The sequence below is a fragment of the Qipengyuania gaetbuli genome (assembly GCF_009827315.1).
GTDB lineage: Bacteria > Pseudomonadota > Alphaproteobacteria > Sphingomonadales > Sphingomonadaceae > Qipengyuania > Qipengyuania gaetbuli.
Window position 1 is genome coordinate 95,172 of record NZ_WTYF01000003.1, and the last position, 56,844, is coordinate 152,015.

Sequence of the window (56,844 nt, forward strand, 5' to 3'; positions counted from 1 at the left end):
TGCGACCCTTCGTGTCGGAGCAGGGGCATGGGGCGGAATCCAGAAAGGCGCCGGGCGAATCGATGTCGGGCCTTCGGCCGGCCTCGAGATGGAAATCGGCGATGTTCCGGCGCGTATCGGCCTCGACTATCGGATCCGGATTGCAGGGGACGCGGAGCCAGGAGACGGCCCTGCGCTGACCCTTTCGACGGGCTTTTGACACGGTTCAGCTTTTATCGACGGTGCGCCTGCGATAGGGCACCGCAATGGACGTCTACCTGCCAATCGCGAACCTGTCGGTCGATGGCCTCGTCATCGTCGCGCTGGGTGCGCTGACGGGCGTGCTGTCGGGCCTGTTCGGCGTCGGCGGCGGCTTCCTTACGACTCCGCTGCTCATCTTCTACGGCATCCCGCCCACGGTCGCGGCAGCCTCTGCCTCGACGCAGGTCACCGGTGCCAGCGTTTCGGGCGTACTCGCCCATTCGAAGCGCCGCGGCGTGGATTACCGCATGGGCGCGGTCCTGATCGGGGGCGGCGTGATCGGTTCGGGTTTCGGAGCCCTGCTGTTCAATTTCTTCCGCGCGATCGGCCAGATCGACGTGGTCATCAATGCGCTATATGTCGTGCTGCTCGGCTCGATCGGGATCCTGATGGCCAAGGAAGCCCTGCAGACGCTTCGCGGCTCCGCCGGCAAGCAGGCCCCGCGCCGGCGCCACCATCCGCTGGTGGCCAGCCTGCCGTTCCGCTGGCGGTTCTATGCCTCGGGCCTCTACATCTCGCCGCTGGCACCGCTGTTGGTCGGGGTGGTCGTCGGCATGCTGACCATGCTGATGGGCGTGGGCGGCGGCTTCATCCTCGTGCCCGCCATGCTCTACATCCTTGGCATGAGCGCGAACGTCGTGGTGGGCACGAGCCTGTTCAACATCCTCTTCGTCACCATCGCGACGACCATCATGCATTCGGTGACCACGCGCGCCGTCGATATCGTGCTGGTCGCGCTGCTGCTGCTCGGTTCGGTATCGGGCGCGCAGTTCGGATCGCAATTCGCGGTCAAGGCGAAGCCGGAAGTCCTGCGCCTCGTGCTTGCCGGCATCGTGCTGCTCGTGGCCTTCAACATGTTCCTGCGCCTGTTCTACCGGCCTGACGAAATCTTCACGGTGTCGCCGCTGTGATCCGTGCGGCTCTCCTCACGCTCGCCGCCTTCGTGCTGATGGGACAGCGCGATCCGGTGCTGGTGCCCGAAGTGTCGCAGCACGAGGTGCAGGTGCGCCAGGGCTTCGTCGGACAGGAGCTGCTGCTGTTCGGTGCGATCCTCGATCCGGCCGGCGGGCCAGGCGAGGAATACGACATCGTCGTCGTCCTGAAAGGCCCTAGCGAGCCGATCCGCCTGCGCGAGAAAGAACGTTTCGCAGGAGTTTGGATCAATGCGGAAAGCAGCGATTTCCGGTCCGTGCCCAGCTATTTCGCCGTCGCGTCCTCGCGTCCCATCAACGAGATCGTCGACGACAAGACGGCTGCCATCTACGAATTCGGCACCGACTATATCCAGCTGTCGCCGAGCGGCTCGATCGAACCCGCGGTCGAACGGCGGTTCGCGGCGGGCCTCGTCGATCTCAAGCGCCGGCAGGGGCTCTACCGGGAAGATTTCGGCGGCGTGCAGATAAACGAAGGCGTGCTTTACCAGGCGCGCATCGAGCTTCCCTCAAACGTGACCACGGGCATCTATTCGGCCGAAACCTTTGCCGTGACCCGCGGCCGCGTCATTGCTTCAGCAATTTCGGAAGTCGAGGTACGCAAGGTGGGCTTCGAACGCGTGGTCGAGAACGGCGCGAACAACTGGGGCCTTGCCTATGGCCTGCTTGCCGTGATGCTCTCGGTCGGCATGGGCTGGGGTGCAGGACGCCTCTTCGCCAAGCTCTGACAAACGCCAGAAAGCGTCATCGTTGACGCGATTTTAACCCTTCTGCGCCATCCCCGTCATGCAATTCTGCGTGATGTGCATTGGGGGCTTGCGCCAGTTATGAACGACATGGGTAGCGGAAACTTTCGGACCTTCGATCCGGCCAAGGAAGAAGGCGCGGAGCCGCCGCAGCCGCGCGGCAATTCGCTGCGCGACCGTATCCGGCGCTCCGAACAGGCCCAGGCTCCGGCCGTCGCCGTGTCGCGTTCGGGCTACGTCCACCAGCCGCAGCAGACCTCCGAGCCTGCGCCCGCGCCGCAATTTGAAGCGCCCGAGGCTGAACAGCCTGCGCCGGTAGTTCCGCCGCAGGGCTATGCCCCGCAGCAGCCGCAGGCCGAAGCGTCCGCCGCGCCGGTCGAGGCGGAAGTACAAGCGCCCGTGAAGTCCGAGCCGCCGACCCCGGTTGCCGAACCGGAGGCGGGGCCCGAACTAGAGGGCGTTTCCGATAACGGCCTCCAGCCGATCGGCGTCGTGCTCGAAATCTCCGGGTCCGGTTCGATGATCGCCATCGACGTCCAGCGCCTGACCGAATGTGCCGACGATGCCGACCCTTCCATCGCGATGGCAGGCCAGGTCGGTTCGCAGATCAAGATCCGCGTCGGCAACAGCTGGCTGCTTGCGAGCGTTCGCAACCAGAAGCAGGACCGCCGCGCAGGCAGCATTCTCGCCAATATCGACTTCCTCGGCGAAGGCGTGGAGGAAAAGCTCACCGGCAGGCTGCACGGCTTCCGCCGCGGTGTGACGCGCTATCCGGTTCCGGGTGCGATGGTCTATCCGGCCAGTACTGCCGACCTGAAGCAGGTCTATGCCAGTGACGGCCGCAGCGCCGTGACCATCGGCCGCGTCTATCCGACCAAGGACATCCGCGCAGGCCTCTATGTCGACGCCATGCTCGGCAAGCACTTCGCGCTGCTCGGTTCGACCGGTACCGGTAAATCGACCAGCGCCGCGCTGATCCTGCACCGGATCTGCGAGGCGGCGCCCGAAGGTCACATCGTCATGATCGACCCGCACGGCGAATATTCGGCGGCCTTCCGCACGACGGGGGTGATCCTCGACGTGTCGAACCTGCAGATGCCGTACTGGATCATGAACTTCGAGGAGCACTGCGAAGTCCTCCTCACCAGCAATGGGAACGACCGCCAGATCGATGCGGACATTCTGGCAAAGTGCCTGCTGCTGGCCCGCCAGAAGAGCCGCCTTGCCGAACAGATGGGCAAGATCACGGTGGATTCGCCGATCCCCTACCTGCTGTCCGACCTGTCGAACGCCATCCAGGACGCGATGGGCAAGCTCGATAAGGCGACCAATTCCGCGCCTTACATGCGCATCAAGAACAAGCTGGACGAGCTCAAGGCCGACCCGCGCTACCAGTTCATGTTCTCCGGCATGCTGGTGGCCGACACCATGGCCGAATTCGTCTCGAAGATTTTCCGCATGCCCGCCAATGGCAAGCCGATCTCGATCATCGATGTCTCGGGTGTGCCTTCGGACATCACCTCGACCGTGGTCGCGGTGCTCAGCCGCCTCGTGTTCGACTTCGCCATCTGGGGCCGCGAGGAAAAGACCACGCCGATCCTGCTGGTCTGCGAAGAAGCCCACCGTTACGTGCCGAGCGAGAAGAACGCCGACGGCAACTCGGTCGGCACGATCCTTTCGCGTATCGCCAAGGAAGGCCGTAAGTACGGTATCTCGCTGGGCCTGATCACGCAGCGTCCTTCCGACCTTGCCGAAGGCGTGCTGTCGCAGTGCGGTACCATCATCTCGATGCGCCTCAACAACGACCGCGACCAGGACTTCGTCCGCGCGGCCATGCCCGAAGGCGCGCGGGGTTTCCTCGATGCCATCCCGGCCCTGCGCAACCGCGAGTGCATCATCTGCGGCGAAGGTGTCGCCATCCCGATCCGCGTGAGCTTCGACAATCTCGAGGAAATCAAGCGCCCGGCATCGGAAGACCCGAGCTTCGTGGAGCTATGGAGCCAGAGTGGCGGCGAAGAGGACATCGTCCAGCGCACCGTCCAGCGCTGGCGTAGCCAGGGCTAGGTTTCTTGCTTTTCGCACCCGCCTCCGCGGGTGCGTCCTCGCTAGACGTGCAGCAAGCTGCACCCGCTGGGGGCGGGCGGAATTGCGCCGTTGCTACGTTCCGCGGGTATCGCCGAACAAATGGATATGCAGGCGGTCGCTCATGCGGAAGCCGTGTTCCAGGCACAGGTCCGCGAGCCATTTTTCACGCGTTCGCAGCGTATCGCTGTCGGTGCCTTCCGGCATCAGGAAGACGTGGCCGGGACGGAAGCGATAGCGTTCGTGGAGGGCGAGGACCTCGTCCACGTCAGAGGGCTCTGCGATCACGAACTTGAAGAAGGCGCGGGGATCGGTGGCGTAGGTGTCGAGCCGTTCGGGGATCAGCGCCAGGTCTACCGGATTGCCGCTATGCGCCAGCTTCGGGCTGACGTTGAATTGGTCGATCCGGATATCGAGCGCAGTCGTGGCCTTGGTGGTGCCGTTGGTCTCCACCTCCACGCTTATGTCAGGGAGCAGGTCGAGCAGCTTCGCAAGCGCAGCAGCCTGCAACAGTGGCTCACCGCCGGTAATCACGAGACGGTTCTGGCCGAGCGCGAGGATGCGTTCCGCTACCTCCGCCTCTTCCAGCGTCACCTGGTTGGCCTTGCGGTCGAAAAACTCGCCGGAGCGGTGGGGGCGGTTGTCGCCCTCGAAATGCCAGGTGTAGGCCGTGTCGCACCACACGCAGGCGAGGTTGCAGCGCGACAGCCGCATGAAGGCGACCGGCACTCCCATGCTCGGCCCTTCGCCCTGGATTGAAGCGAAAATCTCCGGCCCGCCCGTGTCGTCGGTGGCAAGGACGAGGCTCACCTTTTGCTCCAAGCGAGGCGCTGGCGGCGATTAGGCGTAATGGCTGACCTCCAGCCGCATCCCGTCGGGATCCTTGAAAAAGGTCGCGGTAATATTGCCCAGCTGCTGCAGTTCGGGAACCTCGAGCCCGGCAGCAGCCATACCGTCGCGCACGTGGTGGAGTTCTGCCATCGTCGGTGCCGTGAAGCCGAGGTGGTTCAGACCCGGAGCATAGCGGCCATAATCGGACGTATCGGCTTCCGCCTGCTTGAGGTCGATATAAGTCCCGTCCTCATTCCCCCAGACATGATCGCGGGTCTTGGCGAACCCGAGCAGGCCGAGCAGCACTTCGTACCACGGCAGGCTCGCATTGAGGTCGCGCACAAGAATGACGAGATGATCCAGTTTCATCGAGTGCGCCTCAGCCCAGCCGCGCTAGTGCCGCTTCGAGCCGATCGATCTCGGCCGTGTGGTGCGCATGATCGGCGCGCGCCTTCTCGACCGCTTCGGGCTTGGCACGCTCGACGAAGTTCGGATTGCCGAGACGCCCTTCGAGCGACTTGGCTTCCTTGGTCGAGGCCTCGAGCGCCTTCGACAGTCGAGACTTTTCGGCCTCGATGTCGATCACGCCTTCCAGCGGCACGATGAAAGCGTCCTCGCCCGCCGCAACCTGCATCGCCGCTCCGGCAGGGGCATCGGCGAAATGGACGGGGATAAGGCGCGCGAGGCGTTCGATCGCGGCGGCGTTCTCTTCCACCACCTTGCGACCGAGCGCCGACGGGGCGGGGCAATAGGCTGCCAGCTTCGCGCCCGGCGCAATGCCGAGTTCGTTCTTCGCCGTGCGCACCGCGCTGGTGAGCGCGATCAGCCAGTCGATTTCGGCCTTGGCCGCGGCATCCACCTCCGCCTGGGGTTCGGGCCACTTGGCAGTGATCAGCGGGTAGTTCGGACGGTCACCCTGCTTGGACCACAGCTCTTCGGTGATGAAGGGCATGAAAGGGTGCAGCATGACGAAGATCTGGTCGAGCGCCCAGCCGGCGACCGCCCTGGTCTCTTCGTCGATATTGCCCTTGATGAGTTCGAGGTACCAGTCGCAGAACCGGTCCCACACGAAGTGGTAGATCGTGTTCGCGGCGGCATCGAAGCGCAGGTCCGCCAGCGCCTTGTCGAGCGCATCCTTGGTCTCGACGACCTCGCCGATGATCCACTTGTTTACCGCCAGCGTCGCAGCGGGCGCGGCGATGCTCGTGCTCGCCCCGATGCCGTTCGACTGGCAGAAGCGGGTTGCGTTCCACAGCTTGGTCGCGAAGTTGCGATACCCCTCGACGCGCTTCTCATCCATCTTGATGTCGCGGCCCTGGCTTTCCATCGCCGCCATGAAAAAGCGCAGCGCGTCGGCGCCGTACTGGTCGATGAGGCCCAGCGGATCGACGACATTGCCCTTGGACTTGGACATCTTCGCCCCGTCGGCCGCGCGCACGAGGCCGTGGAGGTAGAGCCGCTTCCACGGCACCTCGCCCATGAACTTCATGCCCTGCATCGCCATGCGCGCATCCCAGAAGAACAGGATGTCGAAGCCGGAAATGAGCAGGTCGTTCGGATAATGCTTCGTGAGCAGGTCGGTGTTCTCCGGCCAGCCGAGCGTGGCGAAGGGCCACAGCGCGGAAGAGAACCACGTGTCGAGCACGTCCTCGTCGCGGGTCAGTTCGACGCCGGCCCCTGCCTGTGCCTGCGCCTCATCCTCGGTCATCGCGACATAGGCGTTGCCCTCGGCGTCGTACCAGGCTGGGATCCGGTGGCCCCACCATAGCTGGCGGCTGACGCACCAGGGCTGGATGTTTTCCATCCAGTTGAAAAAGGTCTTTTCCCAGCTCTTGGGGACGATCTCGATCGCGCCCGAACGCACCGCCTCGATGGGGGCCTGCGCGAGCTTTTCGGCATCGACGTACCACTGGTCGGTCAGCCAGGGTTCGATGACCACGCCGCCGCGGTCGCCGAAGGGCGTCGCGATGGTACGCGGTTCGGCATCGTGTTCGGTCTCGTTGCCTTCCTTGTCCCTGGTGATGTGCGGGATTAGGAAGCCCAGTTCCTTCATCCGCGCGACGACCAGTTCACGCGCGCCATCGACACCGTCGCGGCGGAAGCGGTGCAGGCCGATGAACTCGTCGGGGACCAGCCCGTCGGCCGTCTGGCAGACGTTCGCCTCGGCATCGAGCATGTTGAGCATTGCGCCCGGAGCGAAGCCGGCGCGCTTGCCCACTTCGAAGTCATTGAAGTCGTGCCCCGGCGTGATCTTCACGCAGCCCGAGCCGAGTTCGGGATCGGCATGTTCGTCCGCCACGACCTTGAAGCGCCGCCCGGTGATCGGCTGGAGAATGTCCTTGCCGACAACCGACTTGTAGCGCTCGTCGTCGGGATGCACGGCGACGGCCATGTCGGCCAGCATCGTTTCGGGCCGGGTTGTCGCCACGACGAGGTAATCCTTGCCTTCCGACGTCGTGACGCCGTCAGCCAACGGATAGCGAAAATGCCAGAAACTGCCCTTCACGTCCGTGGTCTCGACTTCGAGGTCGGAAATGGCGGTCTTGAGCTTGGGGTCCCAGTTCACCAGCCGCTTGTCGCGGTAGATCAGCCCGTCCCGATAAAGGTCGACGAAGACCTTGAGCACGGCCTCGGTGAAATGCGGGTCCATGGTGAACTGTTCGCGGCTCCAGTCCATCGAACAGCCGAGGCGGCGCAGCTGGCGCGTGATCGTGCCGCCGCTTTCCTCTTTCCATTCCCACACCTTATCGACGAATTCCTCGCGCGAATAATTGGTGCGCTTGTCCTGTTTCGCCTCCATCTGGCGCTCGACCACCATCTGCGTGGCGATGCCGGCATGGTCGGTACCGACCACCCACAGCGCATCCTTGCCGCGCAGGCGTTCGTAGCGGATCACCACGTCCTGCAGCGTGTTGTCGAGCGCGTGCCCGATGTGGAGCGAGCCGGTGACGTTCGGCGGCGGGTTGACGATGGTGAAGGGCTGCGCGTCCTCGCGCTCGGGCCGGAACAGGCCGTTGTCTTCCCAGTGCGCGTACCAGCGCTGCTCGATTTCGGCCGGGTCGAAAGTCTTGGATAGCTCGGTGCTCATGGGACCGGCCTTTGCCAGCCGTCATGCTGCGATGCAACGCCGGAGACGGTCCTGCGCCTTCTTGCAACGCTAACATGCTTGTTTGACGCGCCAATTCCGCCCATACGCGAAGGGGAATGACAGGGCTTGCCGAATATGAGGTCGTCGAAGGGGAAGGCGGCAGCACGCTGGTGCTGACCGGTCCCTATCTCGTGTCGACGATCGGCGCGGTCGACGACGACCTGCGCGGCCTCGACGGATCGCTGGCCCGGGTCGACATTTCCGGCGTCACCGAAATCGACACCACGGGCGCCTGGCTGGCCTGCACGATCTCGACCTCCCACGAAGCGGAAATCCACGGCGCGAGCGAGCGGGCGCAGCGATTGCTCGACGCGATTTCCGGCCTCGGCGGGGAAGAGAAACTGTCCGCCCCCCGCCTTCCGTTCTGGAGCCGCGTGCCCGAAGCGATGGGCGAAAAGGTCTTCAACGCTCGCACGGGGATCGTGGGGGTCGTCAGCTTCCTCGGCGCGCTGCTGATTTCCTGCGGTTCGCTGCTGCGCAATCCCTCGCGCTTCCGGACGGTCGCGCTGGTCCGCCAGGTCGAATACGTCGGCATTTCGGCGCTCCCCATCATTGGGCTGATGAGCTTTCTCATCGGCGTCGTGATTGCCCAGCAGGGCGCCGTGCAGCTGGCCCAGTTCGGGGCCGAGACGCTGACCGTAAACCTCGTCGGCCGTATCACCCTGCGAGAACTGGGCGTGCTGATGACCGCGATCATGGTCGCGGGCCGGTCGGGCAGCGCCTTCGCTGCCGAAATCGGCACCATGAAACTGACGGAGGAAATCGACGCGATGCGCACGATCGGCATTTCGCCGATGGAAGCGCTGGTCATTCCCCGCATCCTTGCCGCGGTCGTGATGATGCCGCTGCTCGGCTTCTATGCCTCGTGCATGGCAATCATCGGCGGTGCCGTGATCGGGGACACCATGCTGGGCATACCGTTCTGGACATTCCTGTCGCGCATCCAGGAGGTCGTGCCGACCTACGACCTGTGGGTCGGCCTCATCAAGGCGCCCGTCTTCGGCCTGATCGTCGCACTGGCAGGCTGCTACAACGGGATGCAGGTGAAGGGTAATTCCGAAGAGGTCGGCAAGCGCACGACCCTTTCGGTCGTCTCCGCCATCTTCGCGGTCATCGTGCTCGATGCCTTCTTCGCGGTCTTCTTCACCGAACTGGGGTGGGGCTGATGAGCGAGCACGAGACACACCAGGCCCAGCGCCATGCCCGCTACAAGGGCGAATACCCCATCGTGGTAGAAGGCCTCGAAAACCGTTTCGGCGAACATGTCGTCCACCAGGATCTCGACTTGAAGGTCCGGCGCGGCGAGATCATCGGCGTGGTCGGGGGATCGGGCACCGGCAAGTCGGTACTGATGCGCTCGATCATCGGACTGCAGCCGCCGACTGCCGGCGAAATCCACGTGTTCGGCAGGTCGATCGTCGATGCGGAACCCGACGAACAGATCGGGGTGCGCGACCGCTGGGGCGTGCTGTTCCAGGGTGGCGCGCTATTCTCCACGCTCACCGTGGGCGAAAACGTCGAGGTCCCGCTCAAGCAGTTCTATCCCGATATCTCGGACGATCTGCGGCACGAGATCGCCCGCTACAAGGTCATGCTTTCGGGGCTGCCCGAAGACGCTGTCAGCAAGTATCCGAGCGAGCTGTCGGGCGGCATGAAAAAGCGTGCGGGCCTTGCAAGGGCCTTGGCGCTGGACCCGGAACTGCTGTTCCTCGACGAGCCGACGGCGGGCCTCGACCCGATCGGCGCTGCCGCGTTCGACAATCTCACGCGGGAGCTGAAGGAAACGCTGGGCCTGACCGTCTTCCTCATCACCCATGACCTCGATACGCTGCACGAAATCTGCGACCGGGTGGCGGTGCTCGCGGATAAGAAGGTCATCGCGGTCGATACCGTTCCGAACCTCATGGAACTCGATCATCCCTGGATCCAGGAATATTTCAACGGCCCGCGCGGACGGGCGGCGCTGACCGCGCAGGCGCTCGACGAATTGCGCCGCCACATGGACATGCCGGTCGCCGCTCACGCGGTCAAAGCGTTGGACAAAACGCCTCCGGGCAAGGATAAGGCCTAACGAATGGAAACGCGGGCAAATTATGTTTGGGTGGGGGCCGTTACGCTGGCTGTGCTGGCGGCGCTCGCGCTGTTCATCGTCTGGCTGGCGCGCTGGGGCGAAGGTGCCCAGAAGGAATACGACATCTTCTTCAAACAGTCGGTGGCGGGTCTCGCCAACGGCAGCCAGGTCAGCTTTGCCGGTGTTCCCGTGGGCCAGGTCAGCCAGATCGTGCTGTGGGACAAGGACCCCGAATTCGTGCGCGTGCGCATTTCCGTGAAGGAAGAAGTGCCGATCCTCGTCGGGACCACTGCCACCATACAGGGCAGCTTCACCGGCGTTTCGACCATCCTGCTCGACGGCGCGCGTAGCGGCGCTCCGCCGATTTCCTGCGAGACGACTGCCTGCACCGAAGGCGTGCCGATCATCCCGCCGCAGGATGGCGGGCTAAACGCGCTGCTGTCGAACGCGCCGCTGCTGCTGGAGCGGTTGGCGACGCTGACCGAGCGCCTGACCCAGCTGCTCGATGACGAGAACCAGGGCGAGATCGCCGGCATTCTCGCCAATACGAACGACATGACCCGCAGCCTTGCCGCCACGGCTCCGCAGATCGAGCGCACGATGGCCGAACTGCAGGTGACCTTGCGCGAGGCGAGCGAGGCGCTCGACGAATTCGAGAAGGTAACGGCCTCGACCGACCGCCTGATCAATACCGAGGGCGAACAGCTGGCTGCCGAACTGCGCAAGACACTGGCATCTGCCGGCGGGGCTGCAAGGGCGCTCGAACAGACGCTCGAGGAAGCGCGTCCTGCGACCAAGCAGCTCACCGAAAGCACGCTGCCCGCTGCCGAGGCGACGCTGCGCGACCTGCGTGCGACCAGCAAGGCTTTGCGCAGCGTGACCGAGAAAATCGACGAGAAGGGCGCAGGCTCGCTGCTTTCCAGCCAGCCGCTGCCCGAATACGAACCCTAAGAGGCGATACCGCGATGAACCCGACCAAGACCCTCGCGATCCTCGCCCCCGCGCTCCTGCTGGGCGGCTGCATCAGCTTCGGCGGCGAACCGCCCGAAAGCCTGCTCACTCTGACGCCGAGCGCCAGTGCGCCTGCCGGAACCGGCGGCTCCAGCGCATCGGGCACGGCCATCGCGCTCGTGGATTTCGATGCGCCCGCCGCGCTCGACGTGACCCGTGTGCCGGTGCAGGTGACCGCGACCGAGCTGGCCTATCTCAAGGATGCCGTCTGGGTCGAAAAGCCTGCCCGCCTGTTCCGCCGCCTTGTCGCCGAAACCATCCGCACCCAGTCGGGCCGCGTGGTGATCGACGGTGACGATCCGGGTGCGCTTGCAACCAACCGCCTGACCGGCACGCTGCGCCAGTTCGGCTATGACGCCACGACGTCGAGTGTGGTGGTGGTCTTCGACGCCGTGCGTCCCGGCGAGGGTCAGGCGGTCGAGACCCGCCGTTTCCAAGCAGTCGTGCCCGGTGTGACGCCCGATGTGCAGGGCGTCGGCCCCGCGCTTAACCGCGCCGCGAACGATGTCGCAGCACAGGTCGCGGAGTGGGTCGGCTAGTATTGCAGCAGACGCTGCGGTCGTCCGCCAACAATCCGAAAGCGGACATTCCCATGCGAGCGTCAAAGCGCGTTTGGAACGGACATCTCAGCCCGCCCTGAGATGTCGATACAAGATCCGTGTCTCGAGCAGGTTGGCAATGCGAAGGCCGACCTCGATCACGTCGAAAGGCTTGGCGACGAAATCCTTCGCGCCCAGCGACAGGGCGCGCCGCCGCGCCTGCAAGGTGGTGTCGGCCGTCAGGACAAGGATCGGCCGGAACTCTTCCGCGCGGTCATGGCGCGAGAATGCCTCGAGGAGTTCGAAGCCATCGATTTCGGGCATCATCAAATCCAGCAGGACAATATCCGGCTGTAGCTCGATATAGGCCCGCATCGCCTTCTTCGGGTCGGTCAGGCAATGGATATCCGTATACCCTTCCCGTTCGAGCACGCTTCGCAGCAAGAGGACGTTGGCCTCTTCATCATCGATCGCGAGAATGCGGCAGGACGTGATTTCGGCGGGCGCCACGAGTTGCATGGTCATGATCCTTGGGGATTTTTAGAAGCGTCGTCGGGTTCGTGTTCCGGCAATGGAGCCTCAAGAGGCAGGAAAAACCAGAAGCGCGCGCCAGACTGCGGTCCGGATACTGTCAGTGGCTGATACCCGATCTCGCCCTTCATGGATTCAACCAGGCTTTTCGAAAGCGCCAGGCCCAGGCCCGTGCCCTCGGCCGCGGACCGGCCCTGCTCGCCCAATCGGTCGAATGCCGTGAAGAGCCGCGGGATGTTGGCAGGTTCGATACCGGGGCCGTCATCCTCCACTTCGATCATCGCAGTCGAACCCTCGACGCGGCCGGACAGGCGTACGGTCTTTCCGGTGCGATTGTACTTTGCCGAATTGCCGATCAGATTGAGAGCGACCTGCATGGCGCGGCGTTTGTCGGCAAGCACGGTCACTTCGTGCTCCGGGAGGTCCAGAGTGAAGGCAAGCCCGGCCTGCTCGACCAGCGGCAGTCCGATCGCGTGCGCTTCGGTCAGCAGTTCGCGCAAGCCGATCGGCTCAATTGCCAACTCGTTGGCACCGGCTTCGATGCTCGAGATGTCGAGCAGGTCGTTGATCAGCGATAGCAGGTGGCGCCCCGCCTTCATGATCTGCGTTACGGCCGAGCGATGTTGCGTTTCGAGATGCTCCTCGTCGATTTCGAGCAATTGCCCGAAGCCGAGAATGGCGTTCATCGGGGTCCGCAATTCGTGGCTCGTTCGCGACAGGAATGCGGTCTTGGCGCGGCTGGCCGCAATGGCCTCCTCGCGCGCGCTGCGCAGTTCCTCCTCCGTGCGGCGGCGTTCGGACATGTCCCGCGTGACCTTGGCGAAGCCGCGCAAGGTGCCCTCGCCATCGCGCAGGGCAGTGATGACCACATTGGCCCAGAAGCGGGTCCCATCGCGGCGGACACGCCAGCCTTCGTCCTCGGCAGACCCGTCCCGTATCGCGCGCTCGATCATGCGCTGCGGCAGGAATTCGCGGGTTTCAGGCGGATAGAACGAGCTGAAATGGCGACCCAGAATTTCGCTTGCCTGCCACCCCTTGATACGCTCCGCCCCCAGGTTCCAGGTGGCTACATTACCCTCGGTATCGAGCGCGAAGATGCCGTAGTCGCTGACGCGGTCGACAACGAGGCGGAAGCGTTCCTCACTCTCGCTCAGGTCCTTCTCACGCGCGCGCAGCAGAGCGCTGGCACGCCCGAGCCGCTGCGCAAGGCGTCCGATCTCGTCGGCCTCTTCCGGCAGATCGTCCAGCTCCGCACCCTGCGCCAAGCGCTCGGCATTGCCTTCGAGGACCCGCACGCGCCGAACGATCCCGGTGGAGAAGAGATACACCGCCGCGACGCTGCCGAGCAATCCGAGCAGCGCACTGATCCCGGTCAATGCCAGAAATCGTGAGCGGACGTCGTCCACCCGTTCCCTGCGCTGGTCGAGCAGGACGGCCTCCTTGCGCTGGATGACGTCGACCTGACTTCCGAGGCGTTCGAGTACGTCGCGGTTCGCGTTCAGTTCTTGCTCCAGCGCTTCCCGAGACGAGGCGAGATCCGAGCCGCCCCGAGACACGCGCACAATATCGCCCAGCCCCTGGCGTTTTGCATCGACCAGCTGTTCGAGGACGACGAATTCCTGTCGCACGCCGGGATCCTCGATCGCCTCGTCCAGCCGTTCCATGGTCGGGGGCAGTTCCCGCTCCGCCACGGAGAACGGTTCGAGAAATCGGTCCTGCCCTGTCAGTGCATAGCCACGAACCCCGGCTGCAGCCTGCGAAAGCAGCGCATGGACCTGGTAGGTGTCGCGCTGGATCGCGAATGCCCGGCGGACGTCGGCCTCGGCCCTTTCTTCCGCAGTGCTCGCAAAATAGAGCGACGCGAGCGCACCAAACAGGATAGCGAGGGGAATGGCGATAAATACGAGGCCCTTGATTGCCAGAGGACGATCGGCCCAGAACCGCATGGGGGCTGTCTGTGGTCGCACCGCCTGCCCAGCCTACCCGTCTTCGCGCCGCATCTGCGTGATCAGCACTGCGGCCTGCGTACGGTCGGCGACGCCGAGTTTGCCGATAATCCTCTCCACATGGACCTTCACGGTCGCCGGGCTGATTTCGAGCCGGCGACCGATTTCCTTGTTGGTCAGCCCTTCCGCGACCAGCGCCACCACATCACGCTCCCGGCCGGTCAGCATGCGTGAAAGGTCGGCTTCACGGCCCGGAAGTGGCGCCGCGCGCATCGCGGCGTTCACGAGGTCCAGCGATACGGCCGACTGGCCCGTCCGAACCTGCGCGATAGCGGCCTTGAGTTCCGCGATCGCGGCGTCCTTGAGAATATAGCCGGCTGCCCCTGCGGCCAGCGCCTCGCGAACATAGGCAGGCATTTCGTGCAAGGTCAGCATCAATACGCGCGTTCCAAGGCCCAGCGCCACAATCTGCCGCGTCGCCTCCAGACCATCGATTCCCACACCCAGCCGGATGTCCATCAGGACAATTTCCGGCTGGTGCCGGCGCACCTGCTCCACCGCCTCTTCGCCGGTCGACGCCATATCGACGATCTCGATGTCGGGACCGGCGAGAACTGCCTTGAGACCTTCGCGGGCCAGCTGGTGGTCATCGACGATCAGGATGCGTGTCGCTGCAGTCATGGAGCCGGCACCTCGGGGAGATAAGCCGTAACGATCACGCCTCCGCGTTCGCCTGCCCGCCAGTCGAGGCTGCCGCCGACGGCCGTCATGCGCTCCGACATGACACCAATGCCGATGTGCTTGCCCGAATCTTCCTGGGGCAGGCAATCACCGGGTGGGCCGCGACCGGTGTCGGCGATGCGCAAGAACCCGCTGCGGCCCTCTTTCGGAAGGGCAAGCTCCAGCCCGACGGCGCAGGGCCCTCCGGCGTGCTTGCGGATGTTCGCGATTGCTTCCTGCGCGACACGAAACAGGGCGGTTTCCAGGATCCTCGGGAGGCGATCGGCCGATCCCGTAAGACTTACCGAAACCTTGTAACCTTCGTCTTCCAGACCGTCGGCGAGCGCGCGTATGGCCGCTTCAAGTCCGAGATCGTCGAGCAGCGTCGGGCGCAAGCCGCCGATCACCGCCCTGAGTTCCCGCACCAGGCCGCGGGCGATTTCGGCCAGCCGCGCCCGCTCCGCCGCTGGCAAATCCGGAGCCTCGGAGCCCGAGCCTTCGATCAGCCTCGCGAGCGCTGTCGCGGTTTGTGCGACGCCGTCGTGCAGTTCCTGCGAAACGCGTAGGCGTTCGCTTTCCTGCGCCGAGAACATGCGTTCGACCAGCATTTCGAGCCGCTTCTCGCGATCCAGCAAGGTTTCGACCAGCCGCTGGCGCTCTCCATCGCGCCGGTTGCGGTCGATAGCGGCGCCCATGAGCTCGAGATAGAGGCGAAACGTCTCCCGGTCTTCCTCGTCGCGGATGTCCCGTTCGCCAGCCAGGCCTTCGATCGCGATGAAGCCGAGCGGCTCCTCGTTGCCAACTGCGCGGATCGCGATCCCCGATCCCTCGCCGCCAGGTGTGAAGCGGGCGCTGCGATATCCAAGGAAGAAGGCCAGCTTCTCCGCGCATTGGTCGAGGACTTCGCTCAAGGCTTCAGGGCTGGCTTCGGACAAAGTCTTCGCGACGCTCGACAGTAAACGCATGCGCGCGGCACGCGCCTCTGCTGCGCGATATAGTTCACGCAGTTCCGCAACCGTTTCGAGCGGTGGGGGAGAGGAGGGCACCTGCTGTCGCATTCGTCGATCTTTAGAGGAATCGACGCAAAGCGCATAGGCCATCCGGCCTACGCCGCGCGGTTAGCCGCCCGGCAGATTTGGACCGTGCCTCGTCAGCCTAGATGAGCTCCGTCGGGTTGCTCCCCGCAAACGGTTCAGCGCCATCGCAAGAAGATCGCGCAGGCTAACAGGAGACGAAACATGAAGCTTACCCGTATCAAGGCCCTCGGCCTCGCCGCTGCCCTTCCGCTCGCTGCCATCGCTGCACCTGTCGCAGCACATGACCATGGCGCCAAGAAGACCGTATCGACCGCGACCTACGCGCCGATCACGGAAGCCGAAGTCATTGCCGCGCAGCAGGCTTGGGGCAATGCTCTGGTCGCCATCGCAACCGAATACGACAACAAGGGTCACGCAGCCGCCAAGAAGCTGGCAGGCGAGATCATCGACAGCGCCTACGGCTACAACCTCGGCCCGGTGCTGTTCAAGCCGACCCTTGCCAACGGCGAAGGCGAGCAGACTTTCCGCACGTCGCGTGACGGCGCCGTGTCCTACTTCGTCGGCGGCGATCCGAAGTTCGCCCAGGACAGCGGCTTCGCGCTCAAGGGCTGGCGTTCGTTCGAAATCGACAATGCTGGCATCCTCATCACCGGCAACTCGGCCACTTCGATGGGCCACGTGACGGTGATCGACGCCAAGGGCAATCGCACCACGGTCGACAAGACCTGGGGCTATGTCCGCGGTCCGGACGGCAAGCTGCGCATCGTGGTCCACCACTCCTCGCTGCCGTATTCGGCTGGCTAAGCGAGCCAACCCTGCCCCGGTGCGCGCTTACTCCCCTCCCCAAGGGCGCACCGGGGCCAACCCCCTCCAAGCAAGAGAGCCGAGGTCCCATCTGCGTAGCTCGCGGATCGGGCGAAGGCTGCAACAGGATCTCCCCCATGTTGATGACCCGTTACCTTCTCGCATGCGCCGCAGTTGCGCTGCCTTTCGCAACGCCTGCCGCCGCCCAGGAAGCCGGCGATATCCAGATCAAGGGTTTCGTCACCGGCGTTCTGCCCGATGGTGCCATCACCGCGGTCGAGACCGACCTCATCGGCTTGCCCGCGGACTCGCAGACCGAAGCTTCGGATTCGGTCGTGCCGACCGTCGCGATCGAGTACTTCGTGTCGCCCAACTTCTCGCTTGAGACGATCTGCTGCGTCACGCCGCACGATGTCACCGGGGCGGGCGCACTGGAAGGCGCGGAACTGATCGACGATGCGATCATCCTGCCTGCAAGCCTGACGGCGAAGTATCACTTCAACCTCGGCGGCGGGATCAAGCCCTACCTCGGGGCGGGCGCGACCTACTTCATGATCTTTTCCGAGGATGTCGGCGCTGACGCTGCTGCGCTCGGGGCGACCGATGTCGACCTGTCGGACGAATTCGGCTTCCTGCTGCAGGGCGGTGTCGACATCGCGCTGAACGATCGCAGGCTCGGCCTCTCGCTCGACGCCAAGCGCTACTTCGTCGGCACGACGGCCACTTTCAGTGCGGGTCAGACCGTTGCGCTCCAGAGCGAACACGATCTCGATCCGTGGGTTCTCAGTGCCGGCCTCGCATACCGCTTCTGAACCCTGCATCCTCCCGACAAGGACACCGCGCATCTCCGCGCGGTGTCCTTTCGTTACTTGGCCTTAGCGCCTTCTAGTCATCGAGCCGGGGCCATCTCCGATCATGTTCGAAACAATTACCCTCCTTGTCGTCGGCCTGATCGGATTGCTGATCGGGGGCGAACTGCTCGTGCGCGGCGCTGTCCGCCTCGCCGAAAAAGCAGGGGTAACGCCGCTCATTGTCGGGCTGGTGATTGTCGGGTTCGGCACCTCGACGCCCGAGCTGATGACCAGCGTGGAAGCGGCCATGGCAGGGTCGCCTGCGATTGCCTGGGGCAACATCGTGGGCTCGAATATCGTCAATGTGCTGGTGATATTGGGCTTTGCGGCCCTGATTACCCCTATCGCCCTGCGCGGCGGGAACCTGCTGCGCGATACCGGCGTGTGCGTCGCGGCATCGCTGGGGCTCCTGGGGCTGGCTGCGACCGGTTGGCACGGGGCATGGATCGGCCTTGCAATGGTAGCCGGCCTCTTCGTCTATATCGTGCGCTGCTATCGTGACGAGCGTGTGGGGGCAGCCGATGCCGTCCACACGGCGGCTTTCGACCGCCAGCAGGCACTCGAAATCACCGATACCGGCCTGCACCAACAGCAGGAAAGCTGGTGGAAGGCCGCACTGTTGCTGCTAGCCGGACTGGCCCTGCTGATGCTGGGCGCGCGCTTTCTCGTGAGCGGAGCGATCGACCTGGCCCGGATCGCCGGCCTCAGCGAGGCGGTGATCGGCCTCACGATCGTGGCGATCGGAACTTCGCTGCCAGAACTCGTTACCTCAGTCGTCGCTGCGCGCAGGGGCGAGGCCGAGATCGCTTTCGGAAACGTCGTCGGTTCCTGCATCTACAATATTCTCGGGATCGGGGGCGTGACGATGATGGTCAGCCCGGCTGCAATCCCGGCGACGCTCTTTCCTTTCGATCTCGGCGTAATGGCAGCGACTGCGATCGCGGTCCTGGTCGTGAGCGTTACCTGGAAGCGTTTCGGTCGGCCGGCCGGTATCGTCCTGATCCTGGGATATGCGGCCTATGTCGCAGCACTGCTTGCCGCTCCCGCGATCCACGGCCCGGGCACTGCGCAGGCGCCGCTGCCGGCATCGCAAGCCTCTCAGCACCTCCTGATTCCGACCCATGCATAATCGAAGGATATCCAAGGTGAAAGAACAAGACATTCTGCTTGCAACGGTAGCATTGGCGACAATCCCGTCGACCGCCTACGCCAGCGACGACGCCGCGGAACTGTGGCTCAACCCCTCGGTCGAAGTCGGACTGGATGACAACACGGCGTTCGAACTCGAAACCGCGCAACGCTTCCGTTCGGAAGACGACGGCCGGGTGGACACCTACTTCTTTCGCGGCTGGGTCAAGCAGGGCATTGCCGACAACGCCACCTTGGCCGGTGCGGTCGAATATCGCATCAATGACGGCGGATCGAACGAAGTTCGCACGATGCAGCAGCTTTCCACCAGTCACGGTATCCTGAAGACACGGCTACGGCTGGAACAGCGCTTCGTCGACGGAGCCGATCGCATGGGCTTGCGACTCCGGCCCCGGCTTGGCGTGGGATTCGACCTGACCGGGGACGGCCGCTGGTCCGCAGGAGCCGATGCCGAACTCTTCTGGGTACTGCGGGGCAACAATGTCGGTAGCGATACGGGCATCACGGGCCTGCGTACGACAGTCGGCGTGGAGTACGAGGTCAACGAGAACCTCTCGCTCGGCCTGTCGTACTTGCGCCAACAGGATTTCGAAGATGATGGCCCGGATGAAATCGGCCATGCACCCCTAATCGGCATTAAATACACATTCTAGCGAGCAGATCGGCGCGCTGATACTGGCGGCTGGGCTCGAGTTTCCGTCTAAGTTGCAGAGCCGGGGAGACCCTCAAGCGGATGCAAGGTAGATCTGTGGGAGTAGCCGCGCGTCGGTACGGCCAACCTCAGCCGCTCACCCGCGCGAACTCGACTGCCGCCAGGAAATCGCGCTTCCGCTTGGCGCGGCGTTCTTCCGCTTCTTCCTCGCGGCCCCAGAGATCGGCCTGCCATTCTTCCTCGAGATTGGCAACGGCCCACAGCCCCTCGGTATCTGCATCCTTTTCCAGCGCGCCGAGCCCGATGCAGAGCGAGGCCGCCAGCGAGGTAAGCTGCTCGAGAGCGGCTAGCTCGAACGCGCCGAGGCTTGCCAGTCGCTCGCGCAGCCTTGCCAGCGACGCTTCGGCCTGCGGCCTGTGCAGCACGCCGCTGACGCGGTGCAGGGTCACGCCCTCGCGTGCCTCGAAGTCCATCAGCAGCGGCTCCCAGACTTCCTGCTGGCGACGGTAGAGCGGCTCTTCTGGATCGGCGCGGTAGCAAAGCGTGTCGGTTTCCGCATAGCCGAGCAGCTTCTCGACCACCGGTTGGGGATCGCTTGCCACCACGTCGAGTGCGTAGTCCGCCATGTCGCGGAACCGGAAGGTCGAGGGATCGATCGTCTCGCCCTGCGAACGCCATTCGGCTGCCAGCATTTCCGCCAAGGTCTCGGTCGGCAGGACCTGCGGCTTGCCGCCCTGCGTCTTGATCGGTCGGCCGTCCAGTTGGACTGTCCAGCCAAGGTCGGTCCGGGCGACAGTCACGTCCTTGTAGAAGCGTTTCATCCGTGCTGCTTCCAGTGCTTGGCAAGGAGGACGGGAATGAAGAAGAAGTCCACGGCGCCGCCCACCAAAAGCACGACGCCAACCATCTGCGGCCAGGGCAGTGCGTCTGCGATGGCCATCACGCCAAGCAGGACCATCACAGCGCCTGAAAGGCGGATGATTTGAAGCAGCCAGAACCGCTGCGCGGCCTTGTCTTCGTCACTCACGGATCAGTTTCTCCAGTTCGTCCATGGTCTGCGCGACCCCCACGGCGCCTGCCGCCAGCAATTCCTCGGCCTCGTGATAGCCCCAGCCGACCCCGATCGCACGCACGCCGATATCGCAGGCCATGTGGATGTCGAAGACCGTGTCGCCGATCATCACCGCATCCGCCACATCGACACCCGTTTCAGAGAGCGCGGCCTCCAGCATGGCGGGATGGGGTTTGGACGGATAGCGGTCTGCGCCGTGAAGCGTGGCGAAGCGGTGCTTGATCCCGTGGGTATCAAGGCAGGAATGCAGGCCGCGGTCGCTCTTTCCCGTGGCGACGCCGAGCAGCCAGCCATCTGCGTGCAGCCGTTCGAGCAGGTCGGTCATGCCATCGAATAACGGTTCGTGAAGGGCGCCCGACAGGCGCGTTTCGCGGAACAGGCGCTTGTAAGCCTCGACCACCTGCAGCCGGTCGACCTCGCGGCCGTCCATCATCAGCTGGCGCACGGCAAGCGGCAGGCTGAGACCGACCGTGCGCCGGATGGCGTTGCGTTCGGGCGGCGGCGCGCCGATCGCCCCGAAGGCACGCTCCATCGTCTCGCACACGGCGGCCTGGCCATCGACCAGCGTGCCGTCGCAATCGAAGATGGCGAGGCGGGTCATGCCGCAAGGCTCCGCATCAGCCTGGCGAGGGCAGGGCTGCCGCTCGTTTCAAGGCCCGTGGCGATCCGTTCGCGCTCGGCCGGAGTGCGTTTTTGCGACAGCTTCAAGGTCGGGCGCCAGGCGAGGACTTCCATTTCGAAGCCGACGATGCCCTTGAACAGGCGCGACCATGTCGCATCACTCGATTCGTCCGCCGACCAGCCTTCGCCTTCGAGCCGTCCTTCGAATTTCTCGATCACGGCGTGGAGCAGGGCTTCGAGGCCCTCGTCGTCCATGCGCCTGACACGGCCTTCCATTTCCAGCGCGACGTAATCCCAGGTGGGGACCGTGTCGCGCTCGTCATACCAGCGCGGGCTGACGTAGGCATCGGGGCCGTTGACGGTGACCAGCGCGGTCGCCCCGTCGAGGTGGCGGGTGAGCGCATTGCCGCGCGCCAGGTGGAACTGCAGCGCGCCGTCGCCGGTGGACAGCAGCGGGACATGCGCCACGCGCGGCCCGTCCGGAGTGGTGTGGAAGACCATGCCGAACCCGATTCCGTCGATCAGTGCCTCGAACAGGGCCCTGTCCTCGCTCCGGAACAGCGGGTTTGGATGCATCAGCGCTTGCCCTTGGGCGGCTTTGCCGGCTTCGCCCGCGGCTTGGGCTTGCTGGCCGTAGCTGCGCCGCGCCCGCGTCGCTCGCCCTTGCGTGCCTTGCGATAGCTCTTGGCGTGCTGGCGGGCCTGCTGCTTCTTTTCCTCGCGCGACTTGGGCGGCGGATCGTCGCGCATCGGCGTCGCGTCGCTGGCCTTCTCGTCGAAGCCGATCTGCTCCATGCTGGCTGCGAAGTGCTCGGGCAACTCGGCCGTCACGTCCAGCTTCCCGCCATCGGGACTGTCGATGATCAGGCGGCGGGCGTGGAGGTGCATCTTGCGGCTGATCGAGCCGGTCAGGAAGGCATCCTTGCCGCCGTACTTGCCGTCGCCAACGATCGGGTGGCCCATCGCGGCACAGTGGACGCGCAGCTGGTGCGTGCGGCCGGTCATCGGCTGCAGTTCGAGCCAGGCGGCCTTCTTCCCCGCGCTTTCGACCACGCGGTACTTGGTCTTGGCCGGCGCACCGCCTTCGTGATCGACATGCATCTTCTCGCCGCCCGATCCGGGCTGTTTGGCGAGCGGGGCCTCGATCACACCTTCGCGGATGTCGGGCACGCCAACGACCAGCGCCCAGTAGATCTTCTTGGCGCTGCGGCCGGAAAACCGCTTGGAAAAGAATGCCGCGCTGCCGGGCGTGCGCGCCACCAGCAGGACTCCGGAGGTATCCTTGTCGAGCCGGTGGACGAGGCGCGGCCGCTGGTCGCCGCCTTCTTCCATATAGGCGTCTAGCAGGCCGTCGACATGGTTGAAAGTGTTGGTGCCGCCCTGCGTGGCAAGGCCCGGCGGCTTGTTCAGGACGAGCGCCGACTTGGTCTTCTGGATGACCATTTCCGCGGCCTGCTCGATCTCGGCCGGCTTGAGTTCGCGGCGCGCCTTTGCCTTCTTGTGCGGCGCATCGCCGCCCGGGGGCACGCGGATCTGCTGGCCCTGTTCCAGCCGGTCGTCGGGCTTCACACGCTTGCCGTCGACGCGGATCTGGCCGGTGCGCGCCCACTTGCTGACCGTGCCGAAGCCGATCTGGGGCAGGTGGCGCTTGAACCAGCGGTCCACGCGGATGCCGTCATCGTCCGGTGCGACGGTGAACTGGCGAACTTCGTCGGCGGTATTCATGCCGTCATCCTCATTAGCGCAAGGCCTACCATCAGGCCGGAAATGCCGAGCGCAAAGGACAGGACGGCATAGAGCGTTGCGAACAGGTATTGGCCGCGCTCGATCAAAAGGACCATCTCGAGGCTGAAGGCGCTGAAGGTGGTGAAACCGCCAAGCACGCCTACGCCGAGCAGCAGGCGGGCCTGTTCGCTCATCGCGCCGCCGCTCCTGACCAGCCAGCCGGCCAGCAGGCCCATCAGGAGGCTGCCGACTGCGTTCACGGCGAGGGTGGCGAAGGGGAAAGCGCCCACGATCGGCGCGCCGAGCCACTGCGTCATGGCGCGGCCGGTCTGGTAACGCAGCGCGGCACCGACTCCGCCGCCTAGGGCGACGTAGAGCGTGGCGATGGATGGGGAGAGGGTCGACATTGCGCGCAGCCCTAGCGCCTCGCGCGGGTTTGCGAAAGGCGGCACTGCAGGCTTGCCATTTGAAGGAAGAATCCGTATGTGCGCGCCGTTCGAGCCGGTCCGAAAGGGATTCGGCGCGCTTTTCGTTGAAAGAGCGAAACCCTATTCAAGGAGGCAAACCCCGCAAATGCGGGCTCTGGCCCGATAGTCGAGGTATTGAAGTTTATGCAGATCATGGTTCGCGATAACAATGTCGACCAGGCCCTCCGCGCGCTCAAGAAGAAGCTGCAGCGTGAAGGCGTGTATCGCGAAATGAAGCTGCGTCGCCACTACGAAAAGCCGAGCGAAAAGCGCGCCCGCGAAAAGGCTGCTGCCGTTCGCCGCGCTCGCAAGCTCGAGCGCAAGCGCATGGAGCGTGACGGCATCAAGTAAGCCGTTGCCTTAGCTTCCAAGCCAAGCCATGAGGGCGCGGAGAAATCCGCGCCCTTTGCGTATCAGGACGAATTTTCCATGACCGAGATCACCCGCGTTCCCCTCCAGCCCATCGCCAAGGGCTCGCTCACCAAGCTGTGGCTGGGCGTCATCGTGGCCATACTGATCGGCGGCGGCCTTGCGTGGGCGGCCATGCCGAAGGGTCTCGACGTGGAAGTGATCACGGAAGGCACCGGTCCTTCGCCGCAGATCGGCGACGTGGTCTTCGCGAAATACGTCGGCACGCTGTCCGACGGCACCGAATTCGACCGTTCGCAGCCCAGCCCGTTCCCGCCGGGCGTGTTCCCGGACGGCACGCCGTTCCCGCTCGAGGAAGAGGCTGGCTTCATCAAGGGCTTCGTCGACGGCCTGATGCAGACGCAGAAGGGCGGCAAGTACCGCATCGAGATCCCGGCCGACCAGGCGTACGGCGCGAATCCCCCTGCCGGATCGCCGATTCCGCCGAATGCCGACCTCGTGTTCGAAGTCGAAATCATCGACATCATGCCGCTGCCCGAAGCGCAGCAGCGCCTGATGCAGCTGCAGCAGCAGATGCAGGCGCAGCAGGGCCAGGCCGCTCCCGAGGGTGCGCCCGTCGAATAAGGGTGCATTGGCCGCTTGAAGCGCGCCGCTCTCGCGGCTAACGCGCGGCCATGTCCGTTACCCGAGAAGAAGTGGCGAAAATCGCCTCGCTGGCACGCATTCGCATGGCGGATGCGGAGCTCGATCGCATGGTCCCCGAACTCAACGGCATTCTCGACTGGGTCGAGCAGCTGGGCGAGGTCGATACCGCAGGCGTGGAGCCGATGACTGCGGTCATCCCCAACACGTTGCGCCTGCGCGACGACGTGGTCGATGCCGACCCGCACACCGCCGGCGGTCGCCGCGACGACGTGCTCGCCAATGCCCCTGCCGCCGAACACGGTTTCTTCGGCGTGCCCAAGGTGATCGAATAATGACCGATTTTACGCAGCTTGGCGTCAAGCAGATCCGCGACGGCGTGGCCGGCGGCGACTTCACCGCGCGCGAAGTGGCCGAAGCCTTCAACGCGGCCGTGGCCGAGGCAGCCGAACTCAACGCCTTCATCGTTACTACGCCCGACCATGCGCTGGCCGCCGCCGATGCGACCGACGCAAAGCGTGCCAAGGGCGAAGATCTCGGCAAGATGGGCGGCGTGCCGATCGGCATGAAGGACCTGTTCGCCACCAAGGGCGTCCAGACCACCGCGGCCAGCCACATCCTCGAAGGCTTCGAGCCCGAGTATGAAAGCACCGTGTCGCAGAACCTGTGGGACGCAGGCGCGGGCATGCTGGGCAAGCTCAACCTCGACCAGTTCGCTATGGGTTCGTCCAACGAGACGAGCTATTTCGGCAACGTCAATTCGCCGTGGAAGAAAGATGGCACCAATGCCGCGATGAGCCCTGGCGGTTCGTCGGGCGGTTCGTCCTCCGCAGTCGCCGCGCGCATCGCGCCGGCTGCCACCGGCACCGACACCGGCGGCTCGATCCGCCAGCCCGCCGCTTTCACCGGCATCTGCGGCATCAAGCCGACCTATGGCCGCTGCAGCCGCTGGGGCGTGGTCGCCTTCGCGAGCTCGCTCGACCAGGCCGGCCCGATGGCCCGCAGCGTCGAGGATTGCGCGATCATGCTCGAAGCCATGGCCGGTTTCGACCCGAAGGACGCGACCAGCCTCGACATGCCCGTGCCCGATTGGGAAGCCGCGCTGTCGGCGGACCTCAAGGGCAAGAAGGTCGGCATCCCGCGCGAATACCGCATGGACGGGACCGACGAAGAAATCCTCAAGAGCTGGGAGCAGGGCAAGGAATGGCTGCGCGATGCTGGCGCCGAGATCGTCGATGTCTCGCTGCCGCACACCAAATATGCGCTGCCCGCCTATTACATCGTCGCCCCGGCAGAGGCCTCGTCGAACCTCGCGCGTTATGACGGCGTGCGATACGGCCTGCGCGAACAGCCCGACGGCGCAGGCCTGCAGGATATGTACGCCGCCACCCGCGCTGCCGGTTTCGGCGACGAGGTGAAGCGCCGCATCCTCATCGGCACCTACGTGCTCAGCGCCGGTTTCTACGATGCCTATTACACGCAGGCGCAGAAGATCCGCACGCTGGTCGCCCGCGATTTCGAGCAGGCCTTCACCCAGTGCGACGTGATCCTTGCACCGACCACGCCCACGGCCAGCTTCCCGCTGGGCTCGCTCAATGAAGACCCGCTGACGATGTACCTGAACGACGTCTTCGCGGTCCCCGCCTCGCTTGCCGGCCTCCCCGCCATGAGCGTGCCCGCCATGCTGAATTCCGACGGCCTACCACTCGGCCTGCAGCTGGTCGGCAAGCCTTTCGACGAACAGGGCGTGCTCGATGCAGGTCTCGCAATCCAGCAGCGCGCGGCGTTCGAGGCCCAGCCGGAAAAGTGGTGGTAACATCCTGCGCCCGGCCGGCTGACATAGCCGGCCGGAGCAAACAGGATCAGATCACTTCACTGATCTGAGCGCGGCCCTTGCCATTCTCGACCAGCTTGACGAGCTTGCGGCCCAGATCGATGCTGGGTTTCTCGACCAGATAGTAGATCGCGGTGCTGACCACGATGGTCATGACGCTGGCGAGCGCGATGAGCGCATGGCCGGGGATCGCGCCTGTCAGGACCGAAGGGAAAGCAGTCTCGATGATCTGGGTGCATACCCAGCCGAACAGGTAGACCGAATAGCTGATCGTTCCGAGGAAGCTCAGGAATGGATTGGAAATCTTCCACCGCGACGTCATGAGGATGAACAATCCCATCGCCGTGAAATAGCTCAGCGTGTAGCGATACCAGGTCTCGTTATTGGCAGCATCCGCATTATACGCCAGCAGAGAAATCAACGGGATGCTGATCATGAACAGCGTGATGAGAAGGCGGAAGTGGCGCATGCTCGTCTCATCCTCGTCCAGCGTTGCCGTGCGCCAGGTCATGCCGATGAACATGGCGAACAGGGCAAGGGGCAGGGCTACCGGGAAGCCCATTTCGGTAGCCCAGCGAGCTACCGCCAGTGCGAACGCGCCCGCCAGAGTGCCGATGGCTGTGGCGGTTACCCACTTTTGCGATCCGAGCAGGCCGAAGAAGAAGAGAACGACGCACAGGCCATAGAAGACTAGTTCGATCTGGAGTGTCCAATATAGTCCTTGGATATTCTGGATGCCGACGAAGCCCTGCAGCATCGTAGCGTTTGCAGCGATGGTGAAGCTGTCGAAGGGGTTGCCTTGCCATGCCACGATCAGGACCATGGCGAGGATCGAAAGCCAGTACGCAGGGTAGAGCCGCATGAAGCGCCCGATGGCAAACGACAGGAGCGGCCGTTCGCGCTTCTTGAGAAGCGAGAAGGGAATGACATAGCCCGATACGGCGAAGAACATGATCACGCCGATTTTCCCGGCATCGAAATAGGCCGTGAAAAGCGTGAACAGGGATATTTCCAGATCCGAATAGTATTCGCGCGATTGCAGCAATTGTTCGGCGATATGGAGATAGATGACCATAAGCGCGGCTATTCCGCGGATCGAATCCACGAAGGCGTAGCGTGCGCCAACGGCATGAGCGTTTTTGGGTGCGACCATTTGAACCTGAAAAGAAGAATCTTGTCATTATTCCCGGCGACAAGAATTCGCCTCCAAAGACGGCCGTTCGCGCAGGAAGAGCCGTTTTATGTAGCCCACCGCCTGGAAGGTCAACCGGGCAAGTGACGCAAACAGGGCCGCAAAAACGCGCAAGTGACCCCTGTTCATCGGCCGCGCAAGGCGATAATGCCGCGGCCCATGAGCACTTACCGTATCCAGGGCGCGACCGGCGAATGGGAGGTCGTGATCGGCCTCGAAGTCCATGCGCAGGTCACTTCGAACGCCAAGCTTTTCTCGGGCGCCAGCACCGCTTTCGGGGCCGAGCCGAATACGCAGGTCAGCCTCGTCGATGCGGCGATGCCTGGCATGCTGCCCGTGCCGAACCGTGAATGCATCCGCCAGGCGGTGCGCACGGGCATGGCGATCGAGGCGCAGATCAACAAGTGGTCGCGCTTCGACCGCAAGAACTACTTCTACGCCGACCTGCCGCAGGGCTACCAGATCAGCCAGCTCTACCACCCGCTGGTGGGAGAAGGCTCGCTGCTGATCGAGGCGGACGAGAAGGCCGGCATTCCCGAAGACAAGGTCATCGGTATCGAACGCATCCACGTCGAACAGGACGCGGGCAAGCTGATGCACGACCAGCATCCGACCATGTCCTATGTCGACCTCAACCGTGTCGGCATCGCGCTGATGGAAATCGTGTCCAAGCCCGACATGCGCAGCCCCGCCGAAGCGGGCGCTTATGTCCGCAAGCTACGCTCGATTCTGCGTTATGTCGGCTCGTGCGACGGCAACATGGAAGAAGGCTCCATGCGAGCCGACGTGAACGTGTCGGTCCGCCGCCCGGGCGAGGAATTCGGCACGCGCACCGAGACCAAGAACGTGAACTCCGTTCGCTTCGTGATGCAGGTCATCGAATACGAGGCGAACCGCCAGGTCGACGTGATCGAGAACGGCGGCACGGTGGACCAGGAAACGCGCCTGTTCGATCCGAACACCGGCACCACGCGGACCATGCGCTCCAAGGAAGATGCGCATGATTACCGCTACTTCCCCGATCCGGACCTGCTTCCGCTCGAACTGGAAGACAGCTTCCTCGAGGAATGCCGCGCTTCGCTGCCCGAGCTGCCGGATGCCAAGCGCACCCGCTACGAAACCGATCTGGGCCTGACGCCCTACAATGCCCGCGAACTGACCGCAGAGGTCGAAACCTTCGCGCGCTTCGAAACGCTGCTGGCCGAAACCGCCAGGCAGATCGGCAAGTCCGAGGCCAAGGTTGCTACGCAGGTTGCTAACTGGGCCCTATCGGTCGCACCCGGCGTCCTGAAATCGCTGGGTGACGAAGCCGATCCGGCCAACGCCACCGCCGAAGCGCAGGCCAAGATCCTCGCCATGCAGGACAAGGGCGACATTTCCGGCGGCCAGGCCAAGGAGATCTACGAGATCGTCCTCAAGACCGGCGGCGATCCGGAAACGATTGCCGACGAGAAGGGCCTCAAGCAGGTCAGCGACACCGGCGCCATCGAAGCGGAGATCGACGCGATCATCGCGGCCAATGGCGACAAGGTGGACGAATACCGCGGCGGCAAGGACAAGCTGTTCGGCTTCTTCGTCGGCCAGACGATGAAGGCGATGCAGGGCAAGGCCAATCCGGCGGTGGTGAACCAGATCCTGAAGGACAAGCTCGACGGTTGAGCGCAAGGCGATGACCTCCATCGTCCTCGTCCAGCCCGAGATACCCGGCAACACCGGGGCGGTGGGGCGCACCTGCGTGGCGCTCGACATGGAATTGATCCTGATCCACCCGCTCGGCTTCGAGATTTCGGACAAGCGGGTAAAACGCTCCGGCCTCGACTACTGGCCGCACATCCGGCTGGTCGAGTTCGGCAGCTGGGCTGAATTCATCGCCGAACGGGCTCCGCGCAGCGACCAGATGTTCCTGTTCGAGGAATACGCTCCGCGCAATTTCTACGAGCCGGAATACCCGGACGACGCCTATCTCGTCTTCGGGCGCGAGACGAAGGGCATCCCGGACGAAATCGTCGAGGCGCACCGCGACCGGATGGTCAGCCTGCCGATGCGTTCGGACAAGGTGCGCTCGCTCAACCTGGCCAATACCGTTGCGGCTGCGGCCTACCAGGCGGTGCGCAAGCATATCATTTGATGCCCCGCCGCCCGTTCGTCGGGCGCATATGTCATTCGGCGAGCCCGCGCTTGCTCCAAGCCTCTGGAAAGCATAGCCCTTTTGCCGTTCTTGCGCCGTTCGCGCGCACAATTGAGGGGACTGTAACTACATGCGTAAGACCGCCACGATTGCGGCGCTGCTTGCCTGCACCGCAACCGCACCGCTTGCCGCCAAGGAAGGGATGTTCACGCCCGGCCAGCTGCCCGAAATCGCCAAGGACCTGAAGGAAACGGGTCTGGAAATCGATCCCGAAGCCCTGTCGGACCTGACCGGCTTCCCGATGGGCGCCATCGTGTCGCTGGGCGGCTGCTCGGCCAGCTTCGTCTCGCCGCAAGGCCTCGTCGTCACCAACCACCACTGCGCGCGCGGATCGGTGCAGTATAATTCGACCGCCGAGAACAATTATCTCGAGAACGGCTTCCTCGCGAGGGCGTTTAACGAGGAACTGCCTGCCGCTCCGGGCTCGCGCATCTACGTGACGACCGAGATCACCGATGTGACCGGCCGCATGCGCGACGGCGTCGATGCCATGTCCGCGACCGAGCGTTACGAGACGCTCGAACAGCGGATGAAGGACATCACCGCCGAATGCGAGGCCGAGGCCGGCTATCGCTGCCAGGTCGCCAGCTTCTACGGCGGCGCGGAATACACGCTGATCAAGCGGCTCGAAGTGCGCGACGTGCGCCTCGTCTACGCCCCGGCGGATTCAATCGGCAAGTACGGCGGCGACGTCGACAACTGGATGTGGCCGCGCCACACGGGCGACTTCGCCTTCTACCGCGCCTATGTCGCGCCCGACGGTTCGGCGGCCGACTATTCCGAAACCAACGTGCCCTACACGCCCGAGCATCACCTGAAGGTGAGCGCAGCCGGGCTCGAGGACGGCGATTTCGTCATGGCTGCGGGCTATCCCGGCTCGACGCAGCGCTATGCGACGCTGGCCGAGGTGGAGAACACCTTCGACTGGTCGTACCCGACCTTCGTCACGCTGCTGAACGACTGGATCGACACGATCGAGGAAGCCGCCCCCGAAGGGTCGGACGCGCGCGTGAAGTACGAATCGCGCCTCGCCGGTCTCAACAACAGCGAGAAGAACCTGCGCGGCCAGATCGAGGGTGCGCGCCGTGTCGGCCTCGTCGATCGCCGCCGCGAGCGTGAGGAAGCGCTGGCTGCATGGATTGCCGCCGACAAGTCGCGCGCCGGTTATGGCGAAGCGATCTCGGGCCTTCAGGCCCTCACGGTCGAAAGCGCTGCCGAAGCCCGCAAGAGCTTCTGGTACAACAACGCTACGCGTCCTGCGCTGCTGTCGGCAGCCCAGCGCCTCTATCGCCTGTCGAAGGAGCGCGAGAAGGAAAACGCCCTCCGCGATCCGGGCTACCAGGACCGCGACATGACTTTCTTCCGTCAGGGCCTGCAGGCGCTCGACCGCCGCTACGAGGCCTCGGTCGACAAGGCGGAATGGCTGATGTTCCTGAGCACCTACATCAAGCAGCCCGAGGAAAACCGCGTCGCGGTCTTCGACAAGGCGCTCGGCCTGACGCCGGGCATGACCACGCAGCAGCTGTCGGACAAGCTGGACGCCTATTACGCGGGCACCACGCTGGACGAGACGGCAACCCGCCTGTCGCTGATGGAAGCCGATGCGGCCACCTTCGAGGCCAGCAACGATCCCTTCGTCAAGCTGGCCGTGGCGCTCTACCCCTACGAGCGCGCCAAGGAAGCCGAGGGCGAGGAGCGTGCAGGCCGCGCACAGGCGCTGCGTCCGGCATACATGGACGCGATCATGCAGTGGCAGCGTTCGCAAGGCATCACGACTTATCCCGATGCAAACTCGACGCTGCGAGTGACCTACGGCACCGTGCTTGGCGGTTCGCCGCGTGACGGCATGGCCTACCTGCCGTTCACCACGCTGGAAGGCATCCTCGAAAAGGACACGGGTATCGATCCCTTCAACGCGCCGGAAAAGCAGCTGAAGGAAATCCGCGAGAAGGATTACGGCAAGTACAAGCTCGACAGCATCGGTTCGGTGCCGGTGAACTTCCTGTCCGATCTCGACAGCACCGGCGGCAACAGCGGCTCGGCCACGCTCAACGCGCGCGCGGAGCTGGTCGGCCTGCTGTTCGACGGCACGTTCGAGAGCGTCAATTCCGATTGGGACTTCGATCCGCGCACCACGCGCACGATCCATGTCGACACCCGCTACATGCTGTGGGTGATGGACAAGGTCGACGGCGCGCAGGGTCTGATCGAGGAAATGGACATCGTCGAATAACGATTGCCCACCCGTAAATGGCAAAGGCCCGCCGGAGCGATCCGGCGGGCCTTTTCATTGATGCGCGAATGACATAGCTTCATTCCACTTCGGGGAGGGCGGTTTCATGAAGTGGGTCTTCATCGTTTTCGTGGTGCTTTACGTGGTGGCGCTGTTCCTGCTGGCAGTCGGTACCTTCGGTTGGTTCGGGCAGGAGCAGGATCCGCTTTCGGGTGTCTTCCTGATGCCGCTGGGGCTGCCGTGGAATATCCTCGGCGACAAGATCGGGCTGACGGGCGCGTGGTTTGCGATCCTCGCCCCGGCGATCAACGCCGCGATCCTGTACTGGCTCTGGAAACGCTGAGGGTGGTCAGCCGCCTTCGGGCGGCTCCACCCGACTGACAGGGGCAGCCTTGCCGAGCACGCGCATATGCTCGTCCGCTTCCCGCAAGATGCCCATGAAATCCTGGTAATTGTTGTCGAGGCAGCCTTCGTTCCACGCGATCTCGGTGGTTGTGGCTCCGCGCGTCAGGCGCAGCGTGCCATAGGCCATGTCGCTCATGAAATTGTTGCAGGCGTTGAAATCGGGTGCCGGGCTCGGGAGCTTGCGCAGGATCGCCTCGAGCGTGGCATAATTGGCTGCATCGGGCTCGATCTCGTGCCAGGCCTGCGAGGCAGGAGCTGTCGGCGGCTGGCCTTCCGGGCGAACGGCCTCGGTCCAGCTGCCCCCACCATTGGGCAGGATACGCCAGGATGTGACCGGACCGCCCCAGCTCTTCACCTCGAAGGCGACGAAATCCCAGTCGGGCGCCGGCGGCGGCGAAGGGCTTTCCGCCCGGGACTGGGTGCAGGATGCAAGGAAGAGGGCGGATACCGCCAGCACGGTGGCATGTCTGGTTCGCATCCGCCCTCTGTTATTCATAGCCGTCAATTTCGCTCGAAAGCGTAAACGATCCGCGCAGTGCGGATCACGAGGCCTCGCCCGTCGGGCGTCAGCGTATAGGCGCTGGAACTGGGCAGATCCGCAGCCAGCGCTTCACCGAAGGTCGGGTCGGGACAGAAAGCGCGGGTCGAGGCGACCTGCGAAATGCTGATCGAACCGTTATAGGTCTGGGGCAGCGAAGCTTCCCAGCTAGCAGATCCGCGGTTACAATCGAGCTGCATGTTCAGCCTTCCGCCGCGCTCGAACGTCAGCGTGTGGCGTGCCTGCAGCTCCGGATTGAGCCGCGTCGACGTGCCCGAAGTCTCTACATCGACGAGGCGCCATGTCGTGCCATTGAGCGGGTGGTAGACGTTCCCGGGCAGGCTTTCGCATCCGGCAAGCGTCAGGGCGGCAAGGCCTGCCAGCCCGAAGTTGCGCAAGTTCTTCGTGGTCATCATTACCTCTCCTCTGCCTGCCCCCCGGGCGATCAACCGCCCGTCACCATCGCATCGACGAGTACATAGGTTTCCGGTCCGAACTTGACCGTCACCATGTCCCCGTCACGCGTGGTTGCGAAGTCCCAGCCGGCCGAACCGTCCGCCTGAGCGCTGTCGGCGCCGTAAGGTTCCGTGCCGCGCAGGAAGATCGCGCGCTTGAAGCCGTCGGGCTTCGACACCTCGATCAGGTGCTGGCCTTCCTCGCCCCAGTTGCGCTTGATGCCCGCCTCGCAGGTCTGCTCGGGCGCCGCATTGTCGAAGCCGCACTTGAGCTGGGTGGTGGCATTGTAGTCGGTTCCGGCGACGAGCGCATCGCCTTCGCCATAGGCCGGCTGTGCAGCTTCGCTGCCGGCGTCGGCAGCAGCTTCGGTCTCCGCAGGCGCTGTGTCTTCCGTTTCGGCTGCGCCTCCGCATGCCGCAAGCACAAGGGCAAGCCCGCCGGTTACGATGAATCTACGCATGGTTTCCTCCGCCGGGCCGGGGCGGGGTGACCAAACCGCCCGCCGCCCCGTATACCCGTTTACATGGCGCCTTCGCTGCCCGTGTACATGATGTCGCCGATCGTCCCGTCGCGATAGGCGAGGCACTGCCACGGCGCTTCGCCGCCCTGCACGTTGATGAAGATGGCGATGGCCGCTTCCGATTCCTCGATCCGGTTGGTCCCGATCACGGTCGCACCCGTTTCGCGGCCTACCTTGGCAGCGCACTTGCTTTCGAGGCTGTTCGCGCCGCGGATCTTGACCTCGGCAGCCTTGGCCGGAGCAGGTGCTTCCGCGGGGCCGTTTTCACCCACCGGTGACACCATGCCGGCATTGGCATCGCCCATCGGTACGCTGACCAGCCTCACCCCTTCGACATTGCCGACGATCTGTCCGCCCACCGCTTCTGCCGCCGCTTCGCTGGGGCAGCCGACGAGGACCGCGCTGTCGTCGAGATAGTTCGAGGTCGCTTCGCTTTCGCCCAGCCGGACACAAGGATCGCCCGGATTGGGATACCCGTCACCGAAAGGGGCGAGGGTTTCGGGGATGACCGAGAGCTCTTCTGCCGGAGCTGCGGCTTCCGACGTGTCTTCGGCCGCGCCGCCACAAGCGGAGAGGGCGAGCGCCGAAGCCCCCGCCACGATGAATGCAAACCGCATTGTCTTCTCCCCTCTCAGCTCAGCTGCACTTGGGATGGCGGCCGATGTCGCGCAGGTCGTAGAAATGACCGTCGGCGATCGTCACCTGCACGCACTGGTTGGTCGATGGGTTGTGCTGGATCGAATAGCGGGTGTTGCCGCTGGTGAAATTGTCCACTTGGCGGAAGCCGCGCCGATAGAGTTCGTCCATGCCGCCGGCCGCACGTGCGCCCTGCAGGTCGGAGAAGCGCGCGGCCGCCTGATAGCCACCACGTCCGGTATGATGGCTGAGGTTGGCATTGCGCTGGTTCACGCCCGACTGGTACCCGTTCGAATAGGCGTTCGACCTGTCGGAATTATGGTATGGCGCATTGTGCAGCCCGTCGGTGTATCCGCGCTCGTAATGCGCTTCGTCCTCGACATTGCTCAGGTGCTTGTTGTCGTCGTGGTGGTTCGACTTATGGCTCAGCAGCGCGCCAAGCAGGGCCGCCCCTGCAACCGCGGCAACAGCAGCACCGGCATCAGCGCCCTTATGATGACCGCAATCCTGGTCGCTCGCATCCTGAATCGTTTCGACGCGGCCGTTATAGACTTCGACCTGCACGCAGTCGTCGTCGCCTTCGTCCCACCAGTAGCTGTAGACGTAGCCCATGCTGTTCTTGTTGGTCGAAACGTGGGCGAAGCCGCGTTCGCGCAGCTGGCCTTCCGCGTCGCGGCCGAGCGATCCGTTGATGTAGGTAAGCTCGTTCGCTTTTTCGGCGAGAACCGGCGTGGCAACGAGTGCTGTGCCTGCTGCCAGTGTAATAGCTGTCGCGATACGGGTTTTCATGACGATCTCCTGAGTTTCTTTTTTTGCGATCCGAAGGGCTCGTGAGACGTAAAATTTCCCTGTCTTTTTCTAACCCTTTCCGAGTCTTGCGCAGCGTATCAGAGGATTTTCCGACTTCCTATTGACCCTTGCTGCCAATCGATTGACATTTTCTGCCATTGCGGCACTCTCCTATTCCTGAAGAGGGAAGGGGGACGATGAACCGGTTGCAGGAGTCGATCGAAAGGCTGGAGGCGCTGCGGCCCGATCTTGCGGCCGCTCCCGTGCCGGTCGGCCTTACCCGCTATTGGGCAGCAAGCTTCGGCTGGCCCGAAGACTTGTGGCGCGGGACGAACCTGACCGCGGAGACCTATTCGACGGAAGATGTCTCGGTCGCCGACGACCTGCGAATGGTCGGCACTCTGATGGAATTGTACGGCGAGGAAGCGCTCATCCGCAAATTCCTCGATTGGCCTTACGTCCCGCACGAAACGGTGGTGTTCAGCGCTCCGGACCTCGGCGCTGCGCTCGAAGCCGTTGTGGGGATCATAAACCGGACCAATCCGCAGCTCGACCTGCAACTCGTCGACGACGGGACGTGGTGCGATTTCGTCATTTCGGCCGATCCTGCGCTTGGGCAGTTCCGCGGCTTCGTGGAGGTCATGACGACCCTGTTCGTGCTGCGCATTGCCGATTCCTTCGCGCGCTTCGGACCGCCCGGTGTGGGCCTGGCCAGCACGCCCTATGTGGAAGCGGTGCATGCGGACCCGCTCTTGCTGCAAGCCGTCAACGGGCTGCTTCCCGTCACCATCAGCAGAGGAGCGGACCGAACATTCGTCCGGCTGGAAGCGAAGACCCTCAGGCTGGCCAACCCTGGGTACCGCGCGTCGACTTGGCAGAACCTGATGCGCGACCTCGGCGGTAACGCAGCGGGGGTGAACCGGCAGGGCGGCAATCTCGAAGGCGAGATTACTGCACTTGTCCTGGCATCGCTGCGCGAACGCGGCCGCGCACCGCAGATGACGGACCTTGCGAAGGCGCGAGGGACCTCGGTCCGATCGCTTGCCCGGCAATTGGCTGCCGCCGGAATATCCATGCGCGACCTGTCGGGCCACGCGCTGGTGCAGGTGGCGGCGGAAAAGCTGCGCTCGACCGACCTTCCGGTATCCGAGATCGCCCTGGGCCTTGGCTATTCAGAGCCGTCCAGCTTCGTTCGGGCGTTCCGCAAGGTGGCAGGCATGACGCCGGGCAAATGGCGCGCCATGTTGGGTGCGGCCGGAGTCCAGGATGCCTCGCCCTTGCGGCGGACGGGATAGGCCGCAAAGGAAAAGGGCCGCCGGATCGCTCCGACGGCCCCTTTCAAGAGCAATTGCCCGAGGGGATCAGCCCTGGCGCTCGCCGGTCAGCGGCATGTCGCCGAATGCGCCGGCGTTGACCTTGCCGGTCAGCTGGCTGCCGTCCACCGTGGCCGTGCAGGTCAGCGTCATCGGCATGGGCACGGTCATGTCCATCTTCCAGTTCAGCGTGTTGCCGTCGATGGTGCCGTCCTTGACGTCCATCGAGCCCATGCCGCCGGCCATCGAGCCGGTGAAGCTGGAGCCATCGTCACCCGGAACAACGGTGAAGGTGCCCTTCTGGTCGCCCATCGGGCTCTTGACGATGGTGTCATAGGTACCGGCTACGGACATGCGTATTCTCCTCAATTGGCTGGCCCGCACCTGCGGGCCGAAACGGTGGTGGTGACATCGGCGCTACTTACACCGATGTCAACAAGGGCTTACTCCTGCGGCTCGATGACTTCGACCTTCAGGCCGAGGCTTTCGAGCTGCGGTTCGACGACCTTGGCGTCACCGACCACGATATAGACCATGTCGCCTTCGTCCAGGTTCCGGCGCGCTTCTGCATCGAGTTCGGCAGCGGTCAGCTTGCTGAAGAATTGCGCCCGGGTCTCGTAGTAATTGTCCGGACGGTTGTAGCGCACGATGTTCACGAGGCCGCCGAGCACGTCGCCCGCCGTCTCGAACTGGCCGGGCAGCTCGCGCATGTTCGAGTTCACGATCCGCTCGAGCTCGTTCGGCTGTACACCGCGGGCATCGACGAAATCGTTGATCTCCTTGCGGATCTCGCTGATCGAATCGCCCGTCCTGTCCGACTGCACCGGTGCACGCACGCCGTAGTAGACGCGGTCGAAGGCATTGCCGACGCCGCTGCCGGCGCCATAGGACCAGCCCTTGTCTTCGCGCAGGTTCATGTTGATGCGGGCCAGGAAGCCGCCGCCCAGCGCCTCGTTCGCAGCCGACAGGAGCGTGATGTCCTGGTCACGGCCGCGCAGGTCGAGGACCTGTGCGCCGTAGATCACCGACTGCGGCGAATTGGGGCGGTTGACCAGCACGATGCGCTGTTCCGGTGCCGGGATGGCGACGTTGTAGAGCCGTTCCGGCCTTGCCGTTGCCGGCGCTTTCCAATCCCCGAAGCTCGCTTCGAGCAGACGGGTCACTTCGGCCAGCGAAGTGTCGCCCACCACGTAGATGCGGGCATTGTCGGGACGCAGCCAGGTCGCGTGGAACTGACGCAGGTCGGCTTCGGTCAGCGACTTCAGGCGATCGGCAGAGCCGAGACCCGAGGCCGGCAGGCCGTAGGGGTGCGAACCGAAGACCACCTGCCGCGCGGTGCGGTCGGCAATCGAGTTCGGATCCTTCAGTTCCGACGACAGGCCGTTGAGCAGGCGGGCCCGCTCACGCTCGATCACATTGGCGCGCAGGCCCGGCGAACGGATGGTTTCCGCCAGCAGTTCGAGCGAGGGAGCCAGGTTCGGAGCCAGCGCGGCGACACCGAAATTGGTGAAGTCGGCATCGAAGCCTTCGTAGATCGAAGCGCCGAGGCGTTCTTGCGCGATGGCATACTCGGTCGCGTCGAGACGCTCCGTGCCTTCGCCCATCACCGCCAGCAGCAGGCGCTGCGTGCCGAGCGTGGCAGCGGTTTCGGCTGCACGACCGGCGTTGAATTCGACCTGGACCTGCACGGTCGGGACTGCATCGCGGTGGGCGAAATAGACTTCCATCCCGTTCGACAGCGTGGCGCGTTCGATATCGGGGAAGTCGAGACCGGCCAGCGGGGCCAGTTCGGGGAGTGCTTCGCGATCGGCCTGCATCGTGGTGGCGATGCCCGACAGGTCGCAGCTTTCCTCCGCGCAGTAATTGGCCTGCGCGATGTCGGCCAGCGAGTCCGGACCGGTGATCGCGCCGCCGCGGTTTTCGCCGCCTTCGGTGCGTTCGCCCGGGTTGTAGACGAGGTTGAAGACCGGGCGCGTCAGCCACTTCTGCATCAGGCCCTGGACCACTTCGGGAGTGGTGGCAGCCATCTGCTCCAGCTGCTTTTCGACATAGCCCGCGTCGTTCATGAATAGCTCGCCCGAGGCCAGCTGCGGGGCCTTGCCGCCGAAGCCGCCGACCGATTCAAGACCGCGGATGACGCCCGCCATGGTCGAAACCTTGGCACGCTCCAGTTCGTCGGCCGTCGGGCCGGTGGCGATGTAATTGGCGATCTGCGCATCGAGCTTTGCGGCAACTTCCGCCGGGTCGACACCCGGCTTCACGTCCGCCTGGACGATGAAGACGCCGGCATCTTCCAGCGTGAAGTTGAAGCTGCTGACCGACACGGCGACCGGGTCTTCGCGGACCAGCGCATTGTCGAGACGCGAGCTCGACAGGCCGCCGAGGACGGAAGAGGCGAGGTTCATCGGAACCGATTCAGCCGAGTTCGAACCCGGCACGGTCCACATGCGATAAAGGCGCGTGGTCGAAATCTGGTCGGTGACCGTCTTGGTCTTCGATTCCGCCAGCGTCGGAACGGTGACGGTGGGGTGGCTCACTTCGGGGCCGCGCTCGATATCGCCGAACCACTTTTCGACCTTGGCGCGGGCGGTCGCCGCGTCGATGTCGCCGGCCAGCACGAGGACGGCGTTGTTCGGGCCGTAGTGATCGGTGAACCAGCTGCGCACGTCTTCCATGGACGCGGCATCGAGGTCACCCATCGAACCGATGGTCGAGTGGTGGTAGCGGTGTCCCTTGGGGAAGAGGTTTTCGAAGATTTCGTAACGCAGCAGACCGAAGGGGTTGTTATCGCCCTGGCGCTTCTCGTTCTGGACGACGCCGCGCTGGTTATCGAGCTTCTCCTGCGTGACCGCGCCGAGCAGGTGGCCCATGCGGTCGCTTTCGAGCATCAGCACGCGGTCGAGCGCGCCGGTCGGCACGGTCTGGAAATAGTTGGTGCGGTCGGGGTTGGTGGTCCCGTTCACATCGGTGCCGCCCATCTGCTGGATGTATTCGAACCAGTCAGCCGGGGCGTTTTCGGTGCCGTTGAACATGAGGTGTTCGAACAGGTGGGCAAATCCGGTCTTGCCGGCCGGTTCGTGCTTCGAACCGACGTCGTACCACACCGAAACGCCGACCAGCGGCGCCTTGCGGTCTTCATGGACGATGACGGTGAGGCCATTGTCGAGGACGAACTTTTCATACGGAAGGTCGACTTCCGCGACCAGCGCCGACAGCGGGGCCGGCTCGAAGGCAGCGGCCTCTGCTGCGGGAGCGGCCGCCGATTCCACGGCAGTGTCCGAGTAGGTCGAGCAGGCCGATACGGCGAGCGCGATTATGCTGGTCGAAATAACGCGTTTCATGTTGCAGTCCCCTGGAAATTCATAAGTGTTCGTAATCTATTAGCGGCGATTGGTCACCGTCTTGCGACTCTTGGCATTTCGCAGCACGTCCTCGCGCCAGAAGTGCACCGGCTTCAAGCGGTGCTGGACGAACAGCGTAGATTGGTCTGCGTAATGCGGTGAAGCGGGGCGCGTGGTGGCCGCGCCATAAGGCTGGATCGAGCGCGAGAAGACCCGCTTGCCCGGTTCCCACTCGACCCACTGGATGAAACTGTCGCCGTGCTTGACCGACAGGCGCCCGTCCTCCTCCACGTTCCACAGTGTCGAGGCGCGCAGCGTGTCCGACCCCCCGTCGAGCGGCAGGTCGACTTCACCCTGACGCAGGCGCAACACTTCGCCCATCGGCGGGTCGATCCGTCCGAAATGGGTGGTGAGGTGGGCGACCGCCTTTTCCAGTTCGGCGCGGACATCGGGCCACGGCTTGTTTTGGTAGGACGAGGACATGAATTCGCGGATCATCAGCAGCGCCAGCGCATCGGCGCGGCCCACGTTGTCGGCGGTGAAGTCCCATTGCATCAGCAGGGCACGCGCAGGCGCCAGCACAGGATCGTCCGACAGGTCGAGCTCTTCCAGGTCGTCCCACAGCCGCGCAACGTAATCCTCCCGGGCATAGCCGGTGTCGTACTTGATCCGCTCCAGATTGGCGCGGTCGAGCACGTCCGCTTCGCTCAGCAGCTTCCATGCACGGCGTGAACGGTTGGTCTGTTTCAGCTCCACGCCCAACTCGGGCGCGAAGTCGCCGGGCGACAAATCGCTGCCCGGCCCCGCAGCGGTGAAAGGGGCATTGTTGGCATTGTAGAGCCAGCCCGACGCCGGGTTGACGAGCCGCGGCAGCTTCTCGTAATCGACAGGGCCGTCCCACAGGAGTTCGGGATCGTCGCCCGGCAGGATGCCGCGCCAGTTGGGTCCCGGCCGGCGGTCGGGCAGGGCGGCATTGTAGACATAGGCGATATTGCCCTCGCGGTCGGCATAGATGAAATTGGTCGAGGGGATGTCCATCCGCGCCAGGATGCTCTCCCATTCGGCGAGGGTCTTCGCCTTGTTGAGCCGGTAATAGGCGTCGAGCTGGCCGAGATTGTCGATTCCGCCATAGCGGAAGGCGAAAGCGCCGTTTTCGTTGATGATCACCGGTCCGTGGACCGAGCGGAACACCTCGCGCTGGATCGGCAGGACGATCGGGCCGAGCCGGACGGGCAGGGTGATCGTGCGGCTTTCAAGGTCGCGCCATTCGTCGGCGAAGCGGTAGCGCGTGCCGGTCTCGTCGAGTTCCAACTGGTAGACGTCGACCATGTCGGGCGTGTTGACCGTGTTGGTCCAGCCGAGGTCCTCGTTATGGCCGAGGAAGGGGAAGGGCGAACCGGGGAAATTGGCCCCGGCGTAATGCCAGCCTTCCTCGCTCTCCACGACCAGTTCGTACCAGGCGACGCCGCCGCGCCAGGGCTGGTGGCTGTTGGAGATTAGCGTGGTCGGCCCGCCCGACTTTTCGGGCGTGACGGCAAAGGCATTGGAGCCGTTGTGCGCGCCGTCGGGACCGAAGGGAGAATAGGCGACCTTGCCGGCGCTTTCCTCGGTCGGCTGCTCCGTCGACCCGCGCGGGAAGCCGGGAATGTCGGGGCCGAATTCGGGGCGCAGGTCGTCGCCTGCCACCAACGGCTCGATTACCCCGTTGAGGCCGAAGAAGAACGGCTGGCGGAGCGCAAAGCCTGCAGCAACGTCCATGCCCGCCACAGGAAAGAGATTGCCGAGCTTGATCTCGTCCGGGTTCTGCTCGGCATAGTCGTTGAGGCCGGCGGCATAGGCTTCGAACAGCGCTCGCGTGTCGGCGGGCAGTTCGGGATAGCGGCGCTCTGCCGTGCCGCGCGCATCGAGCAGGTGGTAGACGTAATCGACCGCCGCGCCTTCCTCTCCCGCGATCGCGCCATAGCGGCCGCGCGCCATTGCGATGACGTCCTGCAGGGTCGAGAAATCGTCTTCCGAATGGGCGATGGCGACACCGTAGGCCACGTCGCGGTCGCGCTTGCCGTAGATATGCGGCACACCGAACTCGCTGCGGATGATTTCCGCCGTGTAGACCTCGTCCGGCGGGTCGACTTCGGCCCCGCGTGCCCAGAACGGTTCCCAGGTCGCCAGCGTGATGAATGCAGCGACGACGATGAACAGAAGGGCAAATCCGATCCGCCCGACCCATTTGGCCATGAATGACAATCCTCTCTCGGCCCATCGCCTAGCGGCCTGCGACGAACGGTGCAATCTCGCTGGGCAAAACCGCCGCGCGGCTATTTCGTTAACGGGATTCGGCTGGCTAGCCAGAGCCTTGTGACCACCAGCATCACCATCGGCCATGAAGCCACCGGCAAGCCGGTCCTCTTCGATATCGAGGAGCTGCTTGCCACGCGCCTGCTCGTCCAGGGCAATTCCGGCAGCGGCAAGTCGCACCTGCTGCGCCGCCTGATCGAGGAAAGCGCCGGCATGGTCCAGCAGGTCGTGATCGATCCGGAAGGCGACTTTCCCTCGCTGGCGGAAGAATTCGGCCACGTAGTCATAGACGGCTCGGCCTATTCGCCGGCAGAGATCGAGGCGCTGGCCCGCCGCATCCGCGAACACCGTGCCAGCGTGGTGCTCGATCTCGACGGACTGGAGGTGGAGCAGCAGATCCGCTGCGCCGCCCAGTTCCTGACCGCGCTGTTCGATGCCCCGCGCGAGCACTGGTATCCGGTGCTGGTGGTGGTGGACGAGGCGCAGATGTTCGCGCCTGCCGTGGCGGGCGAGATCGCCGAGGACACGCGGCGCATGACGCTGTCGGCCATGACCAACCTCATGTGCCGCGGCCGCAAACGCGGTCTGGCTGGCGTGGTGGCGACGCAGCGGCTGGCGAAGCTGGCGAAGAACGTCGCGGCCGAAGCGTCGAACTTCCTCATGGGGCGCACCTTCCTCGATATCGACATGGTCCGAGCCGCCGACCTGCTCGGCATGGAGCGGCGGCAGGCGGAACGCATCCGCGAGCTCGAGCGCGGGCATTTCCTCGCCCTCGGCCCGGCGATCACGCGCTTGCCGGTGGCGGTGAAGATCGGTCCGGTAAAAACGGGGCTCAAGGCCCGCGCCGAAGGGCTGATGGCGCTGCCCGACACGGCCCCTGCCGACATGGCCGACCTGCTCACCCGCGATCTTGCCAGCGATGTCTCCAAGGCGCCGCCGCCTCCCGCACCGCCGCCCGCGCCGCGCGTAGAGGAGATGGAGGACAGCATCGCGCGCGCAGAGGAGCGCCAGCTGGATGATCCGAGGCCCAGCGTAGACACCTCCGCCATCGTCTCGCGAATAGCGGAGATCATCGCCGAGCTGGCCGCAGAAGAAGGCATCGCCTTCCAGTCCGCCAGCGCGCAATACCAGACTTTCCTCACCCGCTGCCGCCGCGAGCGGCTGATCGGCCCGATGCCCGACATGCAGGGATTCCGGCGAAAGTTCGCAATTGCAGGGGCAGGGCTGGCCGAGCTGGACGAGGCCACGCAGGCGCAGATCATGCACCTGTCCGGCATGGTCGACGACGATTTGCTGGGCCCCTTCCTCGTCATCGCCAAGGCCGCCCATGCGGGCGAGACCGAGGTGGACGAGGACGCGCTCGCCCGCTCCTATGGCACCAGCTCGCCGGGCCGCATCCGCCGCCTGCTCGACCACCTCGAGCGGCAGGGCCTGATCGTGGTGCGCGAGGATTTCGGCGGCAGCCGCACCGTCATGGTGCCGGGGCTGGAAGGCCAACCGGCGGAATAATTTTCGCCTTGCCTCTCGCCAAGCGACACGGCACCCCTATATTCGAGTAACACACCTCGTGATTTTTGCGGGGGAGGGCTTGTGTTGCATAATCGCAACACCATATTCGAGCGGTAATTCTTACTGAGGGACAAGCATGAATCTCGAGAAGTTCACCGATCGCGCCAAGGGCTTCCTGCAGAGCGCGCAGACCGTGGCCATCCGCATGAGCCACCAGCGCATCTCGCCGCTGCACCTGCTGAAGGCTTTGCTGGAAGACAGCGAGGGCATGGCCGCGCAACTGATTCAGCGCGCCGGCGGCAATCCCGGCGTTGCCATCACCGAGGTCGACACCGCGCTCGGCAAGGTGCCGTCCGTGTCGGGCGGCGGGGCGCAGCAGACGCCCGGCCTCGACAATGATGCCGTGCGCGTGCTCGACCAGGCGGAACAGCTGGCCGAGAAGGCGGGCGACAGCTTCGTGCCCGTGCAGCGCCTGCTGCAGGCGCTCGCGCTGGCGGACAATGATGCCGGCCGCGCGCTGAAGTCGGCAGGCGTGGATGCCAAGTCGCTCGAAGCGGCCATCCAGGAAGCGACCAAGGGCCGCGCCGCGCACAGCGCCAGCGCCGAAGAAAGCTATGACGCGATGAAGAAGTACGCGCGCGACCTCACGCAGGCGGCGCGCGACGGCAAGCTCGATCCTGTCATCGGCCGCGACGAGGAAATCCGCCGCACGGTGCAGATTCTTGCTCGCCGCACCAAGAACAATCCCGCCCTCATCGGCGAACCCGGCACCGGCAAGACCGCAATCGCCGAAGGCCTCGCCCTGCGTATCGCCAATGGCGACGTGCCCGACAGCCTCAAGGGCCGCACGCTGATGGCACTCGACATGGGCGCGCTGATCGCCGGCGCGAAGTATCGCGGCGAGTTCGAGGAACGCTTGAAGGCGGTGCTCGATGAAGTGAAGGGCGCCGAAGGTCAGATCATCCTGTTCATCGACGAGATGCACACGCTGATCGGCGCAGGCGCTTCCGAAGGCAGCATGGACGCAGGCAATCTCCTCAAGCCCGCCCTGTCGCGCGGCGAACTCCACTGCATCGGCGCGACCACGCTCGACGAATACCAGAAGTATGTCGAGAAGGACCCGGCGCTCCAGCGGCGTTTCCAGCCCGTCTATATCGACGAGCCCACGGTCGAGGACACGATCTCGATCCTGCGCGGCATCAAGGACAAGTACGAGCTGCACCACGGCGTACGCATCACCGACGGTGCGATCGTCGCGGCGGCGCAGCTGTCGAACCGCTACATCCAGAACCGCTTCCTGCCCGACAAGGCCATCGACCTGATGGACGAGGCGGCCTCGCGCATCCGTATGGAGGTGGAGAGCAAGCCCGAGGAAATCGAAGGCCTGGATCGCCGCATCATCCAGCTGCGGATCGAGGAGCAGGCGCTGCAGAAGGAAACCGACAGTGCTTCCAAGGATCGCCTCGAGGCGCTGCGCAAGGAGTTGTCCGAACTCGAACAGCAGTCCTCCGAGCTGACCACCCGCTGGCAGAACGAGCGCGACAAGATCCACGCCGAGGCGCGGGTCAAGGAAGAGCTCGACCAGGCACGGCTGGAACTGGAACAGGCGCAGCGCGCGGGCGATCTCGCCAAGGCGGGCGAGCTGCAATACGGCCGCATTCCCGAGCTCGAGAAGAAGCTCGAGGAGGCCAGCGGCCACACCGACAACGCCCTGCTCAAGGAAGAAGTCACCGAAGACGACATCGCCGGCGTGGTTTCGCGCTGGACCGGCATTCCGGTCGACCGGATGATGGAAGGTGAGCGCGAAAAGCTGCTCGACATGGAAAACATCCTCGGCAAGCGGGTGATCGGCCAGAGCCAGGCGATCGATGCGGTGTCGAAGGCAGTGCGCCGTGCGCGCGCCGGCCTGCAGGATCCCGGCCGTCCGCTGGGCAGCTTCCTGTTCCTGGGCCCCACCGGCGTCGGCAAGACTGAACTGACCAAGGCGCTTGCCGGCTTCCTGTTCGACGACGACAGCGCGATGGTGCGCATCGACATGAGCGAGTTCATGGAAAAGCACGCAGTCGCCCGCCTGATCGGCGCGCCTCCGGGCTATGTGGGTTACGAGGAAGGCGGCGTGCTGACCGAGGCTGTACGGCGCAGGCCCTACCAGGTGGTGCTGTTCGACGAGGTCGAGAAGGCCCACACCGATGTCTTCAACGTGCTGTTGCAGGTGCTCGACGACGGGCGCCTGACCGACGGGCAGGGCAGGGTGGTGGATTTCAGCAACACGCTGATCATCCTCACCTCGAACCTCGGCAGCCAGTACCTCGCCAATCTCGACGATGGCCAGAAGGTCGAGGATGTCGAACCGCAGGTGATGGACGTGGTCCGCGGACACTTTCGCCCCGAGTTCCTCAATCGGCTGGACGAGATCATCCTGTTCCACCGCCTCGCGCAGGAGCACATGGCACCGATCGTCGATATCCAGGTCGCGCGGGTGCAGAAGCTGCTCAAGGACCGCAAGATCGTGCTCGACCTGACGGACGGCGCGAAGAAGTGGCTGGGCCGCGTCGGCTACGATCCGGTCTACGGTGCAAGGCCCCTCAAGCGCGCCGTCCAGCGCTATGTGCAGGACCCGCTGGCCGACATGATCCTGTCGGGCAAGGTGCCCGATGGATCGACCGTCCGGATCGACGAGGGCGACGGGCAGTTGGACATGAAGGTGAGCTGATATCGACGGGCGGGGCGCACCAGTCCCGCCCCGTCATGAACCTGCAAAATCCGCAGTGATTCGCGGTTTTTTTTCAATTCGCGAAAACTGGCGGCGCTCGGTCGCGAAAGAAAATTCCAGATCGGTTGCAATTACTAGACTGATAATTGCGCATAGGTTTGCACGGTTTCCCCTGACCGCCAGATTAATGTGGGATTTACGCAACATCTGCCCCAAATCCGCGTGGGTGCTTTGACACTTGCGGGGCGTTCACGCAGAACCACCCTCAGTTGGGACTGGGGGCTTTCAAAGTCCCGGGCATGATCATGACGGAACCGGACGCCACTAGGGGTGTGTCCGGTCTTGTTGTCCGGGGACACGGGGGCGCAGTTCCAGTTGTCGCGACTGGAGTAATCAATGCGAAAAATTCACACGAAAACCATCAAGGGTCTCGCCTTTTCGGCGTCGGCAATTGCGCTGACCGTCGGAAGCCAGGCTTTCGCCCAGGACGCCGATTGTCCTGAGGGCCAGGAAGAAGTGGGTGGCGAATGCGTCGCCGAAACCGTCGACGTAACCGACGCCAGCACGGAAGCCGTGCCGGGCGCGATCGTCGTTACCGGTTCGCGCATTCAGCGTAACGACACCTACAACAGCATCTCGCCGCTGCAGGTTCTCGAAACCGAAACGCTGCAGGACACCGGCCAGTTCGATACCGCCGCGATCCTCCAGCAGAGCGAATCCGCTGCCGGTATCCAGATCGATGCCACCTTCCAGGGCTTCGTGCTCAACAACGGCCCGGGCTCGCAGACCCTCGACCTTCGTGGTCTTGGTGCCGACCGCACCCTGCTGCTCGTCAACGGCCGCCGTCTCGCACCGGCCGGTGTCGAAGGCGCACCGAGCAACCCGTCGATCAACCTCATCCCGTCGTCGCTCGTAGCGCGTTACGACCTGCTGCTCGACGGTGCTTCGTCGGTCTACGGTTCGGACGCAGTTGCCGGCGTGGGTAACATCGTCCTGCGCAAGGACTTCGACGGCCTCGAACTGTTCGCCAGCGGCGACCTGAACGAACAGGGCGCAGGCAACGATTACCGCATCAGCGCTGCCTGGGGTAAGTACGGCAGCAACTGGAACTTCGGTATCGGCTTCGAATACCAGAAGCGCGACGAGATTAAGATCGGCGACCGCGACTTCCTCGCTGGTTGTAACACCCACTACGAAGTCACCGACAGCGGTGAAATCCGTACGCTGGGCATCTCGGACAACGCCAACACCCTGGCCGACAGCGGCGGCACCATCGGCGAAATCCCGACCGATTGTACGATCGACGCAGCGGTCCGCCGCATCATCCCGAACAGCCCGCTGTTCTTCAGCTCGATCTACTACGACGAGACCGTTTACCCGACCACCGGCCAGGCCGGTAACACGGGTATCCCGTTCTTCAGCGACGCCTTCGACGCATTCGGCAACCCTGTCGACCGCAACGGCGACGGCCTGCTGGACGTCAACTTCGCCGAAGTGACGCGTAACGGTACCGACCTCAGCCCCTCGTTCGTGAGCCCGCAGGACACGTACAACGTGATGGCTTACGGTGAGTACAGCTTCGGCGGCGACTACAATATCACGCCGTACTTCGAAGCGAACTACAGCCGCGCAGAAGTGACTGCCCGCAGCACCCAGCCGCAGCTGTTCCCGTACGTTCCGGGCAACAACCCGTTCAACCCCTGTAACATCGCCAACAACGACTGCGGTGACGACAACAACACCTTCGACGGTCTTTACACCTTCGCTGGTGGCGCTTTCGCCCGTCCGACCGGCCGCTCCTATGTGGTCCGTCCGGTTGTCGGCGTGGACGGCGACCGTAACGTGGTCGAGACGGTGCAGGAGCAGTATCGCGGTGTCTTCGGCATCCGCGGCGACCTGCCCTTCATCAATTTCGGCCCGGGCAACGACTGGACCTTCGATATCTCGGGCGTGTACTCGCGTTCGGAAGGTACCTCGTCGCGTGCCGGTATCCGTGAAGACCGTCTCGCCCTGGCACTGGGTCTCGACCCGAGCGTGACCAGCGCGACCCGCTTCGCGACCCCGCCGGTCCTCTCGAGCGGTCCTTGCGGTACCACTGGCTTCCGTAACCCGGACAACCTTCAGCCCGACGTGGTTGCAGGCTGTGTGCCCGTGAACCTCTTCGCGCCGAGCCTCTACCAGACCGCGGTTGGCGACTTCGCCACCCAGGCCGAACGTGACTACCTGTTCGACACGCGTGACTTCGACACGACCTACGAACAGACGATCATCTCGGCTTACCTGCAGGGTAGCGTTTTCGAACTGCCCGGCGGCACCGCCAAGATGGTGATCGGTGGTGAATACCGTAACGACTCGCTCGCATCGATCCCCGATGCCGTCGCTTCGGAAGGCCTGTTCTTCGGCTTCTTCGCCGACCAGGGCGCGACCGGCAGCAAGGAAATCTGGGAAGCCTTCGGCGAAATCGATCTTCCGCTCATGTCGGGTGAAACGCTGGTCGAAGACCTGCGCGTCAACCTGTCGGGCCGTGTGACCGAAGACGAATTCTACGGCACCAACGGTACCTACTCGCTGAAGTTCGGCTGGCGTCCGATCGAGCAGCTGCTCGTGAAGTTCTCCTACGGTACGTCGTTCCGTTCGCCGAACCTGCGCGAACTGTTCCTGGCCGGTCAGTCGGGCTTCGGTGGCATCACCGACCCCTGCGCCGTCCCGGCAGCGGCCTACGCGCCGCTGGCAGGCGGCTACCAGGCAGCCAACGACACGCGTGATGCTTCGGTCCTCGACAACTGCCGCCGTGAAGGCCGCGATCCGACCACGGTCGGTACCGACGGTGCGAACACGGTCACCGTGCCGAGCGTCGAAATCACCTCGGGTGGTAGTTTCGCGCTGGATCCGGAAACCTCGACCTCGATCACGACCGGCTTCGCTTTCGAAGAGTCGTTCGGCCCGATCGATTTCGGCTTCAACTTCAACTACTACGACATCAACGTGAAGGGTGCGATCGCAGAACCGACCGGCCAGTTCATCGTCAACCAGTGCTTCCTGCGCGACGATGGCCAGCGTTCGAACTTCTGTGACTTCATCCAGTACGACACCGACCCGGCTTCGCGTCAGCTGATCACGGACGTCTTCGCAGGCTTCGTGAACATCAACGAAGAAGCGGTCCGCGGTATCGACCTGAACGCCAGCTTCGGTGCTGATGTCGCTGCCTTCGGCAAGGACATCCGTCTCGGCCTGAACCTGCGTGCCAACCACCTGATCCAGCGTGACTCGGTCTTCCTGACCGACACCGGTGAACCGACGGTGGACAGCGACGCCGGTGAGTTCGGCTTCCCGTCCTGGACGGGTCGCGCGATCTTCAGCGCCCAGGTCGACAACGTGACCTTCACCTGGCAGACCCGCTACATCGGCGAGACCGAGCAGCAGGAAGACGGTATCGACCCGCTGTCGGATGCCTTCGGACGTGGTCCGGACGGCCAGCCGACCGGCTTCATCGGTAACACCTGCCTTGGTAACGGTTCGGGCAGCAACGATCCGGTCACCGGCGAGTTCATCCCCGACGGTATCGTTGCGGGTGACGGCGTGTTCTGCCGCGACATCGGCTACGCCGACGATTACTTCGTCAGCAACGCCTCGCTGCGCTTCGACTTCGACAGCTTCGACATCCGCGTCGGTGTTTCGAACATCTTCGACAAGAAGCCGCCGCTCATCGACACCAACGAAGTGCTCGGCATCTCGAACACTCCGATCGGTAACGGCTACGACCTCAACGGTCGTGAGTACTTCGCCTCGATCGGCGTGAAGTTCTAATCCGATCTGGCCGGTAACGGCCGACAAGGCGGCCCCGTACTTCGGTACGGGGCCGTTTTTGTATCTAGCGTCCACGTGGACGATGACGGCCGCTGACTGGCTTGCAAGGTTGCAGGCTCCACGCCTGTTCAAGCACTGGACAAGAGTTGCCCGGCCGGGCGTCAGGAAGGGCGTCACGGGCGTTCGGTCCGGAGGTCATTGCCCATCGCGCGCGCCCTTGCACGCAAGCTAAGACAGTCGTCTTCTCGTGGAGTGGGCGCACCCCTTCTCGCAAGAACGTGTGAGGCACGACGGTACACCTCCGGTAGCCCTGAGGCGAGTGCGCCGAATGGGACTATCCTGACCGGTTCGCACGCGCTCTGCATGCATGCAGGGCGGGGCGAACTGGCTGCCCGGCCGGAGCGATGCCTACGGGGAGGTGAAGCCGCCCCTCGTCGCGATGGCCCCAGGGCCATTGGGCGATAGGCTCAAGCGTTCGTTGATGTGAGCAAGCCTGGCTGCACCCTTGATGCCAAGGCCTGCGGACCGGACCGTTCCATCCGGCCTCTAATTCGCACGGATTTGACCTGGCAAGAGCCCTGCCTCGGGTATCTGGCTCTGCCCTTTCAGGCTCGGGCCAAGGTCCGTCGGCACGCGACTGCCGAAGCAGCCGGGACACGTTCGGCTTGCAGGCACGCGGATTACCGTGGCGCGGTGGTGACGTGACCCCAGCAGCGATTGGGAGGGCAGGGGGAGTACCACGCCAGCGCCAGGCCCCCGCGAGGCACCACCCGGCGCCCACCTGCAGCAGGCAAAGAAAAAGCCGCGGACCTTTCGGTCCGCGGCTCCTTCGTAGGGTTTAGCTTCTTCTTATTCGCCGAAACGGATGTTCAGGCCTGCGAAGAAGGTCCGACCGGTGTCGAAGATGGTCGGATAGGTGTTGCCGTTGCCCAGCGGCGGACCCGACGATGCGCTGACCGGCGGGTTCTGGTTGAGCAGGTTGTTCACACCGAAACGAAGCGTGATCTGGTCGGTGACGTCGTAGAACATCGACAGATCGACGTAGTCGACGGCCGGCAGGTTGTCGTCGATGAACGACTCATCCGGACCAACGTCTTCGCCACCGAAGGCATCGACTTCGCTGTAGTGACGCCACGCGACGGTAGCGTTCAGGTTGAAGTCGGTTTCCCAGGTGACCGCGAGACGGTGACGGTACTTCGGGTTCACCGGCTCAAGACAGCCGTTGTCCGAGTAACCTGCGCAGACGATCGGATCCGAACCCGGGAAGGGCACGAAGTCCGCCTTGTCGAGGTAGGTCGCCGCGTAGTTGAAGCGCAGACCGCCGAGGCTACCGATGTTGGTGCTGTAGCTGATCTGGCCGTCAAGGCCCGAAGTCGACAGTTCAGCGATGTTCAGGTTGGTCTGCTGGAAGCCGGTGCCGGCGAAGCCGGAAGCCAGCGTACCACCAGGGCCACGCGTGATCAGGTCACAGAACGTCGGATCGCCCGTTGCAAGGCAGTTATCCAGCGAGACCTGAGCAGCGATACCTGCGCTGATGTAGTCTTCGACGGTGATGTCGAAGTAGTCGACCGAGATCGAGAGACCCGGGACGAAGGTCGGTTCGAAAACCGCACCGAAGGTCCAGGTGTCCGAGCTTTCCGGCTGCAGCTGCGGGTTACCACCGGTCAGTGCCTGGGTCTGGCCCGAGATCACGTCGAAGATGTTACCGTACTGAGCCGCGGTCACGCCGGTGTTGGCGCAAGCAGCGAGGCTGGCGATCGGAGCGTCAGAGGCGCAGGGATCGTACAGCTGGACGCCGTTTGCGTTGGTGCCGGCAACGTTGAGGTTCGGCAGGCCCGTGTTCTGGCCCGTGAAGAGCTCGATCACGTTCGGTGCACGAACCGCGCGCTGGAAGTTGGCACGCAGGGTCAGGCTGTCCACCGGAGCCCAGCTCAGCTGAACACCGAAGGCGTCCGTACCGAAGCTGTTGGTGGTGCCATTGCCTTCGGCTTCATATTCCGAGTGGCGATACTGACCGGCAAGAACCAGTTCGTTGAAGAACGGACGATCGGTGATCAGCGGGATCTGCAGTTCAGTGTAGATCTCGTGAACGTCGACGCGACCTGCGACAGGCAGGGTTGCGCCGCCGACGCCGGTGAAGCCACCGCCCGGAACCTGGCTGATTTCGTCCGGAATAGCTTCCAGCTTGTCCTGGCGATATTCCGCACCGACGAGGAAGGCGATGCCTTCTTCGGAGAGCGGCGACTTGAAGCCGTAATCACCAAGGTCGGCCTGCAGGTTGGCACCCATGACCAGCTGCGAGGTTTCACCGATCACGATGCCGACGCCCTGGACGAAGTCCGTCTGGTCCGACGTGATGGCGGTGGTGCCATCGGGGTTACGCTGGAACGGGTTGTAGGGAACACAACCGCCCGACTGGTCGACGCAGACCACGTTGCCATTGGCATCGGTCGTAGCGAACAGCGCCTGCTGCAGCTTGGCGACGACGAAGTCGTTGGTCGAGGTCGAGATGTCCGAAGTTTCGGCGTACGAACCGAAAGCTTCCCAGTCCCAGATATCGGCGAAGGTGCCGCGGAAACCGCCGACAAGACGGAAGGTCGAGTTGTCGAGACGCGAGTTACGCGGGCCGCCTTCGACGTTACGGTGCGAGGCGGTGATGCCGCTCACGATCGTGCCGTCGATGATGTCCTGCGCCGAACAACCGAACAGGTCCGTCAGGCTGATGCCCGGGGTGTTCTGGATGTACGGGTTGTCGCAGTTGATCGACCAGTTACCGAACGAAGCCGATTCAGCGATCTGCGCGTCGGAGAAGTTGTCGATATAGCTGATATCGGCAAAGGCTTCGACGTTTTCGGCGATTTCGTAATACGCCTTACCGTAGAGGGTGAAACGCTCGGACGGACGCTGGAAGAAGTTGCGCTGACCGAAGTTGTAGGTCTGGGCAGGGCCACCGACGTAGCGGATGATGTTGCCGTTCTCTTCCTGGAAAGCGAACGAAACGGGGTTGCCGCTTGCATCCACTGCAGTCGAGTTGGCGCTACCGAACAGGCGGAAGTTACCCGAACCGACGCAGCCGACGCCTTCGAAGCCACGGCTCGAGGGGCCTACCGTACAGGCAGAGAATGCGCGGTTGTTCTGGGTGACGGCTTCACGCTTTTCGTAGTTGGCGTAAATCGTGACGTTACCGCGACCGTCGGCGGTGTTCGTGCCGAACATACCGGTGACCGAGTATTCAACACCGTCGATGATCGGATCCGGCTTCGGCTGGTTGGCGCTGTCAAGGACGCCTTCCCAGAAGTCGATGTCGTTGCCGTGCTGCTGGAAGCCGCCCTGGAAGTCCAGTTCGACGCCTTCGAAGTCACGCTTGAGGATGAAGTTGGCAACACCGCCGACTGCGTCCGAACCGTAAACTGCCGATGCACCACCCGTCAGGATGTCGACGCGCTCGATCAGCTGGGTCGGGATAAGGTCGATGTTGGCAGCCGAGATCTGCGACGAACCGTAGGGCAGGCGACGACCGTCGATCAGGACGAGCGTACGGTTTGCACCGAGGCCGCGAAGGTTCAGCGTTGCAGTACCCGAGGCGCCGTTCGAGACTTCACCGGCTTGGCCGGCGAAAACCTGCGGCAGCTGGTTCACGAGGTCTTCGATACGGACAGTACCGGTGGCCTGGATCTGCTCGCTCGAAACCGAAAGGACGGGAGCTGCGCTCTCGAGGTTCGGGTTTGCGTTAAGACGCGTACCCGTCACGATGATGGCCGGTGCGGCTTCTTCCGAGGCTGCGGTGTCGGTGACATCCGCATCCTGGGCGAAGGCCGGAGCCGCCACCATGGCCAGAGCGACGGACAGCGATCCGGCGCTAAGGCGAAGTTGCGTAGATTTTTTCATCTGGTTTCATACCCTTATGAAGTGCCCGCACCGCCGGAGCGGCGAAGGCGTTGCAGGTTGGGTAGCCCAGGCGCCGTGCCAAAGCGCAGCCCATGGTCCCCCAACCAAATGCGGTGGGTGAAGGCCTTGGAGCCACTGGTCTTCATGCCAGATTCTCCCCTCGTCCATTCCCTGCGCGACGGACTACGCCTTATGACGGTTTGATGAAAAGGACTGCGCACCCTTGCGAGCAATTTGCATCCTATGGTGTAGCATTGCTGCAACACCGTTTTTTTGGCCGTTTTCCGGGATTTTCGGCTGATAACGTTCTTTTGTCGCAACCATGCAACGCACACCCGCACCCGCCGCTTTTCGCAGTTGACGTAAACGGAAAGCGATCCTAGCCCGTAGCAAATCGAAACCAACTTTTACCGGAGAGAGCAATGCCCGAAGCCTATATCGTCGAAGCCGTCCGTACTGCCGGGGGCCGTCGCGGAGGGCGCCTTGCCGGTATCCATCCCGTCGACCTCGCTGCAAAGTCGCTCGATGCGATCATGGAGCGTTCGGGGCTCGAGGCGAAGGCCATCGACGATGTGGTGATGGGTTGCGTCAGCCAGGGCGGTGAACAGGCCATGCAGGTCGGCCGCAATGCCGTGCTCGCTGCCAAGCGCCTCGGCGAAGGCGTGCCGGCTGTCACCATCGACCGCCAGTGCGGTTCCTCGCAGCAGGCGATCCAGTTCGCCGCGCAGGCCGTGATGAGCGGGACGCAGGACGTCGTCATCGCCAGCGGCGTGGAAAGCATGACCCGCGTGCCGATGGGCTCGACCGCCATGTTCCACATGAAAGAGGGGCTGGGGAACTACAAGTCGCCTGGCCTCGAAGAAAAATACCCCGGTATCCAGTGGTCGCAGTTCATGGGCGCCGAGATGATCGTGAAGAAGCACGGCTTTACCAAGGACGATCTCGACCGTTTCTCCCTGTCGAGTCACCAGAAGGCGATCGAGGCGACCCGTTCGGGCGCATTCAATGCCGAGATCGTCCCGGTCGAGGTGGAAACGCCCGAAGGCACGGAAATGCACACGGTCGATGAAGGCATCCGCTTCGATGCGACACTGGAATCGATTTCCTCGGTCAAGCTGCTCAGCCCTGAAGGCACGATCACCGCAGCCACCAGCAGCCAGATCTGCGACGGGTCGAGCGCAGTGCTGGTCGTGAGCGAGAAGGCACTCAAGGAATACGGCCTCACCCCGATGGCGCGCATTCATAACCTGACCGTCACGGCAGGCGATCCGGTGATCATGCTGGAAGAACCGCTGTTCGCCACCGACCGCGCGCTCCAGCGGGCCGGCATGAAGATCGAGGACATTGACCTTTTCGAGGTCAACGAGGCCTTCGCCCCGGTCCCGCTCGCCTGGCTGAAGCACACCGGTGCCGATCCCGACCGCCTCAACGTCAACGGCGGCGCGATTGCGCTCGGCCACCCGCTCGGCGCAAGCGGCACCAAGCTGATGGCAACGCTCGTCCACGCGCTCAAGGCGCGCGGCAAGAAATACGGCCTGCAGACGATGTGCGAAGGCGGCGGCGTCGCCAATGTCACCATCGTTGAATCGCTCTAATCACCCCCATTTCGAGAGGATCTTTCCATGCAAGTTTCAGCCAATACCCCCGCAGTCGTCACCGGCGGCGCATCGGGCCTCGGTGAAGCCACCGCCCGCGCGCTGGCGGCCAAGGGCGCCAAGGTCGCCATCTTCGACATGAACGAAGAGAAGGGCGAAGCGGTCGCCAAGGACATCGGCGGCATCTTCTGCAAGGTCAACGTCATGAGCGACGAAGACGTCGATGCCGGTTTCGCCAAGGCCCGTGAAGCGCACGGCCAGGAACGCATCCTCGTCAACTGCGCGGGTATCGGCAACGCGATGAAGACGGCCAGCCGCGACAAGCAGACGGGCGAGATCAAGCACTTCCCGCTGTCCGCCTTCGAATTCATCATCCAGGTGAACCTCATCGGCACCTTCCGCTGCATCGCCAAGTCGGCTGCCGGCATGATGACGCTCGACCCGCTGTCGGAAGACGGCGATCGCGGTGCCATCGTCAACACGGCATCGGTTGCCGGTGAAGACGGCCAGATCGGCCAGGCCGCCTATTCCGCGTCGAAGGGCGGCGTCATCGGCATGACCCTGCCGATCGCGCGCGACCTGATGCAGGAAGGCATCCGCGTGAACACCATCCTGCCGGGCATCTTCAACACCCCGCTGATGAACGCCGCCCCGCCGCAGGTGAAGGAAGCGCTGGCCGCTTCGGTCCCGTTCCCCAAGCGTCTCGGCAACCCGGAAGAATACGCCATGCTCGCCATGACCATGATCGAGTGCGGCTATTTCAACGGCGAGGACGTGCGCCTCGACGGTGCGATCCGCATGGCGCCGCGCTAAGCGCGTTTCCGGTAACAGGCAAAATCCAGTGCCGCTCGTCCCGCAAGGGGCGGGCGGCACTTGCTTTTCAGGGGTTAGCCTCGCCGTCTAATCGCTTGCTTTTTCTTCGCGAAAGCCGATCACTTCGCGCCGGGACTCGGCACGAGGGGGATTTCGATGAAGAAGGCATTTCTGTTCCTGGGCGCTGCCCTGCTGGCAACCGGCACGGCGCAGGCCAAGGACAAGGACAAGGACGAAGCCAAGGAAAAAGGCGGCGAAGAAGCGGCCAAGACGCTCGCCCAGTTCGTCGAAGGTTTCCGCAAGACCGACGGCCTCTTCCCGCTTTATCGCGATCCCAAGACCGGCGAGGTCTATCTCGAACTCGACGCCGACCAGCTGGGCAGCGAGTTCATCTATTTCACCTACACCGAAAACGGCCCGGTCGAGGCCAACCATTTCCGCGGCAATTTCCGCGACAACCGCATCGTCACCTTCAACAAGAAGTACGACCGCGTCGAAGTGGAGGCGGTCAACACCAGCTTCTATTTCGATCCCGACAGCGCGCTCGCCCGCGCTTCGGAAGCGAACATTGCCCGCGCGCCCATCGGCAACGTC

General features: G+C 64.0%; 50 protein-coding genes (2 of these 50 running past the window's edge). 27 read left to right on the plus strand and 23 right to left on the minus strand.

Going from position 1 to position 56,844, the window contains the following annotated elements; translation table 11 throughout:
* The 4 genes from GRI42_RS00700 to GRI42_RS00715 form a co-directional block, all read left to right on the plus strand.
* On the plus strand, positions 1–199 hold the 3' end of the coding sequence (locus tag GRI42_RS00700; protein ID WP_160606155.1) for a hypothetical protein. The gene continues 911 nt to the left of window position 1, outside the view; 199 of the gene's 1,110 nt are visible here — the last part of the coding sequence; the start codon falls outside the window, past its left edge; the stop codon is at positions 197–199.
* Between the two features lie 46 nt (positions 200–245).
* Positions 246–1,151: a sulfite exporter TauE/SafE family protein gene (locus GRI42_RS00705; protein ID WP_160606156.1), complete on the plus strand. Its 906-nt coding sequence runs from the start codon at positions 246–248 to the stop codon at positions 1,149–1,151.
* Between the two features lie 38 nt (positions 1,152–1,189).
* Complete coding sequence (locus GRI42_RS00710) at positions 1,190–1,900, plus strand: TIGR02186 family protein (protein WP_160606484.1); 711 nt, start codon at positions 1,190–1,192, stop codon at positions 1,898–1,900.
* Between the two features lie 99 nt (positions 1,901–1,999).
* Positions 2,000–3,982 (plus strand): ATP-binding protein, encoded by a 1,983-nt coding sequence (locus GRI42_RS00715; RefSeq protein WP_234033749.1) that lies wholly within the window; start codon positions 2,000–2,002, stop codon positions 3,980–3,982.
* A gap of 93 nt (positions 3,983–4,075) precedes the next feature.
* Here GRI42_RS00715 and GRI42_RS00720 read toward each other — a convergent pair whose 3' ends face one another.
* The 3 genes from GRI42_RS00720 to GRI42_RS00730 are packed head-to-tail and all read right to left on the minus strand — an operon-like array spanning position 4,076 to position 7,919.
* Entirely contained in the window at positions 4,076–4,810 is a 735-nt protein-coding gene (locus GRI42_RS00720) for a 7-carboxy-7-deazaguanine synthase QueE (RefSeq protein WP_160606157.1), read from the minus strand.
* Positions 4,811–4,840: 30 nt separating this feature from the next.
* Positions 4,841–5,200: a VOC family protein gene (locus GRI42_RS00725; protein ID WP_160606158.1), complete on the minus strand. Its 360-nt coding sequence runs from the start codon at positions 5,198–5,200 to the stop codon at positions 4,841–4,843.
* 10 nt (positions 5,201–5,210) lie between these two features.
* Entirely contained in the window at positions 5,211–7,919 is a 2,709-nt protein-coding gene (locus tag GRI42_RS00730) for a valine--tRNA ligase (RefSeq protein WP_160606159.1), read from the minus strand.
* 116 nt (positions 7,920–8,035) lie between these two features.
* Between GRI42_RS00730 and GRI42_RS00735 the strand changes: the two genes are divergently transcribed.
* From GRI42_RS00735 to GRI42_RS00750, 4 genes are read left to right on the plus strand one after another with little or no spacing between them, the layout of a single operon-like run.
* A complete protein-coding gene (locus GRI42_RS00735; RefSeq protein WP_160606160.1) occupies positions 8,036–9,145 on the plus strand; it encodes an ABC transporter permease in 1,110 nt (369 codons plus the stop codon).
* On the plus strand, positions 9,145–10,050 hold the full coding sequence (locus GRI42_RS00740; RefSeq protein WP_160606161.1) for an ABC transporter ATP-binding protein: 906 nt from the start codon (positions 9,145–9,147) through the stop codon (positions 10,048–10,050). The genes GRI42_RS00735 and GRI42_RS00740 overlap by 1 nt, the downstream gene beginning before the upstream one ends.
* Before the next feature lie 3 nt (positions 10,051–10,053).
* Positions 10,054–11,001 (plus strand): MlaD family protein, encoded by a 948-nt coding sequence (locus tag GRI42_RS00745; RefSeq protein WP_160606162.1) that lies wholly within the window; start codon positions 10,054–10,056, stop codon positions 10,999–11,001.
* 14 nt (positions 11,002–11,015) lie between these two features.
* The gene (locus GRI42_RS00750; protein ID WP_160606163.1) at positions 11,016–11,600 is read left to right on the plus strand and encodes an ABC-type transport auxiliary lipoprotein family protein; all 585 of its coding nucleotides are present in this window, start codon (positions 11,016–11,018) and stop codon (positions 11,598–11,600) included.
* Positions 11,601–11,687: 87 nt separating this feature from the next.
* Here GRI42_RS00750 and GRI42_RS00755 read toward each other — a convergent pair whose 3' ends face one another.
* The 4 genes from GRI42_RS00755 to GRI42_RS00770 are packed head-to-tail and all read right to left on the minus strand — an operon-like array spanning position 11,688 to position 15,855.
* Positions 11,688–12,119 (minus strand): response regulator, encoded by a 432-nt coding sequence (locus GRI42_RS00755; RefSeq protein ID WP_234033766.1) that lies wholly within the window; start codon positions 12,117–12,119, stop codon positions 11,688–11,690.
* Positions 12,120–12,121: 2 nt separating this feature from the next.
* Positions 12,122–14,077 carry a sensor histidine kinase gene (locus GRI42_RS00760; protein ID WP_160606165.1) on the minus strand — a complete coding sequence of 652 codons (1,956 nt, stop codon included), beginning with the start codon at positions 14,075–14,077 and terminating at the stop codon, positions 12,122–12,124.
* A gap of 33 nt (positions 14,078–14,110) precedes the next feature.
* Positions 14,111–14,758, minus strand: a complete 648-nt coding sequence (locus GRI42_RS00765; RefSeq protein ID WP_160606166.1) for a response regulator — start codon at positions 14,756–14,758, stop codon at positions 14,111–14,113.
* On the minus strand, positions 14,755–15,855 hold the full coding sequence (locus GRI42_RS00770) for a sensor histidine kinase (RefSeq protein ID WP_160606488.1): 1,101 nt from the start codon (positions 15,853–15,855) through the stop codon (positions 14,755–14,757). The genes GRI42_RS00765 and GRI42_RS00770 overlap by 4 nt, the downstream gene beginning before the upstream one ends.
* A gap of 180 nt (positions 15,856–16,035) precedes the next feature.
* Between GRI42_RS00770 and GRI42_RS00775 the strand changes: the two genes are divergently transcribed.
* The 4 genes from GRI42_RS00775 to GRI42_RS00790 all read left to right on the plus strand — a co-directional run bounded on the left by GRI42_RS00775 (position 16,036) and on the right by GRI42_RS00790 (position 19,291).
* Positions 16,036–16,638 carry a phosphoribosyl-AMP cyclohydrolase gene (locus GRI42_RS00775; protein WP_160606167.1) on the plus strand — a complete coding sequence of 201 codons (603 nt, stop codon included), beginning with the start codon at positions 16,036–16,038 and terminating at the stop codon, positions 16,636–16,638.
* 143 nt (positions 16,639–16,781) lie between these two features.
* Complete coding sequence (locus GRI42_RS00780) at positions 16,782–17,450, plus strand: OmpW/AlkL family protein (RefSeq protein WP_234033750.1); 669 nt, start codon at positions 16,782–16,784, stop codon at positions 17,448–17,450.
* Between the two features lie 103 nt (positions 17,451–17,553).
* Positions 17,554–18,618, plus strand: a complete 1,065-nt coding sequence (locus GRI42_RS00785) for a calcium/sodium antiporter (RefSeq protein WP_160606169.1) — start codon at positions 17,554–17,556, stop codon at positions 18,616–18,618.
* Positions 18,619–18,670: 52 nt separating this feature from the next.
* Positions 18,671–19,291: a DUF2490 domain-containing protein gene (locus tag GRI42_RS00790; protein ID WP_234033751.1), complete on the plus strand. Its 621-nt coding sequence runs from the start codon at positions 18,671–18,673 to the stop codon at positions 19,289–19,291.
* Between the two features lie 127 nt (positions 19,292–19,418).
* Here GRI42_RS00790 and GRI42_RS00795 read toward each other — a convergent pair whose 3' ends face one another.
* From GRI42_RS00795 to crcB, 6 genes are read right to left on the minus strand one after another with little or no spacing between them, the layout of a single operon-like run.
* Complete coding sequence (locus GRI42_RS00795; RefSeq protein WP_160606171.1) at positions 19,419–20,111, minus strand: ATP12 family chaperone protein; 693 nt, start codon at positions 20,109–20,111, stop codon at positions 19,419–19,421.
* Entirely contained in the window at positions 20,108–20,317 is a 210-nt protein-coding gene (locus GRI42_RS00800) for a hypothetical protein (RefSeq protein WP_160606172.1), read from the minus strand. The genes GRI42_RS00795 and GRI42_RS00800 overlap by 4 nt, the downstream gene beginning before the upstream one ends.
* Positions 20,310–20,963, minus strand: coding sequence for an HAD-IA family hydrolase (locus GRI42_RS00805; RefSeq protein WP_160606173.1), 654 nt, complete (start codon positions 20,961–20,963; stop codon positions 20,310–20,312). Before GRI42_RS00805 ends, GRI42_RS00800 begins: the two co-directional genes overlap by 8 nt.
* On the minus strand, positions 20,960–21,559 hold the full coding sequence (locus tag GRI42_RS00810; protein WP_160606174.1) for an FMN-binding negative transcriptional regulator: 600 nt from the start codon (positions 21,557–21,559) through the stop codon (positions 20,960–20,962). Before GRI42_RS00810 ends, GRI42_RS00805 begins: the two co-directional genes overlap by 4 nt.
* Positions 21,559–22,707, minus strand: coding sequence for an RluA family pseudouridine synthase (locus GRI42_RS00815; RefSeq protein ID WP_160606175.1), 1,149 nt, complete (start codon positions 22,705–22,707; stop codon positions 21,559–21,561). Before GRI42_RS00815 ends, GRI42_RS00810 begins: the two co-directional genes overlap by 1 nt.
* The gene (gene crcB, locus GRI42_RS00820) at positions 22,704–23,114 is read right to left on the minus strand and encodes a fluoride efflux transporter CrcB (RefSeq protein WP_160606176.1); all 411 of its coding nucleotides are present in this window, start codon (positions 23,112–23,114) and stop codon (positions 22,704–22,706) included. The genes GRI42_RS00815 and crcB overlap by 4 nt, the downstream gene beginning before the upstream one ends.
* A 204-nt stretch (positions 23,115–23,318) precedes the next feature.
* Between crcB and rpsU the strand changes: the two genes are divergently transcribed.
* The 4 genes from rpsU to gatA all read left to right on the plus strand — a co-directional run bounded on the left by rpsU (position 23,319) and on the right by gatA (position 26,001).
* Positions 23,319–23,525: a 30S ribosomal protein S21 gene (rpsU, locus tag GRI42_RS00825; RefSeq protein WP_006834591.1), complete on the plus strand. Its 207-nt coding sequence runs from the start codon at positions 23,319–23,321 to the stop codon at positions 23,523–23,525.
* A gap of 78 nt (positions 23,526–23,603) precedes the next feature.
* Positions 23,604–24,167: an FKBP-type peptidyl-prolyl cis-trans isomerase gene (locus GRI42_RS00830; RefSeq protein WP_160606177.1), complete on the plus strand. Its 564-nt coding sequence runs from the start codon at positions 23,604–23,606 to the stop codon at positions 24,165–24,167.
* Between the two features lie 50 nt (positions 24,168–24,217).
* Positions 24,218–24,520, plus strand: a complete 303-nt coding sequence (gene gatC, locus GRI42_RS00835) for an Asp-tRNA(Asn)/Glu-tRNA(Gln) amidotransferase subunit GatC (protein ID WP_160606178.1) — start codon at positions 24,218–24,220, stop codon at positions 24,518–24,520.
* Positions 24,520–26,001: an Asp-tRNA(Asn)/Glu-tRNA(Gln) amidotransferase subunit GatA gene (gatA, locus tag GRI42_RS00840; RefSeq protein WP_160606179.1), complete on the plus strand. Its 1,482-nt coding sequence runs from the start codon at positions 24,520–24,522 to the stop codon at positions 25,999–26,001. Before gatC ends, gatA begins: the two co-directional genes overlap by 1 nt.
* Before the next feature lie 46 nt (positions 26,002–26,047).
* Here the strand turns inward: gatA and GRI42_RS00845 are convergent, their stop codons facing one another.
* The gene (locus tag GRI42_RS00845; RefSeq protein WP_160606180.1) at positions 26,048–27,172 is read right to left on the minus strand and encodes an acyltransferase family protein; all 1,125 of its coding nucleotides are present in this window, start codon (positions 27,170–27,172) and stop codon (positions 26,048–26,050) included.
* 198 nt (positions 27,173–27,370) lie between these two features.
* Here GRI42_RS00845 and gatB point away from each other — a divergent pair, with 198 nt between their 5' ends.
* The 4 genes from gatB to GRI42_RS00865 all read left to right on the plus strand — a co-directional run bounded on the left by gatB (position 27,371) and on the right by GRI42_RS00865 (position 31,975).
* Positions 27,371–28,870, plus strand: a complete 1,500-nt coding sequence (gene gatB, locus GRI42_RS00850) for an Asp-tRNA(Asn)/Glu-tRNA(Gln) amidotransferase subunit GatB (protein ID WP_160606181.1) — start codon at positions 27,371–27,373, stop codon at positions 28,868–28,870.
* A gap of 10 nt (positions 28,871–28,880) precedes the next feature.
* A complete protein-coding gene (locus GRI42_RS00855) occupies positions 28,881–29,339 on the plus strand; it encodes a tRNA (cytidine(34)-2'-O)-methyltransferase (protein WP_160606182.1) in 459 nt (152 codons plus the stop codon).
* 130 nt (positions 29,340–29,469) lie between these two features.
* A complete protein-coding gene (locus tag GRI42_RS00860; protein WP_160606183.1) occupies positions 29,470–31,632 on the plus strand; it encodes a S46 family peptidase in 2,163 nt (720 codons plus the stop codon).
* Between the two features lie 106 nt (positions 31,633–31,738).
* Positions 31,739–31,975 (plus strand): hypothetical protein, encoded by a 237-nt coding sequence (locus tag GRI42_RS00865; RefSeq protein ID WP_160606184.1) that lies wholly within the window; start codon positions 31,739–31,741, stop codon positions 31,973–31,975.
* 6 nt (positions 31,976–31,981) lie between these two features.
* On the opposite strand, the gene GRI42_RS00870 is transcribed toward GRI42_RS00865, so the two are convergent.
* The 5 genes from GRI42_RS00870 to GRI42_RS00890 are packed head-to-tail and all read right to left on the minus strand — an operon-like array spanning position 31,982 to position 34,976.
* On the minus strand, positions 31,982–32,515 hold the full coding sequence (locus GRI42_RS00870) for a hypothetical protein (RefSeq protein WP_160606185.1): 534 nt from the start codon (positions 32,513–32,515) through the stop codon (positions 31,982–31,984).
* 23 nt (positions 32,516–32,538) lie between these two features.
* Positions 32,539–32,991 (minus strand): META domain-containing protein, encoded by a 453-nt coding sequence (locus tag GRI42_RS00875; RefSeq protein WP_234033752.1) that lies wholly within the window; start codon positions 32,989–32,991, stop codon positions 32,539–32,541.
* A 29-nt stretch (positions 32,992–33,020) separates the two neighbouring features.
* Complete coding sequence (locus GRI42_RS00880) at positions 33,021–33,491, minus strand: hypothetical protein (RefSeq protein ID WP_199800381.1); 471 nt, start codon at positions 33,489–33,491, stop codon at positions 33,021–33,023.
* A 59-nt stretch (positions 33,492–33,550) separates the two neighbouring features.
* Complete coding sequence (locus tag GRI42_RS00885; RefSeq protein WP_160606187.1) at positions 33,551–34,168, minus strand: hypothetical protein; 618 nt, start codon at positions 34,166–34,168, stop codon at positions 33,551–33,553.
* Between the two features lie 19 nt (positions 34,169–34,187).
* Entirely contained in the window at positions 34,188–34,976 is a 789-nt protein-coding gene (locus GRI42_RS00890) for a hypothetical protein (protein ID WP_160606188.1), read from the minus strand.
* 197 nt (positions 34,977–35,173) lie between these two features.
* On the opposite strand from GRI42_RS00890, the gene GRI42_RS00895 reads away from it, so the two are divergent.
* Positions 35,174–36,271: a helix-turn-helix domain-containing protein gene (locus GRI42_RS00895; RefSeq protein WP_160606189.1), complete on the plus strand. Its 1,098-nt coding sequence runs from the start codon at positions 35,174–35,176 to the stop codon at positions 36,269–36,271.
* A gap of 66 nt (positions 36,272–36,337) precedes the next feature.
* Here the strand turns inward: GRI42_RS00895 and GRI42_RS00900 are convergent, their stop codons facing one another.
* From GRI42_RS00900 to GRI42_RS00910, 3 genes are all read right to left on the minus strand, one after another.
* Positions 36,338–36,643: a hypothetical protein gene (locus GRI42_RS00900; RefSeq protein ID WP_160606190.1), complete on the minus strand. Its 306-nt coding sequence runs from the start codon at positions 36,641–36,643 to the stop codon at positions 36,338–36,340.
* Positions 36,644–36,732: 89 nt separating this feature from the next.
* The gene (locus GRI42_RS00905; protein ID WP_160606191.1) at positions 36,733–39,630 is read right to left on the minus strand and encodes a M16 family metallopeptidase; all 2,898 of its coding nucleotides are present in this window, start codon (positions 39,628–39,630) and stop codon (positions 36,733–36,735) included.
* 39 nt (positions 39,631–39,669) lie between these two features.
* Positions 39,670–41,865: an acylase gene (locus GRI42_RS00910; protein WP_160606192.1), complete on the minus strand. Its 2,196-nt coding sequence runs from the start codon at positions 41,863–41,865 to the stop codon at positions 39,670–39,672.
* Between the two features lie 120 nt (positions 41,866–41,985).
* Between GRI42_RS00910 and GRI42_RS00915 the strand changes: the two genes are divergently transcribed.
* The 3 genes from GRI42_RS00915 (at position 41,986) to GRI42_RS00925 (ending at position 49,954) form a co-directional block, all read left to right on the plus strand.
* Positions 41,986–43,434, plus strand: coding sequence for an ATP-binding protein (locus GRI42_RS00915; protein WP_160606193.1), 1,449 nt, complete (start codon positions 41,986–41,988; stop codon positions 43,432–43,434).
* Positions 43,435–43,570: 136 nt separating this feature from the next.
* On the plus strand, positions 43,571–46,147 hold the full coding sequence (gene clpB / locus GRI42_RS00920; RefSeq protein WP_160606194.1) for an ATP-dependent chaperone ClpB: 2,577 nt from the start codon (positions 43,571–43,573) through the stop codon (positions 46,145–46,147).
* A gap of 396 nt (positions 46,148–46,543) precedes the next feature.
* The gene (locus tag GRI42_RS00925; protein ID WP_160606195.1) at positions 46,544–49,954 is read left to right on the plus strand and encodes a TonB-dependent receptor domain-containing protein; all 3,411 of its coding nucleotides are present in this window, start codon (positions 46,544–46,546) and stop codon (positions 49,952–49,954) included.
* Positions 49,955–50,803: 849 nt separating this feature from the next.
* On the opposite strand, the gene GRI42_RS00930 is transcribed toward GRI42_RS00925, so the two are convergent.
* Complete coding sequence (locus tag GRI42_RS00930) at positions 50,804–53,842, minus strand: TonB-dependent receptor domain-containing protein (RefSeq protein WP_160606196.1); 3,039 nt, start codon at positions 53,840–53,842, stop codon at positions 50,804–50,806.
* Between the two features lie 422 nt (positions 53,843–54,264).
* Between GRI42_RS00930 and GRI42_RS00935 the strand changes: the two genes are divergently transcribed.
* The 3 genes from GRI42_RS00935 to GRI42_RS00945 form a co-directional block, all read left to right on the plus strand.
* Positions 54,265–55,437, plus strand: a complete 1,173-nt coding sequence (locus GRI42_RS00935; protein WP_160606197.1) for an acetyl-CoA C-acetyltransferase — start codon at positions 54,265–54,267, stop codon at positions 55,435–55,437.
* 27 nt (positions 55,438–55,464) lie between these two features.
* On the plus strand, positions 55,465–56,250 hold the full coding sequence (locus GRI42_RS00940; RefSeq protein ID WP_160606198.1) for an SDR family NAD(P)-dependent oxidoreductase: 786 nt from the start codon (positions 55,465–55,467) through the stop codon (positions 56,248–56,250).
* Between the two features lie 156 nt (positions 56,251–56,406).
* Positions 56,407–56,844: the beginning of a zinc-dependent metalloprotease gene (locus GRI42_RS00945; protein ID WP_160606199.1), read on the plus strand. 2,130 nt of this gene lie beyond the right edge of the window; 438 of the gene's 2,568 nt are visible here — the first part of the coding sequence; it begins with the start codon at positions 56,407–56,409; its stop codon lies beyond the right edge, outside the window.

What these genes read in the sequence shown, in the direction of transcription:
- GRI42_RS00885 (WP_160606187.1), bottom strand. Translation starts at nt 34,168, where the DNA reads ATGCGGTTTGCATTCATCGTGGCGGGGGCTTCGGCGCTCGCCCTCTCC.
- GRI42_RS00805 (WP_160606173.1), bottom strand. Translation starts at nt 20,963, where the DNA reads ATGACCCGCCTCGCCATCTTCGATTGCGACGGCACGCTGGTCGATGGC.
- GRI42_RS00755 (WP_234033766.1), bottom strand. Translation starts at nt 12,119, where the DNA reads ATGCAACTCGTGGCGCCCGCCGAAATCACGTCCTGCCGCATTCTCGCG.
- GRI42_RS00940 (WP_160606198.1), top strand. Translation starts at nt 55,465, where the DNA reads ATGCAAGTTTCAGCCAATACCCCCGCAGTCGTCACCGGCGGCGCATCG.
- GRI42_RS00725 (WP_160606158.1), bottom strand. Translation starts at nt 5,200, where the DNA reads ATGAAACTGGATCATCTCGTCATTCTTGTGCGCGACCTCAATGCGAGC.
- GRI42_RS00935 (WP_160606197.1), top strand. Translation starts at nt 54,265, where the DNA reads ATGCCCGAAGCCTATATCGTCGAAGCCGTCCGTACTGCCGGGGGCCGT.
- clpB (WP_160606194.1), top strand. Translation starts at nt 43,571, where the DNA reads ATGAATCTCGAGAAGTTCACCGATCGCGCCAAGGGCTTCCTGCAGAGC.
- GRI42_RS00810 (WP_160606174.1), bottom strand. Translation starts at nt 21,559, where the DNA reads ATGCATCCAAACCCGCTGTTCCGGAGCGAGGACAGGGCCCTGTTCGAG.
- GRI42_RS00895 (WP_160606189.1), top strand. Translation starts at nt 35,174, where the DNA reads ATGAACCGGTTGCAGGAGTCGATCGAAAGGCTGGAGGCGCTGCGGCCC.
- gatA (WP_160606179.1), top strand. Translation starts at nt 24,520, where the DNA reads ATGACCGATTTTACGCAGCTTGGCGTCAAGCAGATCCGCGACGGCGTG.
- GRI42_RS00735 (WP_160606160.1), top strand. Translation starts at nt 8,036, where the DNA reads ATGACAGGGCTTGCCGAATATGAGGTCGTCGAAGGGGAAGGCGGCAGC.
- gatB (WP_160606181.1), top strand. Translation starts at nt 27,371, where the DNA reads ATGAGCACTTACCGTATCCAGGGCGCGACCGGCGAATGGGAGGTCGTG.
- GRI42_RS00880 (WP_199800381.1), bottom strand. Translation starts at nt 33,491, where the DNA reads ATGCGTAGATTCATCGTAACCGGCGGGCTTGCCCTTGTGCTTGCGGCA.
- GRI42_RS00795 (WP_160606171.1), bottom strand. Translation starts at nt 20,111, where the DNA reads ATGAAACGCTTCTACAAGGACGTGACTGTCGCCCGGACCGACCTTGGC.
- GRI42_RS00770 (WP_160606488.1), bottom strand. Translation starts at nt 15,855, where the DNA reads ATGCGACAGCAGGTGCCCTCCTCTCCCCCACCGCTCGAAACGGTTGCG.
- GRI42_RS00775 (WP_160606167.1), top strand. Translation starts at nt 16,036, where the DNA reads ATGAAGCTTACCCGTATCAAGGCCCTCGGCCTCGCCGCTGCCCTTCCG.
- GRI42_RS00760 (WP_160606165.1), bottom strand. Translation starts at nt 14,077, where the DNA reads ATGCGGTTCTGGGCCGATCGTCCTCTGGCAATCAAGGGCCTCGTATTT.
- GRI42_RS00845 (WP_160606180.1), bottom strand. Translation starts at nt 27,172, where the DNA reads ATGGTCGCACCCAAAAACGCTCATGCCGTTGGCGCACGCTACGCCTTC.
- GRI42_RS00765 (WP_160606166.1), bottom strand. Translation starts at nt 14,758, where the DNA reads ATGACTGCAGCGACACGCATCCTGATCGTCGATGACCACCAGCTGGCC.
- GRI42_RS00740 (WP_160606161.1), top strand. Translation starts at nt 9,145, where the DNA reads ATGAGCGAGCACGAGACACACCAGGCCCAGCGCCATGCCCGCTACAAG.
- GRI42_RS00870 (WP_160606185.1), bottom strand. Translation starts at nt 32,515, where the DNA reads ATGCGAACCAGACATGCCACCGTGCTGGCGGTATCCGCCCTCTTCCTT.
- GRI42_RS00715 (WP_234033749.1), top strand. Translation starts at nt 2,000, where the DNA reads ATGAACGACATGGGTAGCGGAAACTTTCGGACCTTCGATCCGGCCAAG.
- GRI42_RS00875 (WP_234033752.1), bottom strand. Translation starts at nt 32,991, where the DNA reads ATGATGACCACGAAGAACTTGCGCAACTTCGGGCTGGCAGGCCTTGCC.
- GRI42_RS00890 (WP_160606188.1), bottom strand. Translation starts at nt 34,976, where the DNA reads ATGAAAACCCGTATCGCGACAGCTATTACACTGGCAGCAGGCACAGCA.
- GRI42_RS00710 (WP_160606484.1), top strand. Translation starts at nt 1,190, where the DNA reads ATGGGACAGCGCGATCCGGTGCTGGTGCCCGAAGTGTCGCAGCACGAG.
- gatC (WP_160606178.1), top strand. Translation starts at nt 24,218, where the DNA reads ATGTCCGTTACCCGAGAAGAAGTGGCGAAAATCGCCTCGCTGGCACGC.
- GRI42_RS00750 (WP_160606163.1), top strand. Translation starts at nt 11,016, where the DNA reads ATGAACCCGACCAAGACCCTCGCGATCCTCGCCCCCGCGCTCCTGCTG.
- GRI42_RS00905 (WP_160606191.1), bottom strand. Translation starts at nt 39,630, where the DNA reads ATGAAACGCGTTATTTCGACCAGCATAATCGCGCTCGCCGTATCGGCC.
- GRI42_RS00705 (WP_160606156.1), top strand. Translation starts at nt 246, where the DNA reads ATGGACGTCTACCTGCCAATCGCGAACCTGTCGGTCGATGGCCTCGTC.
- GRI42_RS00830 (WP_160606177.1), top strand. Translation starts at nt 23,604, where the DNA reads ATGACCGAGATCACCCGCGTTCCCCTCCAGCCCATCGCCAAGGGCTCG.
- crcB (WP_160606176.1), bottom strand. Translation starts at nt 23,114, where the DNA reads ATGTCGACCCTCTCCCCATCCATCGCCACGCTCTACGTCGCCCTAGGC.
- rpsU (WP_006834591.1), top strand. Translation starts at nt 23,319, where the DNA reads ATGCAGATCATGGTTCGCGATAACAATGTCGACCAGGCCCTCCGCGCG.
- GRI42_RS00785 (WP_160606169.1), top strand. Translation starts at nt 17,554, where the DNA reads ATGTTCGAAACAATTACCCTCCTTGTCGTCGGCCTGATCGGATTGCTG.
- GRI42_RS00900 (WP_160606190.1), bottom strand. Translation starts at nt 36,643, where the DNA reads ATGTCCGTAGCCGGTACCTATGACACCATCGTCAAGAGCCCGATGGGC.
- GRI42_RS00855 (WP_160606182.1), top strand. Translation starts at nt 28,881, where the DNA reads ATGACCTCCATCGTCCTCGTCCAGCCCGAGATACCCGGCAACACCGGG.
- GRI42_RS00780 (WP_234033750.1), top strand. Translation starts at nt 16,782, where the DNA reads ATGACCCGTTACCTTCTCGCATGCGCCGCAGTTGCGCTGCCTTTCGCA.
- GRI42_RS00910 (WP_160606192.1), bottom strand. Translation starts at nt 41,865, where the DNA reads ATGGCCAAATGGGTCGGGCGGATCGGATTTGCCCTTCTGTTCATCGTC.
- GRI42_RS00860 (WP_160606183.1), top strand. Translation starts at nt 29,470, where the DNA reads ATGCGTAAGACCGCCACGATTGCGGCGCTGCTTGCCTGCACCGCAACC.
- GRI42_RS00865 (WP_160606184.1), top strand. Translation starts at nt 31,739, where the DNA reads ATGAAGTGGGTCTTCATCGTTTTCGTGGTGCTTTACGTGGTGGCGCTG.
- GRI42_RS00930 (WP_160606196.1), bottom strand. Translation starts at nt 53,842, where the DNA reads ATGAAAAAATCTACGCAACTTCGCCTTAGCGCCGGATCGCTGTCCGTC.
- GRI42_RS00925 (WP_160606195.1), top strand. Translation starts at nt 46,544, where the DNA reads ATGCGAAAAATTCACACGAAAACCATCAAGGGTCTCGCCTTTTCGGCG.
- GRI42_RS00815 (WP_160606175.1), bottom strand. Translation starts at nt 22,707, where the DNA reads ATGAATACCGCCGACGAAGTTCGCCAGTTCACCGTCGCACCGGACGAT.
- GRI42_RS00730 (WP_160606159.1), bottom strand. Translation starts at nt 7,919, where the DNA reads ATGAGCACCGAGCTATCCAAGACTTTCGACCCGGCCGAAATCGAGCAG.
- GRI42_RS00745 (WP_160606162.1), top strand. Translation starts at nt 10,054, where the DNA reads ATGGAAACGCGGGCAAATTATGTTTGGGTGGGGGCCGTTACGCTGGCT.